Genomic DNA, 56205 nt, shown 5'->3' on the forward strand with positions numbered 1-56205 from the left:
GAGAGATCGAATTCGCCGCCGATCATGAGCAGGGCCACCGCCACCGCCATGATGCCCAGCGTCGACGCATCGTCGAGCCAGGTCGAAATGCCCAGCGGCTTCACGAATTTCGTGGTGATGGCGGTGAAGAACAGGAACACCACCACCGCACCCAACAGCGCACCCACCTCGGGGCGGGCCACCAGGCGATTGAGGATGGCGAGCCGGTCCGGCGGCGGGGTCACCGCGGGTTCGGTCGTTGTCGTAGCAGTCATTTCATTCACTCCCGGCCCGCTCACCGTGTGCCCTGGCCGACGAGTGCGGCGACGGCATCGACATTGGACTTGTCCACGAACGCGGGACCGGTCTGCACCGGATGCCCGCCGCCCACCGTGTTGAGGTTCGACTTGTAGAGCTTCAACATGACGACCGGCAGATAGCCCTGCTCGTACTGCTGCTGATCCACCGCGAACAACAGGGTTCCGGCCCGGATCGCGCTCACCACATCGGAATTCAGGTCGAAGGTGGCGACGGTGGCCTTCGCGGCGGACTCCTTCACCGCGTCCACCGCGCGGGCCGCGATCTGCGAGTTCAGGGTCAGCACGGCATCGATGGAACGATCGGCCTCCAACGCGCCCTTGATGCGGGACTGCACATCGGTGGGGTTGTTGATGTCGACCTGCAGCGTGGTCGCGGTACCGAAGCCCTGGGTCGCGCCGGCGCAGCGCTCGTTCGCGCCGACATTCCCGGCCTCGTGAATCACGCACAGCATCTTGTGTTTTCCGGCGTCGGCGAGGCGCTTACCGGCGGATTCACCGGCCATGCGCTCACTCTGGCCGACGTGGCCGATCGCGCCGAACTTCACGCTCTCGTCCTCGCCGGAATTGATCGTCACCACGGGAATGCCCGCGGCGACGGCCTTTTCGACCGACGGCTGCAGCGCGTCCGGGTTGGCCATGGAGACCACCAGCCCGTCCACGCCCTGGGCCACGGCATTGTCGATGAGCTTTGCCTGCTGGGTCGGATCGCCCGAGGAGTTGTACTCCACCCGGACACCGAGATCCTTACCGGCGGCCTCCGCACCGTTCTTGACCACATTCCAGAAAGCGTCACCGGGCGAACCGTGGGTCACCACGGCCACCGATTTCAGGGCACCCACGGCGGCCGGAGCCTGAGTGGGACTGGTGACATCGGCACCGGGCCCGCTACAGGCGGCCAGTACCGCTGCCGCGGCGAGCCAGGGCGACAGGCGTAGCCAGCGCCGACGCGAGAGAGGATTTACGGACATCGTCGTCTTCACCTCCCCACTAAATCCGAGCCGCGGCGAGACCAGCGCCGATCTCGGCCAGGTGTCGCAGACTTTCTCGAGCAGCACGCGTCGGACCTTCGGCGGTGTCGCCGGAATCCAGCGCGGTGTCCTGCTCGATCACGTACCAGCCGCGGTAGCCGGCGGCATGCACCGCGCGGACCAGACCGGCGATATCGACATCGCCGGTGCCCAGCGGGACGTAGAGCCCGCGCCGCACCGCCTCGCTGTATTCGATACTGCCGCCGCGTACTTCGGCGGCCAATGGCTCGCGGACGTCCTTGAGGTGGATATGGCCGATACGGTCCGCGTGGCGGTGGGCCAGCTCGACCGGGTCGGTGCCGCCGATGAGCAGATGCCCGGTGTCCAGGCACAGGTCCAAGGTGGAATCGGCCAGGAAGCGGGCGACCTCGTCGGCGGTTTCGACGTGGGTGCCGACATGCGGGTGCAGGGCGACCCGCAGCCCGTGTTCGGCCGCGATATCGGCGACCGTGGCGGCAGTGTCGATCAGGGTCCGCCATTCGTGATCGTCGAGCGGAGTACGGGTGTCGTACCCGTCGCTGCCGGTGGCGGCCGCCAGCACCAGGATCTCGGCACCGGCCGCTTTGAAGAGGGCAGCCGTCTCGCGGGCGGTGGCCAGGGCCCGGCCCGGTTCCCGGTGCAGCGCCAGGGCGAGGAAGCCGCCGACCGGCGCAATCCCGCGAGCTGCCAGGCATTTCGATAGTTCGGCCGGATCGTCGGGTAGGTAGCCCGGTGGCCCGAACTCGGTGGCGGCGAGGCCGAGGCCCGCCATCTCCTCCAGCACCGTTGCGGGCTCGAGGACATGGCCCCAGCCCGGAACTTCGCAGACTCCCCAGGAGATCGGCGCGGCGGCGATACGCAGTGGATGGATCGATTCGGTCATCGGCACTTCCCAGACCCGTCGTATGTACTCAGCATTGGAGCGCTCCAACAATGTAACGTGGCTCACTCCCGTGTCAAGAGCCTGTCATGCGTCGAAAACCCATGTGTATCCATGGAAAACACTGTCTTGCAGGGCAAACGAAGGCCGGAAATCGTGTCCCGAATATCCGATTAGAGCGCTCTATTGCCAGTGCCCGCGGCAACGCTGTAGCGTGCGACACACACCGATCCGACCCCCGGAGGCGAGCATGACCAGACCGACCATGGAGGACGTCGCCGCACGGGCGGGCGTCTCCCGGGCCCTGGTCTCGCTGGTCATGCGCAATTCGCCGAAGGTGAGCGACCATCGCCGGCGCGCGGTGCTGGCCGCGGCCACCGAACTCGGTTATCAACCGCACGCGATGGCTCGGTCGCTGGCCAGCCGGACCTCCAACATCGTCGGCGTCATGGTGTCGGACCTGCGTAATCCGTTCTTCGCCGATGTGGTCGAGGGGATGGACGAGGCAGCCCAGGAGTCCGGGCTCGAACTCATCCTCAATACCGGCCGCCGCAGCGCCACCCGGGAACGCACGGCGCTCGAAAGCCTGCTGGCGTTCCGGCCCGGCGGGATCATCCTGCTCTCGCCGGTACTGCCCGCGTCCGCGATTCGCGATGCGGCCGGGCGCTGCCCGATCGTGCTGGTATCGCGCACCTCCACCAGCCCGGCGGTCGACACCGTCAACGACGACGGCGAACTCGGCGCGGCGCTGGCCGTGGATCATCTTGTCGCCCTGGGACATCGGCGCATCGTGCACCTCGACGGCGGCGCGGCCTTCGCGGCCCCGCCCCGACGCAAGGGGTACACGGCGGCCATGACCCGATACGGCCTCGAACCCATGGTGATTCCCAGCGAGCACACCGACGAGGCCGGGGCCGCGGCGGTCCGCAAGCTGTTGAACCTCTTCTCCCCCAGTACTTTTCCCACCGCGCTGGTGTGCGGCAACGATTTCAACGCCGTGGGCGCGATGGCCGCGCTCGACCAGGCCGGATTGCGTGTGCCCGAGGACGTCTCGGTCGTCGGCTACGACAACACCTCGCTGGCGACGCTGCGGCACGTCGCGCTCACCACCATCGATCAACCTCGAAAGAGCATCGGCCAGTTGGCTGTTCGCGCCCTCACCGAACGGCTGCGTGACGAGCGCAGCGAGCCGGTGCGCAAACGCCTGGAACCGTCCCTGGTCGTCCGCTCGACCACCGCCCCACCCCGCGACTGACAGGAGCCATCATGTCCGCCCCGATCACTGTGGGCCTCGCCGGTACCGGCCGCATCGGCACTTCCCATGCCGAAACTCTGAAGGCCCTGCCCGGTGTGGGCACGGTCATCGTCACCGACGCCGACACCCAGCGCGCCCGCGCCACCGCCGACAAGCTCGAGGTGGATTTCGCGCCCGATATCGAGGCGCTGCTGGCCGCCGATATCGACGGACTGGTCATCACCACCGCCACCGACTCGCATCCGGCGCTCATCACCGCGGCCGTAGATCGTGGGATTCCGGTGTTCTGCGAAAAGCCCATCGCCGCGGATATTTCGGGGACCTTGCGGGTGGTCGAGCGGGTCGAACGGTCGCAGGTGCCGGTGCAGATCGGTTTCCAGCGGCGCTTCGACGCCGGGTATCGGGCCGCGCGCACTGCCATCGCGGCCGGAGATCTGGGCTGGATTCACACGTTGCGCGCCACCACGCTCGACCCGGCACCGCCGCCGGCGGAGTACATTCCGCGTTCCGGCGGGCTGTTCCGTGATTGCGGCGTCCACGACTTCGACATCATCCGCTGGGTCACCGGGCGGGAAGTGGTCGAGGTGTATGCCACCGGGGCCAATCGGGGCGAGCGGTTCTTCGCCGACGCGGGGGATGTGGATACCGCGGCGGTCATTCTGCGGCTGGATGACGGCTGCCTGGCCACGGTGTCGCTGACCCGCTACAACGGTGCGGGTTACGACGTACGGCTGGAAGTGCTGGGCGCGCTCGGCAATGCGGTCGTCGGGCTCGACGAGAGGGCCCCGCTGCATTCGGTGGAACCCGGCTACCCGCCCTCGGCGCTGCCCGCCTACCCGGGCTTCATGGATCGTTTCCACGGCGCGTACACCGAGGAACTCGCCACCTTCCTGGGCGTGATCACCGGAGCGCAGGCCAGTCCGTGCCCGCCCGCCGAGGCCCTGGAAGCCTTCTATATCGCCGAGGCGTGCGAACTCTCGCGGCACCAGGGCAAGCCGGTCCGGCTCGCTGACATCCGCCGCTCCTGACATTTTCGGCTACCGCGCGGCGGTTTGCCCGTTTATCCTCCGTTTGCCCGGTGATCACAGCGGGACTACCGAACGAGAGCTATTGGGATGAACGGGAATCCGATACCGCCGGGCTATCAACCGAACGATGAGCTGTGGACGCAGAACACCGAGGTGTTCGCCGCGATACAGGACGACTACGAGCCCGAATCCGGCCGTCCCAAGATGTCGCAGGCCAGCAAGTACGCCATCATCGGGCTGACCGCGACGATCGTGGTGTCGGTGCTCGCCATCGGCGGGCTGCTGCTCTCGCGCGGCAGCGGGTGGAACGCGGCACCGAACGCGGCGACCGGACCCAATACGCCGCATGTCGTGCTGACGCCGCCGCCGTCGACCTCGACGACGGTGACCACCACGCCGTCCTCGATCTATTCGGGCACCGACGCCATCCCCTCCAGCTCGTCGGCGCCGACCACCACTACCGCCCCGACCACGACGACGGCCGCCGCGGCGGTCAACGGCGCCTGCACGCAGCCGGGTGTGTCCACCGTCGCCAATGACGGCACAGTCCTCACCTGCGATGTGGCGACCTACTCCTGGCTCCCGGTCAGCCGCCCCGCGGTCGGCTACCCCTGCAACGCTTCCGAAGCCGGAACCTTCGGCTACGCCAGCAACGGCAGCCAGCTGGTGTGCGCCCGCCGCTCGGGCACCACCAACCAGTCCTATGTGTGGGACAGCCCCGGCACCCTCACCAGCGGCAAGCACGACCCGGGCCAGCCCTGCAACCTCAAGAAGGACGTCATCGCCCAATCCTCCAGCGGCCGGGCCGTCTACTGCCAGCCCCAAGCCGGCAGCGCCAACCCCTACCTCGGAGCCTGGAAACTCCCGTCCTGACGCGCGTTCGCTACACGTCGACGATCCCCAGCTGCCGGAACTGGGTGAGCGTATCCGCGACCCCCCACACCTCCGCGATCTGCCCATCCACGAACCGCATGATGAAAATCTCGTTGTAGCGCACGGCCTTCCCGGTCGCGGGCCGCCCCATGAACGGCCCGGTATTCGTCCCGGTGACCACGGTCCGCCCCACCACCTTGTCCCCCTCCCCGATCATGTCCTGCACATCCAGCCGAATATCGGGATACCCCTCGACAAACGCCAGCATGATCTTCACCAACGCCTCCGCCCCCGACTCCTCCATCGGAAACGGCACGTGCAACACCGCATCCGGCCGAGCAATCTCCCGAATAGTCTTCCCCACCAACTCCACATCACCACTACCGGTCACATCATGAAGAAGCTTGAACGTCGCCTTGTTCTGTTCGATCCGCATCCCTCCAGGACACCACCCAACCCCCAACCGTGACACCCGAACAACTCAGGAACCCAACGAATTCGGGAGTGCGGTCAACTAAGGTCCCAGCCGCCTCGGGCGGCCAAGGAGGCGGGCAAACGTCGAGAAGATACCTGCACCAGTGCATTCCGGCGAGGCACGGGGCGTGCGGGTTCGGGTCAGTGGCTTGCTCGGAAGAGGGCTTGGACGTAGGGGTCCGAGTCCAGCAGTGATGAGGTCGGGCCGGCGGATAGGACGTGACCGTCGTGCATCATTACCATTCGGTCGGCGAAGCCGTACGTGATCATCATTTTGATGTCGTTGCTGATCACGAGTACCGCTGCGCCGGAGTCGGCGTAGTCGCGCAACGATTTCCATACCTGGTATGCCGTACCCGTATCAAGGGAATCGGTCGGCCCGTCCGCGACGAGAACGTCCGGTTCCGCCAGTAATGCCGAGGCGAGGGCGGCACGTTGGATCTGCCCTCCGGAGTTTTGACGAGGAAGTAGGCCAAGGGCTTCGGCAGGGTACTGCGCTGCGGCACAGGCACGTTCAACACTCCAAGCGCCGTGCTGTATTTGCTGTGCCCGTAACTGCGCTCCTACGGTTCCCTCGGGTTCGAACGCCGTGACACCGTCCTGCGGGACATACCCGACACTCTCGCGCGAGCGAGGGCACTGCTGATCCCCGAGAACCACACCCCCGACAAGGACCTGGCCGCTGCATCGTGCTGTATTCGGCAGTTGCCCGGCAAGAGCGCGAGCAATCATCGACTTCCCCGCCCCGGGCCCACCGAGCACCGCAGTGACCCGCCCTGCGGGCACGGTCAGATCAACCGCATCCAACACCGTCCCACTCCACCGTCCCGTATCGACATGAACAGTGAGACAACGCAATTCAGCGTTCACGAGCCAGCCTTCCACGTATGCCCCTGGTGCGGAACATGTCGTAGACGTAGGAGCGGTTGCCTTTGAAGGTTACCCAGACGCCCTCGGGTGGTAGGTCGCCGTGGCCGGGGTTCTCGAAGGGGCGGCTCGAGACGACTTCCGCGGCGTCGCACACCACCCAGCCGTAGTCGGGTAGTCGGCGACACCAGATGTCGAGATCTACTCGCTTGTAGGAGGGAACACCGAATGCTTCGCCGTCGTGGGCGAAGTCGTAGGTGAGGCCGTCCACGCGTCGCACGAACCGTATGCCGGACATCTGGTCATGTTTGACGAACGGAGCCATCAGCTCAACCGAAATATGGCTAGAGGCAGGCGCTTCCACTAGGTCAGCTGATTGCCGGCTAGGTGAGGAGCAAAGTTGCGGCTAGGGCTGTCATGACCACGGCGATGGTGGAGTCGAGGATTTTCCAGGCTTTGGGGTTGGCGAAGACGGGGGCCAGGAGGCGGGCGCCGAAGCCTAGGGAGAGGAACCAGATGAGGCTGGCGGTTACGGCGCCTGCGGTGAGAAACCAGCGGTCGGGGGTGGCGTAGGTGTTGGCGAAGGAGCCGAGGAGGACGACGGTGTCGAGGTAGGCGTGGGGGTTGAGCCAGGTGACGGCCAGGCAGGTGGCGATGGCCGCGCCCAGCGCGATGGGGGCGCCGCCACCTGCGGAGAGGCCCGAGGCGGAGAGGGCGCGTTTGGCCGCCAGGAAGGCGTAGCCGAGGAGGAAGGCGGCGCCTGCGTATTTGGCGAGGGTGATCAGCATGGGGGCGGAGTCGACGAGGGTGCCGAAGCCGGCGACGCCCAGGGTCATGAGGATGACGTCGGAGGTGATGCAGACGGCTACCACCGGCAGGACGTGTTCGCGTCGGATGCCCTGGCGCAGCACGAAGGCGTTCTGGGCGCCGATCGCCACGATGAGGGAGAGTCCGAAGCCGAGTCCTGAGATGGCCGCCAGGGCCGCCGATGATGCGTTCACCCGTCCGAAGTTAGGACAACCGTCCAGGACCAGGCCAGCTAAAGATTTTGACGCACCATTACGATTTCTTAATATGGACCTGCAGCTGGATCAACTGCGCGCCCTCGATGCCGTCATCAGCGAGGGCACCTTCGACGCCGCCGCCCGCAAACTCAGCGTGACCCCGTCAGCGATCAGCCAGCGCATCAAGGCGCTGGAGGACGCGGCCGGGCGGATCCTGGTGCAGCGTACGAAACCCGTGCAGCCCACCGAATCCGGGCTCACCGTGCTGCGCCTGGCCCGCCAGATCCAACTGCTCACCGGTGACACCGCCCGCGAACTCGGCGACGCCCATCAACCCACCGACCGCCCGGTCGTGATTCCCATTGCCGTCAATGCGGATTCACTACAAACCTGGGTCATCGACGCCCTCGGCCGCGCGACCCCCGGTATCTGCTTCGAAATCCACCGCGAGGACGAGGAACACACCACCCGCCTGCTGCGCGACGGCACCGTCATGGCCGCCATCACCTCCACCGCCGCCCCGGTCCAGGGCTGCACGGTGCGACGACTCGGCGCGATGCGCTATCGCCCCATGGCCCAACCACAATTCGCCCGCACCTGGTTCCCCGACGGCGCGAATGCGAAATCCTTCGCGCACGCGCCGGTGGTGCTCTTCGACCGCAAGGACGATCTGCAGTTCCGCCTCATGCGCCACTACACCCGCAAACCGGTCGACCCGCCGCGCCATTACATCCCGTCCTCGGCCGGATTCAACGACGCGGTCCGGGTCGGCCTGGGCTGGGGCATGATCCCCGACATCATGATTCGCCCCGAGGACGACCTGGTTCCGCTGGATGACAAGGTATTCGTGGACGTCCCGCTCTACTGGCAGCAGTGGAAGCTGGATTCGCCCGCCCTGAGCCTGGTCGCCACGACCATTGCCGAGGGCGCGGCGCAAGCCCTCTTGTGATAAGCCACAACCGGATTCGTTCTGTGTGACCCGGGGTACTAGATGACGTGGGCGAATTCGCCTGCCATAGTCGAGGGCATTGCGGTCGGCCAGGAAGGAATTTCGTTGTCACAAATCGTGCGCGGCGTCATCGCACGCTCCAAGAACGCTCCCGTGGAAGTCACCGATATCGTGATCCCGGACCCGGGTCCGGGCGAAGCGGTGGTGAAGGTGCAGGCCTGCGGGGTCTGCCACACCGATCTGCATTACCGCGAAGGCGGCATCAACGACGAATTCCCCTTCCTCCTCGGGCACGAGGCGGCGGGCATCGTGGAATCGGTGGGCGAGGGCGTCACCGATGTGGAGCCCGGGGATTTCGTCATCCTCAATTGGCGGGCGGTCTGCGGATCGTGTCGCGCTTGTCGTAAGGGCAAGCCCTGGTACTGCTTCTCGACCTTCAATGCCGCGCAGCCGATGACGCTGACCGACGGCACCCCGCTCACCCCGGCGCTGGGTATCGGCGCGTTCGCCGAGAAGACCCTGGTGCATGCCGGGCAGTGCACCAAGGTGGATCCGAGCGTCTCTCCGGCCGCCGCGGGCCTGCTGGGCTGCGGTGTGATGGCGGGTCTGGGTGCGGCCATCAACACCGGCGCGGTCAGCCGTGGCGATTCGGTCGCGGTGATCGGCTGCGGCGGTGTCGGCAATGCCGCGATCGCCGGTGCCAAGCTGGCGGGCGCGACCACCATCATCGCCGTCGACCTCGACGAGCGGAAGCTGAAGTGGGCCACCGGTTTCGGTGCCACCCACACCGTGAACGCCTCGAAAGAGGATGCGGTGGAACAGGTTCAGGAATTCACCGACGGTTTCGGCGCGGATGTCGTGATCGATGCGGTCGGCCGCCCGGAGACCTGGAAGCAGGCCTTCTACGCGCGGGATCTGGCCGGCACCGTGGTCCTGGTGGGTGTGCCCACCCCGGACATGACCCTCGATATGCCGCTCATCGATTTCTTCTCGCGCGGTGGGTCTTTGAAGTCCTCGTGGTACGGCGACTGCCTGCCGTCGCGGGATTTCCCGTACCTGATCGAGCTCTACAAGCAGGGCCGTCTGGACCTGGACGGCTTCGTGTCGGAGACCATCGCCCTCGGCGAGGTCGAGGAAGCCTTCACCAAGATGCATCACGGTGACGTGCTGCGCTCGGTGGTGGTGTTCTGATGGCGCATATCGACCACACCGTCACCGTCGGCACCTTCAGCCTCGACAACGAGACCTTCGATGTCGACAACAATGTCTGGGTGGTGGGCGACGATCTGGAGTGCGTCGTCATCGACGCCCCGCACAATGTCGCGGCCATCCTGGACGTGATCGGCACCCGCACGGTGAAGGCCATCCTGGTCACCCACGCGCACGACGATCACATTCGGGTGGCACCCGAATTGTCCAAGGCCACGGGCGCTCCGGTGCTCATGCATCCCGAGGACATGGTGTTGTGGCAGCAGACGCATCCGGATGTGAAGCCGGACGGCGAGCTGTCGGACCAGCAGGTGATCGCGGTCGGCGGGACCGAACTGCATGTGCTGCACACGCCGGGTCACGCACCGGGCGCGGTCTGCTTCCACTCGCCGGATCTGGGTGCGGTCTTCACCGGTGACACCCTGTTCCACGGCGGCCCGGGTGCGACCGGTCGGTCGTTCTCGGATTACGGCACCATCGTCGATTCGATTGCCGACCGCCTGCTGACCCTGCCGCCGGAGACCCTGGTGCACACCGGCCACGGCGAATCCACCACCATCGGTGCGGAATCCCCGCAGCTGGAGGAGTGGCGCCAGCAGTAACTGCGCTGATCATCGGTGGTCCGGTCCGCGACCTACGGCGGACCGGACCACTGTCAAGCTCCCTAACCAGCCCCCTACTTCGGCGTGCCACCGGCGGACACGCCGGATTCGCCGGTTTTGCAATCTCATTCACAAGAATTTCCCAGCGAATCCGCGCCTAGAGTTGTCCATGAGAAAAGCTACAGCCGCGCTGGCTCTGACGTTTGTGCCGCTCCTCGCCGTGGGTTGTTCCTCCACCTCCGGTTCCGGCTCGGTCACCAAGAGTGATGTACAGACCAAGGTCAGCAGCTTCTACAAGGACAAGTCACACGAGGACGCGAAGACCGTGTCCTGCGACGGCGATCTCGCCGCCAAGGTGGATGCCACCCAAACCTGTACCGCGACCGCCGCCGACGGACAGAACTGGGTCATCACCACGAAGGTCACCAAGGTCGACGGCAAGGACGTCTACTACGACCTGAACTTCAACGACGCCTACGTCTCCCCCGAGGACGTCGCCTCCAGTGTCTCGAACTTCTACGTTCAGCAGGTAGGCACCGCCCCGCAAGCCTCCACCTGCAACGGCCTGCTGCGCGGCGCCACCGGCGCCAGCATCCGCTGCGTGGTGACCGAAACCGACGGCACCCGTTGGGGTGTCACCGCCAAGACCACCAATGTCGAAGGCACGAAGGTCAACTACGACATGATCCGGGACGACCAACCGATGCCCTGATCCCCGATGGGTGCCAAGGCTGGAATCTGCGATTGCCACGATGATGTGTTTCAATACGGCGGTTTCCAGCTCCACCCAGGGGGGTATCCAGCTTGTACACGCCCAAATCATCTTTCAGCGCAACACAATCCGAGTATGCGCAACTTGTTGCGAAATCACCGGAAGCCAACGGTGTTTACTGCAACCACTGTGGTGCCACTCCCGCCATCGATCTGGACTTCCACGCGCACCGCGCCATGTTCGTGATCAGCCGGTACCGAAAGCTGATGGGCCCCTTCTGTCGAGACTGCGGGCTGGCGTCCTTCCGGAAGATGACCGGCGACAGCCTGATTCAGGGCTGGTGGGGGCCGTTCTCGGCGTTCGTCTCCAATCCCAACACGCTGCTGGCGAATACGATCAACCGTGTGCGGTTGCGGCGCCTGCCGCCACCTATCCCGGGCGCACCGACGCTACCGATGGATCCGGGCCGCCCACTGTGGCAGCGACCCGCTATCGCGGGGCTGCTGGTGCCTATCATCGCTCCCTGTCTGGTCCTCGCCGGGATGATAAACGCGCCGACGCCTGCCGACCCGCAGCCGGACCATAGGGACCTCGACCGCTTCCTACAGATCTATCAGCCGGTCAACCCGCAGTTTCCCGTGCCAACCACGGTGCCTGCCCGTGCCGCCAATTAGGCCGATGCCGGGGACACGTTGCACGGCTTCCAACCGAAGGCGCCTCTCAATGGAAGTAGCGGTCTAGCGGCAGCACTCCATGGTGGCGGCCGCGAGCTCCTCGACCACGTCGGTGACCTCGCCTCGGGCTCGGAAGGCAATGAGCTGACGGCGTGCGCCGTTACCGCGCAGCAGCAGGGCAGCCACGGCCTCGGTGACGAAGTCGAGGTCGCCCAGCTGCTGCAGCGCGGGCCGGATGCGGTCGATGAGCTGGTCGAGCAGTTCGCGCACCGGTACCGTGCGGCCGTCGACAGGATCGATGGCCGCGCCGTCCATGCCCTCGTGGGCCGCCTTCCAATAGGCCGCGCGCAGAATATCTTCCGCGATCACGGGCACGAAATCGGTGGTGCGAGCGGTCATCGCGCAGGCGCGCACCAGGCTGGCCAGCAGTGCCGACTCCTCCGCGGTGGCCGGGACGTCACTGACCCTGACCTCCACGGTCGGAAAGGTGGTGGAGGGCCGCACATCCCAATACACCATCTTGCGGTCGAGGATGACGCCCAGCGAGAGCATGGATTCCACGGCCGTGTCGAAGGCGGCGACCGAGTCGAAGTGGGGCGGTGGGCCGGCGCTGGGCCAGCGCCGCCACAGGATGTTTCGCCAACTGGCGTAACCGGTTTCGCCACCGCGGTAGATGGCCGAGTTGGCGGTGAGCGCCAGCAGCAGCGGCAGCCAGGGTCGTAGGAAGTTGCTCACCTGTAGTGCGGCAGCGCGGTCGGGGACCGCGACGTGCACGTGGCAGCCGCACAGGCCCTGTTCGTGCGCCAATCTGCCGAAGTTCTCGGCGATTCGGTGATAGCGCGGGGTCGAGGTGATGGACAGTTCGTCGGGAATAGTCGGCGGTACGGCGGCGGCCAGCAGCAGCGCGTCGTTCTTCTCGGCGGAGGCCGCGGCACCGCGCCGCAGTTCCCGCAATTCCGCAAGTAGCTCACCGGTATTCGTGTGCACGCGCGTGCTGGTTTCCACCTGGCACCGCATGATTTCCAATTGCAGGTCCATGCCGAAATCCGCTGCGGTGCGGGCGACGTCGGCGTTGCGGCCGACCGGCGCACCGGTGAGCGGATCCACGAGGAGGAACTCCTCTTCGACACCGACGGTCGGCGGGGCATCCACCAACAACGTGTACCTCACGAACGACCGGCCCACACCTGCCGGAATGGTCTCTCCGGACCCCGCCGTGCCCCAGCCAGCCGACGGCTATCGGTCCCGCCGCCGAGCGGACCTGTCGGTGGCATGGGTCACAATGCGGGTATGGCATACGACGAGAAGCTGGCCGACCGGATCCGGGACGCACTCGGGCCGGAGCTGCCACACATGATCGAGAAGAAGATGTTCGGCGGCCTGGCCTTCCTGGTGGGCGGCAATATGGCGGTCGCCGCCAGCGGTAAGGGCGGGCTGATGGTCCGCACCGATCCGGAGACGTCGGGCGCCCTGCTGAGGGCGGGTTCGGTCGAGCCGATGGTGATGGGCGGCAGGCAGATGAACGGCTGGCTGCGCGTCGCCACCGAGGCCGTCGCCGACGACGACGTGCTCGACGAGTGGGTCCGCCGCGGGGTCGATTACGCCAGGTCACTACCACCCAAGTAGCGATTCCGGCCGAAGCTGCCGCACGCGAGCGAGCTCAGCGCGCCCGCTGTCCTTCCGTGGTCCAACGCCCTTGCGCGCCATGACGAATTCGATGCGCTCTCGAGTTCGCGACCGGGATTGGGACCCTCGCGATGGGTACCGCGGTTCCCCCGGGGAATCAGCCTCCGCGTCGTGCAAATACTGTGCTCCGGGGCACAGCTCTCGAGCGAGTGTGGCTCGGTTCACGCAATCCTGTGCTGCCGCAAGCTAATTGTCGGATTCCGTCACCGGGTCTTTACACCACACCACAGCCTGGAAATCTCGCTCCCGCACTGTGGTGAATATGAGGCAAACCGAGATTCACGCACTGGCGTGCGAAGTATGCGGTCGACTGCCCCACCCTCCGCGTACCCGGATGGCGCTGGCCAAGCTGGCCGCGGCGCTGCCGGTCGAACTGGCCCTGCACGCGCTGGTCATCCACCTCGAATTACCTTTTCTGGCAACGGTCTCCATCCTCGCCGTGGCCGCCACGATTCTCGTCATGTGGGTCGTCGAGCCGGGTGCGATGCGCTACCTGGGTCGTTGGCTGCACGGACCCGAGCTGCAGCACCGCCATCGTCTCGACAGCGCCGAGCAGCTCTGGCGCATCCGGGTGCGCCTGGACAACAAGCCCGGCCGCCTGGAACTGCTGGCCAAGCAGCTGGCCGACCGGCGGGCCAATATCCTCGCCGTGCACGTGCATCATCTGGAGAACGGCGTGCTCGACGAGCTGGTGGTGTCGGCACCCTCCGATGTCGGCTCCTCGCGGCTGACCCATGCCGTCTCCCGGGCGGGCGGCATCGCGGTCGGCATCTGGCCCGCTTCGGCGCTGACCCTGGTGGACGGCCAGACCCGCGCCCTAGGTTTGGCGGCCCGGGTGGCCGCGGACCCGACCGAGCTGCCCCTGGTGATCGCGGAACTGCTCGGCGCGCAATACGTCCCGGATCCGGACCCCGACCGCGTTCCGGGCGGCACCCTGCTCGAGATCGATCCCGACCGGCTGACCCCGATGACCTTCCTGCGCACCGGCGAGCCGTTCACCCCCGCCGAGGTCGCCCGCGCCCATCGCCTCACCGATCTGGCCCTGGTCGCCACCCGGCAATCCTGATCCGGCGGCGAATTCACCTCCCTCTTCCCAGTATTCGAGACACCGGTCCCGCTCCGTCCAACACTCCGTACCGCCGGGTTTCACTTCGTGGCACACTTCCTTGATGCGCACGTGATCGGCGGGCGCACAAGGGGTTGGTATATCGATGAGTTTTCGGCGCAGCGGTGCTCGACGAGGAGATGCCGACATCGGCGGGAATCCGCCCGCCCGCAAGGCGGTTCGCACCGCCAAACTGGCCGGCGTGCCGATCGCCTTCGCCGGGCGACGGGTGGCCGGGGCGAGCAAGCGGGCGCTGGGGCGACCGGCCGACGAGGTGGATCGTGAGATCCAGCTGCGCACCGCCCAGCACTTGGCCGACGTGCTGGGCGAATTGAAGGGCTGCGCCGCCAAACTGGGACAGATCCTGGGCATCTACGAGCTGGCGCTGCCGCCGGAACTGGCCGGACCGTATCGTGCGGCCCTGAGCGATCTGCAGGATTCGGCCCCGCCGATGCTGCCGCGCACGGTCCACACCGTGCTGGCGGAGTCGATGGGCCCGGACTGGCGGGACAGTTTCCGCGAGTTCGACGACCGTCGTGCCGCCTCGGCCACCATCGGGCAGGTGCACCGCGCGATCTGGCACGACGGCCGTCCGGTGGCGGTCAAGGTGATGTACCCGGGTGCGCGCGCCGCGATCGACAGCGATCTGCGACAGCTGCGCGGATTATCTTGGCTGGCACCGGTTTTCGTGCCGCACACCGATGGCCCCGCGGTAATGGACGAGCTCGCCGAATGCCTGCGCGCGGAATTGGATTTCGTGGCCGAGGCGGAGAATCAGCGTCGTTTCGCCGAGGCGTACGCCGATGATCCCGATTTCCGGGTGCCACGGGTGGTGGACCAGCGCGGGGATGTGATCATCAGCGAATGGCTGGACGGCATTCCGCTCTCCCGCGTGATCGCCTCGGGCGCACCGGCGGAGCGGGACCGGGTGGGCATGCTCGCGATCCGGTTCTTCTGGTCCTCGGCGCCCCGGACCGGTCTGCTGTACGGCGATCCGCATCCCGGTAATTTCCGGGTGCTGCCCGACGGTCGCCTGGGCGTGGTGGATTTCGGGGCGTGCCCGGCGTGGCCCCCGGCCCAATTCCCGGCGCTGGTCCACGATCTCGCGGATGCGCTGATCAACGGCGGCCCGGCCGAACTCGATACGGTGGCGCGCAGGCACGGATTCATCGACGGTCCCCGCGGTCTGGACAGCGCCGCGCTGGCCGCGAAGCTGTTGCCGTTCACCGCGATCCTGCGCGACGACACGTTCCGGGTGGATATCGAGTGGCTGCGCGGCCGCACGCTCGACGCTGTGAGCCCGAAATTGAGCAATGCCTATCGGCAACTCGGGGTGCCCGCGTATCTGATGCCGTTCCAGCGGGCGCTGGTCACTCTGTTCGGGCTGGTGGCCCAGTTGGATACGACGGGACCGATGCGCGATGAGATCCTGCGCTGGTCGCCGGAGTTTCGCGCGGTGATGGACCGGTATCAACTGCGCGCGCAGGCCCGCGCGGATCGGCCGACGGATCTCTCCGCGGTGCGGCGACGCCGCGCGGGCATCCTGACCTCGGATGTCGCCGCGGGCTGAGCCCGCCTCGCACGACCCGAGATCATCGCTGCCACACCGGGTCTTGATCACTGTCCCAGACAGACCTACTCTGGTGGGACAGGCGCAGCGCAGCGCCGGAGTCTGTCCGGAAGGTCCACACGTCGTGACCACTGCATCCAAAGACACGGCAGCCACCGACACAACCAAGCTCCCGGCCCCGGACCACGAGGTGGCCGTCATCGGCGCGGGGCCCGGCGGCATCGCGGCCGGCGTCAAGCTGAAGCGGGCCGGGGTGAGCGACTTCGTCATCCTGGAACGGGCCGACGAGGTAGGCGGCAGCTGGCACGAGAATCACTATCCGGGACTGGAAGTCGACATCCCGTCGCTGGCCTACCAGTACTCCTTCGCCCGGAATCCCAACTGGAGCAGGCTGTTCGCCTCCGGTGCGGAGGTGAAGCGCTATCACATCGAGGTGGCGCGGCGCTTCGGGTTGTATCCGCACCTCCGCTTCGGCACCGCGGTCGCCGGGGAGGAGTGGGACGAGGACCGCCACTGCTGGAACCTGCGACTCGAGGGCGGCGGGGTGACGACCGCGCGGTTCGTCATCAGCGCGGTGGGCGCGTTCATCAGTCCCAAACTGGATCCGGGTATCGCGGGACTTTCCGAGTACCGCGGCAAGATTCAGCGGCCATCGGACTGGGACGACGACTACGACCTGCTCGGCAAGCGGGTCGCGATTATCGGCACCGGGGCCAGTTCCGTGCAGATCACCCCCGCGATCGCGGGCACGGTGGGCAGTCTCGCGGTCTACCAGCGCACCCCGGTGTGGTGTGTGCCCAAACCGAATCCGCGCATCCCGCGTGCCGTGCAGGCCGCGCTGCGCGTCCCCGGTGTGCAGGCGGGTGTGCACGGCGCGGCCCTGGTGGTGGTCGACGCCGCGCTGCGGACCATGTCGAACGCGCCCATGCCGCTGGTCCGGCCCACTATGCGGGCCATCGATGCGGCCGCGATTCGCGGGTATCGCGGGCTGCTGCGACTCATGGTGCGCGACCCGGAGATTCGCGCGGGCCTGACCCCCGACTACGGGCCGATCGCCAAGCGGCCGACGGCCAATACGGGGTACCTGCTGGCCTTCAACCGGCCCAATGTCGATCTGGTGACCACACCCATCGAGCGGTTCACCCCGAACGGCATCCGCACCACCGACGGCACCGAACGCGACTTCGACATGATCGTGCTGGCCACCGGCTATCACGTGTTCTCCGATCCGGAGACCTATACGCCCGGCATGGTGGTCGGACGGGATGGCCTGGATCTCGGCAAGTACTACACCGAGCAGGGTCTGCAGGCGTACGAGAGCGTCTCACTGCCCGGCCTGCCCAACCGGTGGACACTGGTGGGCCCGTATTCCTGGTCGGGCAGCGGCTGGCACGCCTTCGTCGAGATGACGGCCGACCATGCGGTGCGGGCGATTTCGGAGGCGCGACGGCGCGGAGCCACCTTCGTTGCGGTCCGCGCGGAGGTCGCCGACGCCTATCACCGCCGGATCTACCGGCACGGCGCGGCCATGCGCTACTACCTGTCCGAACTGAACGCGCACGTGCCGACGTACTACCGCAATTCACAGGGCGACAGCACCTATATCCGTCCGACAGGATTCTTCTCCGCGCGGCGCGCACATCATCGATTCTCGTTCTCGGACTACGAGTTCGACCGTCTGTCCGCCTGAACGCCGCTCGCTCGACAAGGAAGTCGCGCCCATGATCGAACTGCCCAAGTCCGTCCGGATCGCGCTGGGCGCCACCGGATACGGCATCAGCGACCGCCGCCTGACCCCTGCCGTGACCGGCAAGGTGATCGTCGTGACCGGCGCGTCCTCGGGCGTCGGGCGGGCCACCGCGCTGCGGCTGGCCGCCAATGGCGCGACGGTCGTCGCCGTCGCCCGCCGCACCGCCCAGCTGGAGGAATTGCGTGCGGAGACAGCCGATCTCCCGGGTTCCGTGCACCCGTATCCGGCGGACCTGTCCGATCCCGACACCTGCGCCGAGTTGATCGAGCAGGTGCTGGCCGATCACGGTCACGTGGATGTGCTGGTCAACAACGCGGGCAAATCCATTCGCCGCTGGCTCTCGGATTCCCTGGACCGCTGGGACAATTTCGACGACACCGCGCACATCAACTATCTGGGTCCGGTGCGCCTGGTGCTGAGCCTGCTGCCGTCCATGCGGGCGCGGCGGCAAGGCCACATCGTCAATATCAGCACCGCCGGGGTGCACGGCCCGGCCGTCGGCTGGACCGCCTACATCGCCTCGAAGTCGGCGTTCAACTCCTGGATTCGCGGTGCCGCACCGGAATTGCGGGCCGACGGCATCCGCGTCACGAGCGTGCACTTGCAATTGGTGCGCTCGGACATGCTGGGGCCCTACCGGATCTACCGCTACACGCCGAGCATGTCGACCGAGGAGGCGGCGGGCCTGGTGTGCCGGGCGATCGTGGATCGCCCGCTGGCGATCCGGCCGTGGTGGGAGCGGGCGAGCGCGCCGCTGTCCTACGCACTCGACAATTCCCGTGCGGCGCAACGTGCGCTGACGCTCTACGCCAAGGCGGGCAACTGGAACAATCGCCCCGTCGACTGGGCCGGGCCGATCGGGCGGGTGGAACAGGCGGTCAATCTGCTCGACGACGCCGTGACGGTCGCGGGCTGGATTCCGGCCAGTGGCGCGCTGGGCCTGCTGCCGCCGACCCGGATTCCCCACCTGGCCTTGTCCTTACGCGCCGGTATCGGCTTGGCGACCACGCTCTCGGCGTTCGCGGCGAGGTTTCCGGACCGTCCGGCCATGATCGACGACGACGGCCCGATCACCGCCGCCGAATTGGATCGGCAGGTCCAGCGTCTCGCGGCGGCACTGCGGGCGCGCTGGGGTGTGGGGCGCGGGCAGCGGGTCGGGGTGCTGTGCCGCAATCACCGCGGATTCGTGCTGGCGACGTATGCGGCCGCGCGGCTCTCGGCGGATCTGGTGCCGTTGAACTACGGCTTCGCCGGGCCGCAGATCGGCGAGGTACTCACGCGTGAACGCGTCGAGGTGCTGCTCTACGACGGCGAATTCCACCGCGAGATCGAGAAATCCGGGTACAGCGGACATCGCGCGGTGGTGCGCGGCGCGGCGGGCGGATTGCCGACGGTCGCGGAACTGGTCGCGGCGGGCGGCCCGCCGGTGCGTGGGCCCGCGACCGGGGGCTCGCTCATCCTGCTGACCGGCGGCACCACCGGGGTCCCCAAGGGCGCGCCCCGGCAACTGGGTGTGGGCGCGGCCGGCGTGCCCGGGCTGCACCCGCGCATGGTGCTGGCCTTGGCGGATCTGGCTCGGGTCGAACCGATTCCCCGGCTCGGGCAGCCCATGGTGATCGCGCCGCCGCTGCATCACACCTACGGGTTCCTCGCACTCACCGCCGCGTTCCTGCTCGGCTCGACGGCCTTGGTGCACGAGCGTTTCGACGCCGAGACCGTGCTCGCCGATATCGAACGCCACAGTGTGCAGATCGCCTGCCTGGTGCCGACCATGCTCAAACGCATCATGGATCTGCCGCCGCCCGACCGCCACGGCTATCACGTGGAGAGCCTGCGCATGGTGGTGTGCGGAGCCGCGCCGCTACCGCCGTGGCTGGCCACCGCGTTCCAGGACGAATTCGGCGACATCCTGTTCAACGGCTACGCCTCCACCGAGACCGGGGCCGGAACCCTGGCCACCCCTGCGGATCTGCGAGCCGCGCCCGGGACCGTCGGCCGCCCGATGACCGGGATCGTGGACATCCGCATCGTCGACCGCGACGGTCGCGAACTGCCGCCGGGGGTGACCGGCCGCATCATCAACAAGAACCCGAGCATGTTCCACGGCTACAGCGACGGCCGCACCAAGGAGATGGTCGGAAAGTACATGGACTCCGGCGATCTCGGTCATTTCGATGCCGAGGGGCGGCTCTATATCGACGGCAGGTCCGACGACATGATCGTCTCCGGCGGTGAGAACGTCTTCCCGCAGGAGGTCGAGGAGGCGCTGCTGGCGCATCCGGCCGTCGCCGATGCGGGGGCGGTGGGGGTGCCCGACGACGATTTCGGGCAGCGACTGGCGGCGGCCGTGGTGCTCAAGAACGGTTCACGCACGAGTGTGACCGCGCTGCAACGGCATATCAAGACCACCCTGGCCAATTACAAGGTGCCGCGCGAGATCGTCTTCGTGCCCGAACTGCCACGCACGACGGCGGGAAAGCTGCGGCGGCAACAACTTCCGGAGGTCATCGCCCAGGCGACGACCCCGGTGCTCTGATCCGATCGATTCTGGATATGAGGTCTGCATCATGAGTTCCACCAACGGTTCTCGCAATGGTTCCGCACCGTTACCGACCTACGAGGTCGTGATCGTCGGTGCCGGTCTGGGCGGCATCGGCGCGGGCGTCGCACTGCGCCGGGCCGGGGTCGAGAATTTCGTGCTCATCGACAAGTGGGACCGGGTCGGCGGGACCTGGCTGGCCAATACCTATCCGGGGGTGGCCGTGGATGTGCCGTCGCCGGTGTACAACTTCTCCTTCCAGCCGCGGTCGCAGTGGTCGCGATTCTTCGCCCCCGGGGTCGAATTGCAGCGCTACGCCGAGGAAGTCGTCGACCGGCAGGGGCTGCGGGACAAACTGCGGCTGGGTGCGGGGGCGGTGCGGGGCGTGTTCGACGAGCAGCACGATCTGTGGCGGATCGGGCTCGAGGACGGGTCGGAGATCACGGCGCGGCATGTCATCGGCGCGGTCGGCGGGCTCGAACAGCCGCACAAGCCGGACATCTCGGGGATCGACGACTACACCGGCAAGATCATGCACAGTTCCCGCTGGGATCACGACTACGACTATCGCGGCAAGCGGGTGGCGGTGATCGGCACCGGGGCCACCGCGCTGCAGGCGATTCCGCAACTGGCCAAGGATGTTTCGCAGCTGACGGTCTATCAGCGCCGAGCCATCTGGATCGGCCCGAAACCGGACTTCCCCATGGGCGCCACGGCGAACGCGGTGCTGAATTTCGTGCCGCTGCAATACCTCATCCGCACGGTCGGCAATGTCGGCGTGAACGCCGGACTGGGCGCGGGACTGGCCATCTCGAACTATCCGCGGATCACCTCCGCCGGTCTGACGGTCGCCGAAACCGCCATGAAGGCTTATCTTTTCAGCCAGGTACGCGACCGCGAACTGCGCCGCAAGCTCACCCCGGACTATCGATTCGGCTGCAAGCGGCCCTCGATCTCCAACGACTACTTCAAGACTTTCACCCGGTCACACGTGGATCTGGTCACCGACGCTATCGAGCAATTCACGCCGACCGGCATCGTCAGCGCCGACGGCCGCGAACGGGAATTCGATATGGTATTGTGCGCCACCGGATTCAAGGTCATGGAGAAGGGCTACACCCCGCCGTATCCGATCTACGGGCGCGACGGACTCGAACTCGGCGAGTTCTGGGATACCCATCGTTTCCAGGCGTACCAAGGTGTTTCGGTGCCGAAGTTCCCGAACGCCTTCCTCATCGTCGGGCCGTACGCCTACGCGCCCGGCTCCTATATCCCGCTGATCGAGTCGACTTCGGCGCATGCCGCGCGCGTCATCAAGGAGACGCTGCGGCGGGGCGCGACCCGGGTGGAGGTCCGTCAGGAGCCGCACGATCGGTACTTCGCACGTATGGACGAGCGGGCCAAGAAGACACATCTGTTCACGCAGGGCTGCGTCAGCTCGAACACCTACTACATCAACTATCAGGGTGACGGCGCGGCGTTCCGGCCGTCGACGCAGCTCGAAATGTACTGGGAGAACCGGCATTTCCCGTTGAGCGACTACCGGTTCACCACCACCTCGGTGCGCGAGCTTCAGGAAGCGACGTCCTGAGTGTCACCGAATTCGGGGACCCATTTCTCGACCAGTTCGAGGAATGGGCCCTGCGCGTCGAGCTGGGCGCAGATGCCGATGATGCCGCCCAGAACACGGGAGAGCATGGCGTATTCGGGCCGGTCGGCGGGGGCCTTCAGGGCGCGGGCATTGGTCAGGGAGATGTTCTCCGGTTCCAGTGAGCGTGCCACCTCTTCTTGCAGGAACGCCCGGCTGAAATGAAAGTCGTGGCCGTCGATGCGGTCTCGGATCGGCTCGATGCGGCGCGCGATGACGGCCATGTCGATGGGTGCGCCTGGTTTCACGAATCCCTCGGCGCGCAATACCGCTTCGAGCGCCTCGTAATCGCCCGCCAGCGCGCTACGGGCCAGCCGCCCTACCGCGTGCGGGATACCGTCCGGGGTCTCGGTGCATGCACCGAAGTCGATGACACCCAGACGATTATCGGGTCGCAGCTGGAAATTCCCGGGATGCGGATCGCTGTGCAGCGCGCCGATCCGGGTCGGTGAGCACAGCGCGAACTCGGCCAGCAGCAGTCCGGCCCGGTCGCGGTCGGCCCGCGACCCGTCGGAGATGATGCGCGAGAGCGGGGTGCCGTCCATCCATTCGGTGACCATCACCTTCGGGGCCGCGGCCACCACGCGCGGCACGAAAAACCGTGGGTCACCGGCGAATCCCTTGGCGAAGCGGCGCTGATACGCGGCTTCGAGGCGATAGTCGAGCTCGTCTTCCGTGCGGGCCAGGAACTCTTCGATGAGCTGCCGCGCGTTGGTGCCGGCCAGCAGTGTGTTGAATGCGCCCGAAACCATCTGCAGCATCTTGAGATCCGCGCGCAGCGACTCCTCGGCCTCGGGATACTGCACCTTGACCGCGACCTCGCGGCCGTCGTGCCAGATCGCCCGGTGCACCTGCCCGATGCTGGCGGCGGCCACCGGCGCGTCGTCGAATCTGGTGAAGCGCTTACGCCATCCGGTGCCCAGTTGCAGATCCAGCATGCGGTGGGTGTCGGCCACCGGCATGGGCGGGGCCTCCTGCTGCAGCCGGGTCAGGGCCTCCCGGAAATGGTCGGCGAAGCGCGGCGGCACCCCGGCCTCGGCGACGCTGAGCGCCTGGCCGAGTTTCATCGCACCGCCCTTGAGCTCCCCGAGCACGGCGAAGACCTGGTCGGCGGCATTGTCGAGCATCTCGTCGGTGATGGATCCACGTTCGGCACCCGACAGCAGGCTCTTGCCGGTGGCGGCCACCCGCTGCGCCATGAGCGTCGCGGGAATGCTCGCCACCTTCGCCATGCGGGCGATGCCTTTTCTCCTGAGTCCGGCCACGTCGCCGTTCCTTCCTACCGAGAACCCCACCCCGTCTCAGACAGTGTAGGAGTTTTGGTAGGCCAGGTCGATCACGTGCAGGTCCCGATCAGTGCCCGGGACCTGCGACTCACTGCTTCTCGGCCAGCGCCGCAAGCCGATCCAGCGACGCGAACAGCTTCTCCGCGGTGGTGGCCCGCGCCCGCACCAGCCGTTTCTCGTCGCGCAGGTTCGTCCAGTCGTAGGTGTGGCGTATCCGAGTTCGGTTCTCCCCCAGCGACTCCAGCTCCCACCGCCACAGATGCCCCGGCGGCTGTGCCCCCGGTTCCGAAGGCAGCCAGGCGATCCGTCGCCCCTCCTCGAACTCCACCACGTGATTCTCCCGGACCGCCCCTTGCGTCAGCGTCATCTCGAACACGTCGCCCACCGCCCGAACCCGCTGTCCCGCTGCGGCGCTTTCGAGATTGTCATTCCCATCCCAGCGGGGCTGCTCGGCCGGATCCGCGATCAATTCGAAGATCGCCTCCGGCCCCGCCGCGATCTCTCGCTCCGCCGACACCACCATCTCTTGCCCGCTCTCGGTCATGCCTCCGATCGAACCACGGGCCGGCGGGCGAGGGCCAGCAAGGCGAGCGCGAGTAGTGCGCCGCCCAGCCACAGGACGCTGGTCGGGCCTGCGTGGTCGACGGCCAGGCCGCCGGCGAGTGCGCCGAGCGCGATGGACAGATTGAAGATCGAGACGAACAGGGACGAGGCGGCTTCGGTGGCGTCGGGGGCAGCGCGCATGATCCGGGTTTGGAACGTGACGGGGACGGCGCCGTAGCCGAGACCCCAGAGCGTCAGGATCGCCGCGGCCGCAAGGGTATTCGTGTCGAGCAGGGCGAGCACCGTCAGGGAGACGCCGAGCGCCACGACGATGGCGATGGTGCTGCCGCGCAGGCTTCTGGCGACCAGCGCGCCCGCGAGGAAGTTGCCCGAGATCCCGGCGACACCGAAGACCAGCAGCAGCATCCCGGTAGCGCCGATGCCGTGGTCGTGCAGGATCGGGCGGATGAAGGTGTAGGCCAGGAAGTGGCCGGTGATGACCAGGAAGGTCAGCAGCAGCGCCAGGCGCAGGGCCGCGTTCGAGCGGAAAACCGTTGGCAGATCGCGCAGCTGGATGGACTGCTGGGCGGGCAGGCTCGGCAGCAGCAACACCATGCTCACCACCGATACCAGGCCGAGCGCGCCGACCACCGCGAAGGCGGTGCGCCAGCCGCTCAGGTCGCCGAGGAAGGTGCCGGTGGGAACGCCCAGGACCGAGGCGGTTTCGACGCCGCCGAAGATCACCGCGGTGGCGCGGGCGACATGGTGTTCGGGCACCAGACGCAGGGCAATGCTCCCGGCCAGGGACCAGAAGCCGCCCACCGCGATGCCGATCAGGAACCGCGCCAGCAGCACCACGGCGAAACTCGTGGCGAGGCTGGAGGCCAGGTTGGCCGCGCCCATCAGGCCGATGAGCACCGCGAGCACGATCCTGCGGTCCACCCGTCCGGTGACGACGGTGACCAGGGGCGCGGAGAGGGCGGCCACCAGGCCGGGCACGGTGATCATCAGCCCCGCAACGCCTTCGGAGACATGCAGTGCCTGCCCGACGGGAGTGAGCAGACCCACCGGCAGCAGTTCGGAGGTCATGAGGGAGAAGATGCCCAGGGCCACCGCGCCGACGGCCAGCCAGCCTTTGACGGGTGAGCGGGCCGGGGCGGTCGCGACTGCGGTCGACATGGGAGGGGCCTTTCGTCCGGTGACGTTCATTCACGAAACTACGGATCGAAAGGCCCACTGATAAGGTGCATTTCTGTGGCAGATGATTGGGCCAATTCCGGGTCCGGCGAGGTGGCCGGGGTCGATCTGCACGTGGAGCTCACGGGTGCGGGCGGCCTTCGCGCGCAGCTCATGTCGGCGTTGCGGGACGCCATCCGGTCCGGGCGGCTCGCTCCCGGGACCCGGCTGCCGCCCTATCGCGGCCTCGCCGCCGACCTCGGCATCGCGCGCAATACCGTGGCCGCCGCGTATGCCGAGCTGGTGGAGGAGGGCTGGCTCACCGCCCGGCAGGGTTCCGGTACCCGGGTCGCCCAGCGCGCCGCGCCCGCACCGATCCGGCACCGGGTAGATCCCGTGCGACCCGGCCCGCAGCGGGTGCTGCACGATCTGCAGCCCAGTTCCCCCAATGCCGCGGCCTTTCCGCGCAGCGACTGGGCCACCTCCACCCGCCGGGCGCTGGCGTCCGCACCCCATGACGCGTTCGGCGTAGGTGATCCGCGGGGACGCCCGGAGTTGCGGGACGCGGTCGCGGAGTATCTGAGCCGGGCGCGTGGCGTCCGTGCCGAACCGGACCGGATCCTCATCTGCGCGGGCTTCGCGCACGGGCTGCAACTGCTCACCCAGGTGCTGGACGGACCGATCGCCATGGAAGCTTACGGCCTCGACTTCCATCGGAATACCGTGCACGCCAATGGGATCGACACGATACCCATCAGCGTGGACGGCCACGGCGCGGTCGTGGACGAGCTGCGTGCCACCGCCGCCCGCGCCGTCGTCCTCACTCCCGCACACCAGTACCCCACCGGCGGCCCTCTGAATCCGGAACGCCGTGCGACCGTGGTGGATTGGGTCCGCTCGACCGGGGGGCTGCTGATCGAGGACGACTACGACGGCGAATTCCGTTACGACCGTGAGCCGATCGGGGCGCTCCAGGGCCTGGATCCCGATCGGATCGCCTATCTCGGCTCGGTGAGCAAAAGCCTGTCCCCCGCGCTGCGACTGGGCTGGATGGTGCTCCCCGACGCCTTGATCGATACCGTCCTGGCCGCCAAGGGATCTCGCGAGCTGTGGGTCAGCGTCGTCACCCAGCTGGCGCTCGCCGACTTCCTCCGCACCGGGGCCTACGACCGCCACCTGCGCCGCAGCCGCGCCACTCATCGTCGCCGCCGTGCCCTGCTGGTCCACACCCTGGCCGAACGCGCCCCACACGTCCGGGTCAGCGGCATCGCGGCCGGATTGCACGCCGTGCTCGAATTGCCGCCCGGTACGGAGAAATCCACGGTCCGGGCCGCCCGCCGCCTCGGCCTGGCCCTCGACGGCCTGCACCGCTACCGCCACCCCGCCACCACCATGCCCGACCGCGACGGCCTGGTCATCGGCTACGGCACCCCCGCCGACCACGCGTTCGCCCCCGCCCTGGACGCCCTGTGCCAGGCCCTGCCGTCCCCCTGACCCGCGGCACTGTCCGCCGGCCCGGAATCCATTTGCCGCGCCGGGCAGAATGGGCCGGGTGACGAATCGACAGATTGTTTCTTCGGGTGCGGCGTGGGAGCCGATCGTGGGCTACTCGCGGGCCGTCCGTGTGGGCCAGTGGGTTTCGGTGGCCGGGACCACTGCGGCGACTCCCGAGGGCGGCGCGGTGGGTGGCGACGATATCGGCGAGCAGACCCGAGAGGCATTGCGCCGCATCACCGCCGCCCTCGCCGAGGTGGGAGCCGGGGTCGAACACGTGGTCCGCACCCGCATGTTCGTCACCGACATCAGCCGCTGGGAGGAGGTCGGCAAGGCCCACGGCGAGGTGTTCGCCGACATCCGCCCGGCCGCGAGCATGCTCGAGGTCAGCGCCTTGATCGACCCGGCCCTGCTGGTCGAAATCGAGGTCGACGCGATCGTGGAGTAACCCGCTCAGTCGATCGCGGCGGACCTGGTCCAGGGACCGCCCGGAGTGGCGCGGGTACCCTCGAACCCCGGCTCGAGATCGAGGATGTCCATCAGTGTGGGATCCTCGTCGATCGCGTGCGAGAGGTGTCCGATCCGGCCTTCGGTACCGGCATCGGTGGTGCCGATCAACTGCCAGTACTCATCGTCATCGTCATTGCTGACGAACAGGACCGGTTCGTTCAGCTCGAAGACCTCGGGTGTCTGGATGCACTGTGTCCCCAACAACCAGTGGCGCATCCACCACGCGCGGGGGTCGCGCTGCATGACGTTGTCGACGACCCACCAGATGAACGGCAGATCCTGGTGGGCGCGGGCCTGTTCGGCGGTGAAGTCGGGGCCGCCCTGCGGCACCTGCTCGAACGGTTCGTCCACCAGAGCGAATGCGTGGGTGCCCTCGTGCTCGAACACGACCGCGTGAAAGGTTGCGCCGCCCGGATTCCCGGCGCCGATGCCGATGCTGAACCGACCGGCGTGCGGGTCGGCGCCGGTGGTCCAGCCGAAGGCGTAGGACGCGAGTTCGCCACCGGGACCGATGAATTCGCCGAAGGCGCGGCGATCCATCCCGGTCACGTCCGCGGTGGGGACTTCGAGCAATCGGCCGGGGATGACTTGCACCTTCACCCGGCCGACCCTAGCCGCACACCGGACACCGAGGTCAGCGGGATTGGGCCCGTAGGTCTTCGATGCGCTGACGCAGGTGATCCAGCAGCTTGTCCGGGTCGTCGAAGTCGGCGGGGTTGATGGGCTCGCCGAAATGAATGGTGACCGGGTGGCGGCGGTTGAAGGCGGGGCCGTCGCCGCGGGCGCGGCGGGTGGGCAGGACGCCGTCGGTGCCGACGGTGGCGACCGGGATGATCGGAACTCCGGTGGCCAGCGCCAGTTTCGCGACGCCCGGCTTGTAGGGCTCGTGGTCACCGGGTGAAACCAGGCGGCCCTCCGGATAGATGATGAGAACTCCGCCGTGGCGCAGGATTTGCTCGGCTTGTGCGGTGGCGGCCCGGCCGGACTCGGAATCGCGGCGAACCACCGGAATCTGGCCCAGCCGGCGGACCAGCCAGCCGACCACGGGCCACGACCACAACTCGGCCATGGCGATCGCGACGGCGCGGCGGCGCAGCGCTCCCCAGAGGAAGACGGCATCGAGCATCGAGAGGTGATTGCTTGCCACGATGGCCGCGCCGGACGCCGGGACGTGCTCACGGCCGATCCCGGTGACGTGCACGAAATTCGACCAGGCCAGGGTGCGCAGGATGCGGCGCACCAGATGGGTGGCGACCCAGGCTCGCTTGCCGAGTCCCTTCGGGCGTCGCGGATTGTCGTTCATCATGCTCCATATCGGCCGTCCGGCAACAGGTTCGATCCTTGTCGCACAACGGGCGGGCCGCCACCGCAGAACTACTCAGGTGAACAGTCGGCGACGATTACATAGCCGTTAGCTATCGCGACATTTCGGGCGTAGCCTGGGAGTTGCCGTGATCACGGCAACTCGGAGAATCACTCGGGTAACAAAATCACTCGGAAACAAAGGCTCGCGTGCTGCCATGGCCGGAAACTGGTGGCGGAACACTGTTCTGTATCAATTGTCTCGATCGCCGACCAGTGCGGCGGTCATCTTCCTCGCTCTCGACGACGGCAGCGAGATCGTCACCTTCCCCCGGCTGAACTGGGGAATCGTGGCCACCGCCGCCGCGGCGGTGCTGGGAATCGCCATCGGACTCATGGTCCTGGTGAGTTCCGCGCATTTCGACGAACCTCCGAGTCCGGTCCCGACCCCACCGGCGTCCTGTGCGCCGTTCTGTCCGACACCGACCTGACAGCTCGTTACTCGGGAAAGGTGAGCGTGAAACATGTACCGCCGGAGCTGGATTCGACGCCGACCTCGGCGTCGTGGAGTCCGGCGACCTGCGCGACGATGGCCAGCCCGAGGCCGTGGCCCGGGGTCGCCCGCGCCGCGGGTGAGCGATAGAAACGGTCGAAGATGTGTGCCCGGTCCTCGGCCGGAATCCCGGGCCCCGCATCGCGCACCGACAGCGCGTGACCGGCGACGGTGAGATGCACGGTGCCGCCCGGCGGGCTGAACTTGGCGGCATTGTCGAGCAGATTGGTGATCGCCCGCGACAGCCGCGCGGGCACGCCCCGGACCGTCACCGCGTTCAGGTCGGCATCGAAATCGAGTGCGGGCCAATGCCTTCGGGCCGTGATGAGGCAGTCGTCGGCGAGCCGATCCAGCCGCAGATCCTCGAGGGTGTCGGGGACCGCGTCCGGGTCGTCGGCGCGGGCCAGGTCGATGAGATCGGTGACCAGGCCCGAGAGTTCCTCGGACTGCACACGCAACGCGGCCACGGTCGCGTCGAGGTCGGCGGGCGGCATGCGGTCGGCGCGTCGCAATAGGTCGATATTGGTACGCAGGGCCGTGAGTGGGGTGCGCAGCTCGTGCGAGGCGTCCGCGACGAGGCGCTGCTGGGCAGCACGTGCGTCGCGTTCGGCGGTCAGTGCCTCGTCGAGTTCGTCGAGCATGGTGTTGACACTGGTCGCCAGGCGCGCCAGTTCATCGGATCCGGCCACCTCGATGTGATGTTTGGGATCTCGTGTGCGAGCGACCCTTTCGGCCGCCTCGGTCAGGGTGACCACGGGCTCGAGGGCTCGGCGCGCCAGCACGATGCCGAGCACGGCGGCCAGTGCGAGCCCGGCCCCCGCGGCGGCGAGCAGTGCGAGCCCGACCCGCCGCTGCCCGGTGTCCACCGAGTCCGCGCGCTGCGCCACCTGCACCGCGCTGCCCGGCTCCAACTGGATGGTGTACATCCGCATGGAGTAGCCGTCGAGGGTGAAGTCGGTGAAGAACGGATCGGCGGATCCCACTGCGACGGCGCGTGTTTGCGCATCGACCGGCAGTGACTGATCCGGAATATGCTCGGAGCGGATGCTGCCGTCGGCCGCCACCACCTGAACACAGCTCGGCGCGGCCAGATACCGACACGACCCGGAGATGGCCGCCACCGAAGGCTCGGCCGGGAACTGCCGTGCGATGCGCGTCGCCTGCCGCCGCAGGCTCAGATCGAGGGTGCTGTTCAACTCGTGCCCGACCACGAAGTAGGCGGCCGCCGCCATCCCGGCCAAGGCCAAACCCATTGCCAGCACGAAGAATACGGCGATCCGGCCGCGCAGTCCGAGCCGGGCTCGGGCGGACCGGGTCACGAGGGCCCCACCCGGTAGCCGACCCCGCGCACGGTATGGATCAGCGCGGGCTCCCCGTCGACCTCGAGCTTGCGCCGCAGATACCGGATGTACACCTCCAGGGAGTTCGACGAATTGTGCCCCCATACCCGGTCGATCAGGGTTTCCCGCGGCAGTGCCTGTCCGGCATTGCGGATGAGCACTTCGAGCAGCGCGAATTCGGTTCTGCTGAGCTCGATTTCGCGGTCCCCGCGCCGCACGGTGTGCGCGGTGGTGTCGAGCACCAGGTCCCCGGTCGAGAGCACCGCGCCGTCCTCGGGATAGGTGCGCCGCACCAATGCCCGCACCCGCGCCAGCAGCTCGTCGAGATCGAACGGCTTCACCAGGTAGTCGTCCGCGCCGGCGTCGAGTCCCTCGATCCGGTCGGCGACCGCGTCGCGCGCGGTGAGCATGAGGATCGGGGTTCGGTCGCCGCGCCCGCGCAGCGTGCGGCAGGTGGTCAGGCCGTCCATGAACGGCATGGCCACATCCAGCACCACCACCTCCGGCTGCCAGCGGGCTATCTCGGTGAGCGCGGTCGCGCCGTCCCCGACGCCGAGGGTCCGATAACCCTCGGTGGCGAGGGCACGCACCAGCGCGTCCCGCACCGCGGCTTCGTCGTCGACCACCAGTACCCGCATGCCACGGATCATACGGACGACCACCACCTGGTCTTTCTCATCCAGCTCTCATCTCGGTCCGTGAGCGTGGGCGGCATGAGACTTCGGATACCGCATCGCACCCCGGCCGTCCTGGCCGTTCTCGGTGTCGCCGCAGCCGCGCTCACCTTCTGTGGAAACGACCCGGGCCCCACCTTGCCGCGACTGGATGGCAATCATGTGGTTATCCCGATCGAGGGTGGTACCGCCCGCGTGGACGCCGCGACACTGGGGGTCACCGCCGACGCCGCGGGCACGAGTTACGAGCTGTCCGCGCCCGCCGGCGAAGCGCTGGGCGCTCCCGGACCGGTCCAGCTCACGGATGCGACCGCGACCTGGACCTACCCCGATCGGGCACTGACCGTCTCGGCGACGGCCGAGGACGGCCGCCTGCGCGTCACCGTGCACAGCGACCGGGACGGCACCCTGCGCTGGCCGGTCACCGGCCGTGACACGGCGGCGGCCGCCCTGCAGATCCCGCGCGGCGAGGGCCTCTCGCTCCCGGTCCGCGACAGCTTCTGGAACGGCCCCGACACCGGTCTGATCGGCGAATCCCTTGCTCTCAGCTCAGGATTGACCATGCCGTTCTGGGGTTACCGGCTCGGTGATCGAGGGGTCGGCTACATCGTGCCCACCGATATCGGCAGCAACCTGACCGTGACCTCCGAGGCCGGACGGCTGATCGCTTCCGGCACGCACGATTTCGCGGACAGCGCGGGAACCGCCGACTACACGGTGGATTTCGCGCTCACCGACGATTCGCCCGTCGCCGCCGCGAAGGACTACCGTGCCTGGCTGATCCGGCACGGCGAATTCCGCTCCCTGCGCGACAAGATTCGCGATAACCCCGAGATCGGCAAGCTGCTCGGCGCTTTCCACGCCTACGTGTGGGGTGACGGCCGCAAACCCGAAACCGCCCGGCGGCTACACGATCTGGGCGTGACGAAGATGTGGCTCGGCTACGACTCCAGCGACGACCCGATGTCCGCCGCCGCCATCACGGCCGCGAAGGACGCGGGCTACCTTGCGGGTCCCTACGATTCGTGGGCCAATGCCCAGGACCCCGCCACTGCCGACAATCCCTCCTCGCGCTGGCCGGGCACCGTCTGGCCCGACGGCTGCGTCCATACCGCGAACGGCGCGACCGAGTCGGGGTTCGGCAACCGCGGCTGCTACCTCAGTTCCCAAGCGCTGAAGCAGGATCCGGCGTTGTACCGGGATCGCTACGCCGCCATGACCGCCAATGGCGCGAACACCTACTTCCTCGATGTGGATGCCGCCGGTGAACTCTTCGATGACCACTCCCCCGCGCACCCGATGACGCAGGCGCAGGACCGCGACAATCGGCTGGCCCGGATGCACTGGCTGGCCGAGGATCGCAAGACGGTGCTCGGTTCCGAGGCGGCTGGTGCCTGGTCCGCCCCGGTGCTGGCGTTCGATCACGGTGCCCAGAACCCGATTTCGGATGGTCTGTGGCCGTTGCAGCGCGACCGGAAGACCTGGGGCGCCTGGTATCCGGACACCGCGCCGGGGGTGTTCTTCAAGCCGGTCGATCTGCCCGCTGATCTGGTCACCTCCATGTTCGATCCGACCTATCGGGTGCCGCTCTACGAGACGGTGCTGCACGATTCGCTGATCAACCTGGATCGCTGGGAGCTGTCGTATTACAAGCTGCCGCAACAGGAAACGATGCGAGCGTTGACGGCGGTCCTGAACAACACGCCCCTGAACTTCGTGCTGGACGGTGCGACGCTGAACCAGCACGGTCCCGAGATAGCCCGGCTGCAACAGTTCTTCGCGCCCTTGCACGAGCGGGCGGGCACCCTGCCCATGACCGACTTCCGCTGGCTGACCGAGGATCACCTGGTGCAGCGCACCGTCTTCGGCGACGGCGAGCTCACCGTCACCGCCAACTTCGGTACCACGGACCACGACGGGTTGCCCGGCGGCTGTGTCGACGCCCGGCTGAAGGGTGACTCCGCGGCCCGGCGACTGTGCCCCGGCCGATGAGACGCACCGGTACGCTCGTATTCGTCGCCGCCGCAGCACTTCTCACGCTGCTGATGACAGCCCACGATCGGATACCCGATATCTTCGGCCTCGGCGTCGCGCTCGACACGGCCGCGCCCTGGCTGATCGTGCCGGTTCCGCTGCTGGCCGTGCTGGCCGTCGTGTGCCGTCGACCGGCCGGCGCGGCCGCCTGTATCGCGCCGCTGCTGGTGTGGGCCTACACCTTCGGATCCTGGTGGGCACCGACGGCGACAGCGGCCGCCCGGGAGGCCGGGACGGTCACGGTGGTGTCGCAGAATCTCTTCGCCGACAACTCGACTCCGGCTGCCACCGCGCGGGCACTCGCAGCGACCGGCGCGGATCTCCTCGCCGTGCAGGAACTGGGCGGCACCGACCGCGCCCCGGTGCAGCGAATCCTGGACGCGTCCTACCCCTATCGCGAGGAGCGCGGCACGGTGGCACTGTGGAGCCGCTTCCCGACCTCGGACACCACGGTGGCCGATGTCGGTATCGGCTGGCAGCGCGGCCTGCGCACGCATGTGGCGACACCGTCGGGCGATCTGGTCGTGTACGTGGTGCACCTGCCGTCGGTCCGGCCCACCGATACCGCGACCCGCAATCGGGGACTGCGGATCCTCTCGGACCAACTGGATTCCGACCCGGCGCCCCGCGTCCTGGTTGCCGGTGATTTCAATACGGCAAGCACCGACCGCGAGTGGCGGTCGTTCGCGGCGGGCTTCACCGATGCCGGGCCGCAGGTGGGTCCGGGCTTCACCTGGCCCGCCGCGTTTCCGGTGGCGCGGCTCGATCACCTGCTGCTGCGGGGCCTCACCCGTACCGGTTCCGCCGTGCTGCGGTTGCCCGGCCCGGATCACCGGGCCCCGACCGCGACATTCGCATTTCCCGCCCGCTGACAGGATTCGGCGACCCATCGTCTATCGCGGGGAAGGCGCGCATACTCCCGTTGTAGCGTGTGAAACGACCGCTGACGGCGAGCTGAGAAACAGGGTGGTGCGACATGGCTCGGTGCGACTTGGTAATTCGCGGGGGCACGGTGTTCGACGGGAGCGGCACGCCGGGCGTGCGCGCCGATGTCGGTGTCACCGACGGCAAGGTCGTCGCCGTCGGCGGCGAGCTGCCGGAGGGCGCGCGCACCGTGGACGCCACCGGGAAATGGGTCATGCCGGGCATGCTCGATGTGCACACCCACTACGACGCCGAGGTGCTCGGCAATCCCGGTCTGGGCGAGTCGGTCCGGCACGGAGTGACGTCGGTGGTGCTCGGCAACTGCTCGCTCTCGACGATCTATGCCGAGGCCGAGGACTGCGCCGATCTGTTCGCGCGGGTGGAGGCGCTGCCGTGGGACGCGGTGCACTCGGCTGTCAAGGAGCACAAGGACTGGGACGGCCCGCACGCCTACGCGAAGGCGCTCGCCGATCGTCCGCTCGGCGCGAATGTCGCGGCGTTCCTGGGGCATTCGGATATCCGGGTGACGGTGATGGGTCTCGAGCGTGCCGTCGACGCGGCGGCGCGGCCCACCGACGCGGAGCTGGCGCGCATGGGCGCGATGCTGGAGGACGCGCTCGACGCCGGATTCCTGGGCCTGTCCACCATCCGCAGTTCGTTCTCCAAACTCGAGGGCGTGCGGTTCCCGACCCGGCAGCTACCGTCGACCTACGCCACCTGGCGCGAATACCGGGCGCTCAACGCGATTCTGCGCCGCCGCGGACGGGTGCATCAGAGCACTCCCAACCTGACCACACGGGCCGAGATCGCCCGCTACTTCGCCGAGAGCGCCGGGCGAATCCGCAAGCCGCTCAAGACGACTCTGATCGCGGGCATGGATGTGAAGGCGGATCGCACGGTCGCGCGTGCCGCCACCGCGGCGGCGTGGATCGTGAATACCGTTGGCGGGGCGCAATTCCGGTGGCAGCATCTGCCGGTGCCGTTCGAGGTGTATGCCGACGGCGTCGATCTGGTGGTGTTCGAGGAGTTCGGGTCCGGGGTGGCCGCGCTCAATATCCGCGATGTGATAAAGCGTGGCGAACTGCTGGCCGACGAGGATTATCGCCGGCGGTTCCGCACGGATCTGGCCAAGAAATTCGGTCCGCGCGTGTGGAATCGGGACCTCTACGATGCGATCATCGTCGACTGCCCCGAGGCGGACGTGGTGGGCAAGTCCTTCGGAGCGGTGGCCGACGAGCGCGGCATCCATCCCGCCGACGCACTGCTGGATCTGACCGTGACCCACGGGACGGCACTGCGCTGGCGCACCGTCATCGCCAACGACCGCGAGGACGTGCTCGACCGCCTGCAACGCTCACCCATGATGCAGGTCGGGTTCGCGGATTCCGGTGCGCACCTGCGCAATATGGCCTTCTACAACTTCGGGCTGCGGCTGCTCGAACGGGCGCACAAGCGCGGATTCCTGCCCCTCGAACAGGCGATCCACCGGGTCACCGGCGAGCTGGCCGACTGGTACGGCCTCGACGCCGGACGGCTCACGACCGGGGCGCGCGCCGATATCGCCGTCATCGACCCCGCCGGTTTCGACGGATCCAGCAGCGAGTACGCCGAAGCCCCTTACCCCGGGGTGGCGGGGCTACAGCGCATGGTCAACCGCAATGACGGCGCGGTGGCCGCCACCGTGGTCGGCGGCCAGGTGGTGCACGAATACGGTGAATTCGCACTGGGATTCGGCACCACCCTGCACGCCGGCACCTTCCTGACCGCCCGGTGAGCGCTACACCAGTTCCGGTACCCGGGCGCGCTGCCCGCGCGCCCGATACTCCTGCGGCGGGCACCCCTTCCAGCGCCGGAAGGCGCGGATGAAGGAGGCGGCCTCCGCGTAACCGAGGCGGGCGGCGACCTGCTCGGTGGTCATCGGGGTGTGGTCGAGCAGTTCCTCCGAAAGTGCCTGGCGCACCTCGTCCAGCAGCGCCCGGAACGAGGTGCCCTCCTCGTTGAGCCGCCTCGACAGGGTGCGGGGGCTGACGAACAATTCGGCCGCCACCGCCGCCTGATCGGGGATCTCACCCGGGTTGCGCACCAGCAGATCTCGCACCGCGCCCGCGACACCGGTGCGAGCGTGGCGGCGAGCCAGCAGATCCCGGCACATTTGTTCGCAGGTGCTGCGCGCCCACTCATTGGCTTGCGGCAGTGCCACATCCAGGTAGGCGGCGTCGAAGACGAGCTCGTTGACGCTCGCGTCGAAGATCGGTTCGATCTCGAACACGGCCCGGTAGCGGGCGGTGTCGCCCGGACCGCTGTGCCGGAAGCTCAAGCGCCGCATCGGAACACCGACCGAGAACAACTCGCGTCCGATCATCTGGATGCCGGTCATGACGCGCTCGGTGAGGAACGCCCGCACATCCTCGGGCACCTCACTGTCGTCGAAGCGCAGGAAGCCCTCACCCGCCCGCTCCTCGAAACTCAGTTGCCCGAACACGAAGGCCAGCTCCACATAGCGCAGCGCGATCTCCACCGCGTCCCGCAGGGTGCGGCTGGCCAGCAGCGCCAACCCCCACGGCCCGTACAGCGAGATGTGATAGCGACTGCCCGCCTCCACCCCCAGTCCGGGCTCATCGCCGAAGCGCGCCAAGAGATTTCGTACGACGGTTACTTCTTGGCGGGCGGTGACCTCGGCATTCGAGTCGATCACCGCCTCCGAGGGCAAGCCTGCCCCCGCGAGTGCGTCCCGCACCCGCATTCCTCGTTCCTGTGCGAGCTGCGTCATGACGTGGACGCTGGCGGTATTTCTGACTAAATCCCAGTCGAACATGTGCGCGGTCCTCTTCGACTACTCCCGACCGATGTCTGTTCCCCATCGGGTTGGCGCAACATATCAACGCGAGACCGTCCGGTGTGGCGCATCCGACAGATTTGGATGTTCCGCGTGGTCACGGACATTTCGCGACTTCGATCACGCCACTGCACTTTTCGGCCCTGGCCGCGATTCGTCACGTAACAGCCGCGCCGCCCGTGCGATTCATTCACATCCGGTCTGGACGACGACCAGCAATCGAGGTCACCCCACCATGAGTTCCACCGCCATCCTGCTCATTCCCGCGTTGGCGGCCCCCGCGTTCGGTATCGGCATCTGGCTGGGCGTCCGATCGGTTACCGGCGAGTCCGCCGTGCGACGCCGCCACACCCGCTGCACTCCGGTCCTGCGTTCCTGGCCCGAAATTCCCCACCGGCCGGGCTCCTGGCCTCCCACCCGCCGGACCCGATAGCGTGCTGGCATGAGCAGCAATACGACTCGTACCGTCGTGGTCACCGGCGCGTCCTCGGGCATCGGCAAGGCCACCGCCGCGGCCTTCGCGGCTCGGGGCCACAAGGTGATCGGCACCAGCCGCAATCCGGACAGCCTGGCCGAGGCCGACCGGGTCCCCGGCGTCGAATACCGCGCCCTCGACCTCACCGACGCGACCTCGATCGACCGCTTCGCCACCGAACTCGGTGCGATCGACGTGCTGATCAACAATGCGGGCGAGAGCCAGGCCGGACCGCTGGCCGAGCTGCCCGGCGATGCCATCGAAAGACTGTTCCGGCTCAATGTTTTCGGCGCGGTCGCGCTCACCCAGGCGGTTTTGCCCGGCATGCGTGAACGCGGCTACGGACGCATCGTCATGGTCGGCTCCATGCTCGGCAGCTTCCCTATGCCCTACCGATCCTCCTATGTCGCCACCAAGGCCGCCCTGCGGGGCTTCGCCACGGCCGCCCGTTTCGAAGAGTCCCCGTTCGGGGTGTGGATCACCACCATGGAACCCGGCCAGATCGACACCGGCCTGGCCGAACGCCGCACCAAATACATCGCCGACAACTCGCCCCACACCGCGGATTTCACCAACTTCATGGCCGGGCTCGACGCCGCCATGAGCAAGGGCATCCCGCCCGCCAAGGTCGCCGAAACCATTGTCGCCGCAGTCGATTCCGCCCGCCCGCAACCGCTCTACGCGGTCGGCAGCAACGCGCCCCTGATGTTCTTGATCCGCCGTCTGCTGCCCCGCACCGTTATGGAACGGCTCATTGCCTCCAGTCACGGCCTGAAGCGCTGATATTCGCCGTAGGGTCGGGGTCATGGCGATTCAACGGATGGACAATGTGCTCATCGTGGTTGAGGATCTCGATCGCGTGATCGAGTTCTTCGTCGAACTCGGCATGGAGTTGGAGGGTCGGGGTCCCGCCGAGGGGCGGTGGGTGGAGCGCATCATCGCCGTCGAGAACGTCCGCCAGGAGGTCGCGATGCTGCGCACCCCGGACGGGCACGGCAAGGTCGAACTGGCCATGTTCCACAACCCGGCCCCGGTCACCCCCGAGCCGAAGGTCGCCCCGTCGAACACGCTCGGCATTCGGCGAATCATGTTCGCTGTGGACGACATCGACGACACTGTCAGTCGCCTGGTAGCGCGCGGTTCTGAACTGGTCGGCACGATCGAGCAGTACGAACAGATGTTCCGCCTCTGCTACCTGCGCGGACCCGAGGGCATCATCGTCGGCTTGGCCGAGCAGCTCGGCTGACGAGAAATAAGAACGAAAAGACAAAAGCGGCCAGGAGGAGGGGTGGGTAGGTGGCTGGGTTCGGCTCGCCTGCCGCCGGTTCCAGCCCCGGTTGCGATCCGGCCGTTCATCATCCCGTTGTTCATCGCCGAGTGGCACATTCTGGAGGGGTTTTGGGTGATTTGTCCCTTAAAATGTGCCACTCGACGACTGGAACGGGTGGGTGGTGGGTCTTTTGTGTTGTTTTGGAAGGCGATGCGTGCAGTCCGTGGGCTGGGATCGGTGGGTGGCGGTAGGCGGCCCGGCGTCAGCCCAAGTCCGGTAGGGCAGGCGACGCAACCACACTTCTTCTTTTCATTTCTGCGTACGCCGGTGTCGGACGAGCAAATCGGTGTGCAAGCAACCCGAGGGGCCCCACCTTTGGTGAGGCTGCCACTCGAATTAGGGACGTAACGACCGTATAGCCGCCGCGACCAACTCCCCCGCATGATGACGATCATTTACTCGCGGGGTCTGAGTCGGGTCGACAAGCCGGGACGCGATCCAGCCGATACGGCCCGCGTTCTCTGAATCCTGAGGTATGACAACGGTTTTCCAGTTGTCGGGACCGTCACCCACCAAGGAATGACAGGAATCGCAAGCGAGCGTGAGGTTTTCGATGTCGGTCGCTCCGCCCTTGGCCCAATCGGTGACGTGATGCACTTGGGTGAGGGTGGCGGGGGCGTTGCAGCCGGGGCGGGTGCAGCCACGCTCGGCGGCGATCAACGCCAGCCGCTGCGCCGGGTTGGCGAGACGGTTCTTCTTGCCGTGGCCCAGGTGCAGCGGACGGCCGGCGTGGTCGAAGATCACCAGGAACGGCTTGGACTGCTCCGCCAGAGCGAGAGCTTCCTCCAGCGGGACCGTGCCGCCCGAGGCGGTTGTCGCCACACCGGCGGCGGCTTCGACCTCGGCCAGGCTCATGGTGATGATGGTGGACACGGGCAGGCCACGGTGCTGCCCCAGGTTGGTCGGGCCCATTTCCGGGCGCAGGAACGCCACCAAAGCGTCGTGCTGACGCTGCGCGGCGGAACGGTTGTCACGCTTGGCAGCGGCCTCGAGCTCGGCCGGGTCGATTCCTTCGGCACGCCAAGGGCTTTCGGGGTCCTCGGGGTTGCACATGCCGGGACGGGCCAGGTCGGCGAAGATCGGATCGAACAAGGCGCGCAGGGCCGGGGTCAGCTCGCCGTAGCAGGTGGACATCCCGTCGACACCTTGCGGGCCGTAGCCGAAGCCACGGCGGCGCAGACGATCGGCCTCGGTGGTGACCTTCCCGTCGGGATCGAGGAGGGACAGGATGCGCGCTCCAACCTTCGGCAGGTCATCGGGAGTGGACTGGGTGGCGAACTGCGCCAACTGAATTTCAGCCTTGTCACGCTGGTCGGGTTCAATCTTGCCCGGGATGCGGTCCATAATCTTGCCGATCGCACGCGCATGATCCACCGAAATCAGGCCCTGCTCCTGCACCGCGGCCGTCCAGGCGAGTACCGGCTCCAGCACCTGCCCCGCCACCTGACGAGTGCCCAGCAGTGCAGCCGCCTTCACCCGCGCATACGCGTCGGCATGCCCGATCCGCAGCGTGGCCTCGAGGTACTTGTCGGTGTGATGCTTCCAGCCCGCCTTCTGCGGCAAGCACCGAGTTTCGACCGCACCGATAACGCGGTGCTCGAAGGACGCGAGGCGACGCTTGGCCCCATTCGAAGCGAATTATCATGTGGTATAACGCTTTTCGGATTGCAAATACGGGCAGGCGCTTGAATTCCGAATCTGACATCACAATGGATGACGCTGTTGCCACCGAGTTGATGGGCACCGACCTTTTCGCCGAAACCCGGCACCTCGCGGCTTATCATCACTACTGTTTTCTGAACGGACGCATCGGGGGAGCTCTGCGGCCAACGGCGCTTCACGATTTTCTGCCGACACTCGAGGAGGCTGAAATGGCGCGACATTGGTACACCCGCCAGGCGGTGCTGCTCACGGCGCTCGTCGCACTGCTGGTCGCGGGGTGCTCGAGTGGCGGAAGCGGATCACCGAGTCCCGGCGAGTCCGAGCCGAGCGACGTGACCGTGCCCGATAGCTACAGCCCGGTTGTCGTCGCACCGGTCGGCAATTCGACGATTCCATGGCTGGGCAGCGACAAGAAATATCACGTCTCCTATGACCTGCAGCTGACCAACGCTTCACGGTTACCGGCCACGCTCACGACGGTGCAGGTGGTCGACGCGAAACATCCGGACACCGTCCTCAACTCCATTTCCGGCCCCCAGCTGGTCGATCCGAGCTGTTCGTTCGGCGACTGCAATCGGCTGCGCATACTGCCCTCTTCGGACGCGAAGGATGCCGTCATGGCACCGGGCGAGTCCCGAGCCCTGCTGATCGACCTGACCTTCGACACAGTGCAGCAGGCTCCAGCCGTGGTCGTGCACCGGCTGTCGCTCACCGGTGCCGCGAATCCACCCGCAACCGAGCCGACCCCGATCAACTACCTCGCGGCACCGTTCGGCATCTCCGGCAAGCCGCTGGTCATCGCGTCTCCGATCCGGGGAACCAACTGGGTCGCAGCCAACGGTTGCTGCGGAATCGGCTTGCCGCACCGCACTTCACTCAGCCCGTACAACGGCAAGCTGACCAACTCGCAGCGTTTCGCCATCGACTGGATGCGGCTCAACGATGCCGGCGAGTTCGTCAGCGGCGACAAAACGAAAAACGAAAGCTACACCGACTACGACTCCCCGGTCTACGCGGTAGCCGACGGCACCGTCAGCTCAATCCTCGACACAGTCGACGCCGGCACCCCCGGCATCCTCCCCGCCACCGATCCGGTACTAGGCCCGAAGCTGACCGTCCAAAACGTGGACGGCAACCACATCATCCAGGACCTCGGCGGCGGCGTCTGGGCAATGTACGCCCACCTGTTCAAGGGCAGCCTCCTGGTCAAACCCGGAGACAAGGTCCACAAGGGCCAACTGATCGCAAAGCTGGGCAACACCGGCAACTCCAGCGCCCCCCACCTCCACTTCCAACTGATGAACAACCCCTCCCTCATGCAGGCCGACGGCCTCCCCTACGTCCTCGACACCTTCACCTACACCGGCGAAATCCCCTACGCAGCATGGAACAACGCCGACGCAAACCTGACCGGAACCTACTTCCAAGCCAAACCACCGAACAGCGACCCACGCACCAACGAGCTCCCACTAGCACTATCCATCGTCAACTTCCCGAATTCGTAAGCCCACCAGCCCCTCGGGCACGAAAGATTCACTCGCGCTGGTAACCGCTATACCCTGTCGCGCACGGCCTAACAAGGCATGTGTAACACCCGAAGACCAACCGGCCCAAACGATCTCAGCATCGCCACTGCACTGAAATGCCGAGGAGCGTTCGTGTCCTGTTGGAATTGGTGTGCTGGACGCGATCGGAAACGACACCGGCTCCGATCGCGTTCGCAGGTGAACCTGTGTCTACGACTGAGTTTCCAGGTCGCCTTCCTCGTCCCCTTCCCCGGGTTGGAGCAGATCGATGAGCTCCTGCAGCGTGAATTGGATGAGGAAGCCGTTTGCGGATTCTTTCAGCTTGCCCAGAACCTCTGCGCCCGCCGCCTTCTCATCAGGACTCAGCTCTTGTACCGCCTCGCTGATCTGCGCTTTGGCCTCCTCGGCCGCGGGCACTGCCGCTACATCCTGATCGTCGATCGCCATGATTCGAACTCCTTCCTATCGTCGTACACGCTGCCGCTCGGATGCCGCTCGCCAACGCCACCAGATCGATCGCCGGGATTGGCTCGCGAATGAGACGGTCGAAAACGACTCTCGCACAACGCCACACTGCACGCAGCCCTTACAGGCGAACGTACGGCATGTACGGTCAAGGCATCCGCGCCGCGCACCCCGCTGGCCCCTGTTTGAGGGCGGGAGCGCCGAATAGTGCAGTGCCGCAACTCGGCAGCGGTCACTGCGGAACACCCAAGCCGCCTCCAATGGCCTGTTTGGTCGCGCTGCGGAATACCGGCTCAATCGGGCCAATGTCCGCCATTGCCGCGCACCGCGCTGACCGACCCGGCCAGCGCGGCACTCCGAAAAACCAACGAGCCGAGATTGTCTCGGACGCCGACAGTGTCCGCTCATGCCGATGAGCGGTCGAATTCGTTGGGCTGAAATGTCCTGCTGTGGTCGAATCTCCCGGTGATGAAGGTTCGCCAGTACTGCTACTTCGCTGTGGAGACCACCATGACGTCAGCGTCCATGATGACCGCACTTCTGGGGATCGAGCCAGATGTTGCACACACCAAAGGCGATCTCACGGCGAGTGGCCGAGCCCGAGGCTTGAACGTTTGGAAGATCGTCGAGGAGACGAATGATCCGATCGATGACCAGATTGGGCGGTTGATCGACAGGTTGGCACCGTGCCGCCCGCAACTCGTCAAATGGGCTGAGGACCAAGATATCTCGTCGAGGCTGCAGATCGTTCGCTACTACCACGATCCCGATCGCAGCCACGGTGCGCCGGGTGGAACGCCGATCGAGGAGGCCCGGAAGTGGCCACGTCCTCTTGGGTGGCATCTCTCCGTCGAGGTCCTGCAATTCTTGTCCTCCACCTCAACGGACCTCGATGTAGACGAATACGACCTCAGTCTCGATGAAGTCGATTCGAACGAGATCTAGCGAGTCGCTTCGGCCGGCCGAGCCCACTCGACCGAACGCACTGAACTGCCGCTTTATTGCTCGTGTGTACAGTGACGCCTACGTCTGAGTTGACCTGTCGGCCGAGTGAAGACGGCAGATTCGGGCGGAAGCCTGGTGATATTTGTCCGCTTCAGGGGAGTAGAGCCGCATCTCATGTGCGGCGCGGTCCAGGTGCTGCCAGTAGGAGCGAGCAAGTTCGAGATCATCGCCGAGATGAACCAAGCAGTCGAAGGCCAGCCCGAGCTCGTTGTGTTCGAGGTATTCGCGCGCGTGCGATTGTTTGGCGCCGGGTATATCGGACAGCTCGGCTAGCGCTGCGTTGAGGTGCCTGGTTGTCCGCGTCCAACTCGCCATCAGCTCCGCACGATCATCGGTCATAGTTCCAGTGTCTCGGGTCAATAGCAGCGCCAACGCACTGACATGCCGCATAGCGTGCTGCGTAGTTCGGATAGCGGCGCACGGCGAAAGATCTACCGGCCGTTCGGTTCTGAGCGCATATGCCGGCCATCCGGTCGGCCGGGCGACGTGTTGCGTCGAGTGCGCGCCGACGCGGTCCTGTGGGTGCTCAGGGGACATGAACTGCCATCCCACCGACATCCTGTGCCTAACCGGCACCCACCTCATCTAACCGGCTAACAACGCTCTGACGTCAGCAGATGGCACGACTGCATGATGCTCCACTGATCACCTGACGAATGGACACCCGTGAACACACCCACCCCCGTCGAGCCGTTCCCCACCGCAGATCCCAGTTGCCTGGCGGCCGCTGACGCGCCGCGGAAGCAGAAATGGGTGTGGCTGGTCGGTGCCCCGGTAGTGGCTCTCGCCCTGGCGGCACCTGTATGGGGCTGCGCTTCTGCAGCGGCCGACGTCGCTCGGCTCGATATCGCGGCGCCCGTATCGACCCGCGCGGTCGAATTCTCCCCGGCCAAGCGGGACATCACCGCCAGCCAGCGCAACGCCATCCAGTCTGCCCAGCAGTACCTCGACTTCTCTGCCTTCTCCCGCAGCGGTTTGATCCACCAGCTCGAGTACGACGAATTCTCCACCGCAGACGCTACGTTCGCAGTGGACAGCCTGAATGCGGACTGGAACGAGCAGGCGGCAAAGAGCGCCAAGCAGTACCTCGAGTTCAGCTCATTCTCTAGGTCCGGACTGATCGATCAGCTGGTGTACGACGGCTTTACGCGGGCCCAGGCCGAGTACGGAGCCAATGCCTCCTACTGACAATCTTTTTCGGCAGTCGACCCTGTTGGTGATAAGCGAGCACTGCGGCGCGCGGCCGGTCGCAGTGCTCGCGTAGGCGCGGCGTGTTGAGTTTTCATCGCCACCAAAGCGTTCACGTCGGGTGCCCGGGCTAAACCGGTCTGGCTTCAGTCAGTGGGAATGAGCGATGATGCCGCATGCCGCGTTGACCGAAGTGGTTGTGCCGACGCCTAATCCGGTCCGCCAAGCACGATCGGCCGGTAGGCAAGCGCCTTGTCCACGATCTGCGCCGGGGTCAGCGGAGGATCAGAGGAGTCCCAGAAGATGTGGTCGGAGATGCGGGGGTCCGCCAGCGAGTCCTGGAGCCGAGCGAGCCATTCATCCAGCTGTTCGTCGCTGGCCTCGACGTTCTGGATGTGTTCGACCAATTCGATGAGCTGCTCGCGATCGAGCCTGGCCATGGGTGTCCCGCCGACAATCCGCTCGCTCACTGCTCTTTCCCGTCTCCACTGGAAGTCGGTGGGGTTAGGGTTCGGGAGATTATTTCTCGCATTATTTCGGAGGTGCCGCCGTAGACGCGGGTGATGCGGGCGTCGGCGGCGGCTCGGGCTATGGGGTATTCGCGGATGTAGCCGTAGCCGCCGAAGAGTTGTTGGCAGCGGTCTATGCAGCGGAATTCCATTTCGGAGGACCAGAGTTTGGCTTTGGCGGCGTCGGCGGGGGTTAGGCGGTGGGCGTTCAGTTCTAGGACGCATTTGTCGACGAAGGCTTCGGTTACCGAGATCTCGGTGGCGACGTCGGCTAGGGTGAATTTGGTGTTCTGGAAGGCTGCTATGGGTTGGCCGAAAGCCTTTCGGGTGGTGACGTATTCGATGGTGGTGTCGAGGGCGACGCGGGCTCGGGCCAGGCAGGCTACCGCGATCTGCATGCGTTCCTGGGGGAGGTTGCCCATCAGGTATTCGAAGCCGCGGCCGACCTCGCCGAGCACGTTGGATTTCGGGACGCGGACGTCGGTGAAGGTGAGTTCGGCGGTGTCCTGGGATTTCAGGCCGAGTTTTTCGAGGTTGCGGCCGCGTTCGAAGCCGGGCATGCCGCGTTCGAGAACCAGCAGGGTGAGGCCGCGGTGGCGTTCGGGGGAGGTGCGGACGGCGGTGATCACCAGGTCGGCGTTGATTCCGTTGGTGATGAACGTCTTTGCGCCGTTGACCAGGAAGTGGTCGCCCATATCCACTGCGGCGGTGCGGATTCCGGCCACATCGGAGCCCGCGCCCGGTTCGGTCATGGCGATGGCGGCGATCAGGGTGCCCGCCACGAAGCCCGGAAGCCACCGCTGACGCTGTTCCTCGGTTGTCAGGTTCACCAGGTACGGCGTGCAAATGTCGTTGTGGAGCGCGAAATTCAGGCCGACCCCGGCGCAATCGCCGGCCATGAACTCCTCGATGAGGGTCTGGTTGAATCGGAAATCCGAGACCCCGAGCCCGCCGTAACTCTGCGGCACCGCGAATCCGAGCAGCCCCAGCTCGCCGGCCCGCGCGAACACCCAGCGCGGCACGATCCCGGCCGCCTCCCACTCCAGATAGTGCGGCGCGACCTCCTTGCGCACGAAGCCGCGCGCCAATTCGGCGAATGCTCGATGGTCGTCACCGTAGTGCCCACGTTCCATGGAGCTCATGGTCCGGGACGAAACACGTCCCGGACCAGACAATCCCGGCCAGAATCAGTGACAGTTCATCGCCGCACTCAGTGGGCCGGAGGGTTCTTGATCAACTGCTCGGCGACGAGCTTGCCGAGGGTGTACTGGTTTTGGAGCGCGATCTTGAACCCGCCGCTCGTCTGATCGAGGTGCTGCACCACCGACTGGCCCGGGTACGGCTGATCGAAATTGCTCATCGTGCGCAGCGACAGGTAGCGGTCGAGATAACCGTGGGCCTTCAGTGCCGTGGCGGTGGCGTTGTCCTCCATCTGCGTCGTGCAGTAGACGCCCGCCCCCTTGGTGCGCTGCGACATGATGTAGCCGGCGGTATCGGAGAGCAACTTGCCGGAGTAGAAGTCGTCACCGGTCATGGTGTCGCACTTCATGACCGCGGGCGTGCGGCCCTCCTGGCCCGGGTACTGCGCGCGCTCGGCGGCCGCGTCCGGACTGTCGGCGAGCTTCGCGTCCTTGGTCCATTCCACGGCCTTTTCCACGAGGGACTCGTCGAGTTGATAGGCGGCGGTGTTGTAGTCCTCCACCGGGCGATAGCCGAACGGCACATCGGGCGCGGCCGCCGGGTCCAGGTGATTGCCGAGGTCGAAATCGACCACCCAGCGCGCCCACGCCGCACCGCCGAGAGTGCCTTGTTCAGGCGGTGTTCCGGCGATTCCGGCGGTGAGGAAGTAGGTGTTGCGGAAGTCGAACTTGTCGCTGCCGAGGATCGCCATCATCGTGGTGGCGGCATTCGACTTGCCCTGCCCGGTCTCGGCCACGCACAGCTTGTCGGCGTTGCAGCGCACCGGCTTGAACGCACCGGGCACCTCGACGGTGGTGGGCAGCTGCTCGCGCTGCAGCCACACCTCGTTCTCCGGATCGAACATGGTGATCACGAGAACCCCGACATCGATCTTGTCGGAGCTCTTGGAGTTCGAGGAGCAGCCGGTGAGGGCCAGCGCGGCCACGCCCAATGCAACAGCAATTTTCTGGCAACGGGTGGTCATGGCGAAACAATAACGACATTCCGGCCAAATACGGGAATCCCGGCCCGAGCACGAGGCTCGGACCGGGATCGCATACCCGCTAGCCGGACAGTCGGCGCGACCTAGTCGACGGTCAGCACCGTCCCCGCGGCGACCGTCAGGTTGCCCTCACGCACCGCGAAGCCCAGTCCCGGCTCCAGCGGCACCGCGCGGTCCAGCGTCACCGCAAGCTCGACGGTGTCGCCGGGAAACGCCCGCTCGGCCGGCAGCACCACATGACCGGACACGTCCCCGGTGCGCAGGAAGAACTGCGGCCGGTACCCGCTGGCGATGGGCGTGCGCCGCCCGCCCTCGGCCGCCGACAGCAGCCGCACGCGAGCGGTGAACCCGGTGTGCACCGCGATGCTGCCGACCGCCGCGACCACCTGCCCACGCGCCACCTGACCGCGCTGCACCCCGCGCAGCAACAGCGCCACATTGTCCCCGGCCTCCGCCGATTCCATTGTCCGCCCGAATGTTTCGAGGCTGGTGACCACGGCCTCGAACTGACCGCCGAACCCGAGCACCGACACCCGGTCCCCGGCCGTGATCCGCCCGCGCTCCACCGCACCGGTCACGACCGTGCCGCGCCCGGTAATGGTGAGCACGTTCTCCACCGGCATGAGGAACGGCGCGTCGGTGTAGCGCACCGGCATCGGCACGTACTCGTCGACTGCGTCGAGCAGCCGCAGCAGCTGCCCGGCCCAGTGCTCGTCGCCCTGCAGCGCGCGCAGCCCGGAGACCGGAATGACGGGAGCGCCGTCGCCGTCGTATCCGTTGGCGGACAGCAGCTCTCGCACCTCGAGCTCGATCAGCTCCAGCAGTTCACCGTCGGCGACGTCGGACTTGTTGAGCGCGACCACGATGTGCTCGACGCCCACCTGCTTGGCCAGCAGCACATGCTCGCTGGTCTGCGGCATGACGCCGTCGTCGGCGGAAACCACCAGGATGGCCCCGTCGAGCTGGGCCGCACCGGTGATCATGTTCTTCACGAAGTCGGCGTGGCCCGGCATGTCGACGTGCGCGTAATGCCGTGTGGCCGTTTCGTATTCGACGTGCGCGATATTGATGGTGATGCCGCGCTCGATCTCCTCCGGCGCCCGGTCGATGCGGTCGAACGGAACGAAGGCCAGCCCGCCGCGCTCGGCCAGCACCTTGGTGATGGCGGCGGTGAGGGTGGTCTTGCCGTGGTCGACGTGACCCATGGTGCCGATGTTGACGTGCGGCTTGGTGCGGACGTAGGCCTGCTTGGCCATGATGAATCTCCAACCGGGAGTGCAAGTGTCGAGGGACCTCAGCAGGAAGCCGACCTTCCCCGTCTGAGGTCCGGGACGTCCCGGAGAAGGTCAGCTTCGTGCGCCGTCGAATGCGGCAGCCAGAGCTGCGGCCGCGCCGGTCAGGGCAGCAACCATCGCACCCGCGACTGCGGGGTGAGAGGCGATGGGCTGCGCGAACATGCCAGTCATGCTGCCGGGCCGAACCCGGTTCGCGCCACTTATTTTTCGGCCGGCTTCCCGGCAGGTGCCACCGCATCGGGGGCACGCCCACCACGCGCCCAGGCGTGCAGCAGTTCCGCCGAGATGAGCAGCCACACCATGCCCGCCACCGCGAGCAGCACCCGGCCCAGCACCCGCGCCCACCCCAGATCCAATGCGGCACCACTCGACAGCACCGCGACCGCCGTCATGCCGAGCGGGAACACGGTGGCCCAGCGTCGCACGTTGTAACCCGGCCGGAACGCGACCGCCTCGGCCACCACGAGAACCAGATAGAAGGCGAGGTTGATGCCGACCAGTGCCAGGGTCAGAGTCCGCAGTATCCCGTCCAGCGAACCCGTCCACCCGTGCCAGCCGACGAGTTTCGATCCGGCCAGCGCGGAGATGGCCAACGCCCCGGTCATGACCCACTGGTCGCCGGCCCCACGCCAGATCTGGCTGACATCGAAATGCGTGAATGCCAAGGCGTACAACAGCAGTCCGAGCACGAAGCACACCAGCGCCGCGGTCATCAGCCACTCCCCCACACCGGCCCGCGCCAGCGTGGCTCCCAGCACCGCGAGCCCCTCGGTGGCCACACAAACCAGGAACACCGCCCCCGGCATCCGCCGTTTCCAGTGCCCGATCACCAGGACGATCAGCACGGGCCACAGGATGGCCGCGATCACCAGCAGCGCGGTGGCCACGAAATGCCAACCGAGCAAGGCGATCCGGGTCCCGAGCACGGTGGTGGCGGCGACCGCCGTCAAGGCCGGGGGTGTGTCCGCTTCGCCCTCCCACCGGGTGTGCGTCCACAGCAGCCGGGACACGAAGTCGGCGGCGAGTGCCAGCCACACCACCGCCGCGAGCGTGAGCGCCGCCCGCGACAATGGTTCGAATCCGGTGAGATGCAGTCCCACGGAAAGGATTCCGGTGGCCATCACGAAAGCGCCCATGGCGGGCGGTAGTTCCCGCCACCACTGCCCGGAGTCGCCCGGATCGCTGAGCGTCAGCGCCGACAGCACCGCGGCGGCCAGGATCATGAACGCCGAAACCTGCAGTGCCACATCGAGTCCGTGATGGAAGGCCACCGTCCCGGTCGCGAGCGCCTCGGGCACCTTGGACGCGTACTTGAGCATGGTCCCCAGGTCGATGCCCGACGGTATCCGGCCGCGCTCGACCGCGTCGATGGCGGTCGGCTGCAGTTCAGGTGGCAGCCCCAGGTCGGTGAGCTTCGTCTTCAGATCAGCGGTGAGGAATCCGTTCACCAGCGAACCGAGCACCGCGACCCCGACCGCCGCGCCGACCTGCCGCATGGTGTTGGTGGCCGCGGCCGCCATCCCGGAATGCGCGGCGGGCACCCCGGTCAGCACGGCGGAGGTCAACGGCACCACGGCGATACCGAATCCGAGCCCGGCGACCGCCAGCGTGGCCGACAGTTCCGCGAATCCGATACTGCCGTCGAGGGAATGGCGGGTGAGCAGAATGCCCACGGCACTCACCACACAGCCGACGATCATCGGCGTTCGCGCGTCGGTGCGGGCCACCCAGTACCCGGCGACCAGCGACCCCACCACGATCGCGGCCGCCATCGGCGCGAAGACCCCGGCCGTGCGCAGCGCCGAATAATGGATCATCACCTGCAGATACAGCGCGGTGAAGAAAAAGATCGAGAACACCCCGAAGTAGACGGCGAACGCCACCCCCAGCGCGGCCCGCACCGGTGGCAGCCGCAGATACCGGAAGTCGAAGACGGGATTGCGAACCCGCGTCTCGACCGCCACGAATCCGAGGCAGGCCAGTCCCCCGACGATGAACAGCGCCACCACCGACGGCGCGCCGTAGCCGCGGTTCTCGCCGCTGATCGCCGCATAGATCACCGTCCCGAGCGCGAGCGCGCCCAGTAGTGATCCCGCCCAATCCAGCGGCCCCGGCTGCGGATCCGAGCTTTCGGGAACGAAACGCAGCGCGGCCGCGAACACCACGACCCCGATCACCACGTTCAGCCAGAAGATCGACCGCCACCCGTACGCGTCGACCAGCACCCCACCCAACACCGGCCCCGCCGCCAGCGCGAGCCCCGACACCGCCGACCACACGCCCAGCGCCTTGGCGCGCTGCTTCGCGTCCGGAAACACCTGCCGCAGCACCGAAAGCGTGCCCGGTTCGGACGCGGCCGCGCCCACACCCATGATCGCGCGCCCGGCGATGAGGGCGGGCACGCCGGACGCCAGCGCCGAAATCACCGATCCCGCACAGAAGATCGCGAGCCCGGCGACCATCACCCGTTTGCGTCCCCAGCGGTCGCCGAGCGATCCGGCCGCCAGCATGAGGCTGGCGAAGACCAGCGTGTAGGAATTGACCACCCACTGCAGCAGGCTCACATCGGTGCTGAAGTCGGAGCGGATGTCGGCCAGCGCGACGCTGACGACGGTGGTGTCGAGGAAGGTGACGAACAGGACCGCGGTCACCGTGGCCAGGGCGATCGCGGGTCGTGCCGCACCCGCCGTACCGATGCCCCCTGGGCGCGACGTGTCACCGATGGTCGCCACGGCCTCAGAGTACGGCCCGGATACGGCCTTCCGCCTTACCAACTCGACACGCCTCGGGATCAACTCGACAGCACCTCGAGCAGGCCGGGCTTCAGCTGTGCCCGCAGCGCCGACCACGGCACCGTGATGTCGATGGCGCCCGCCGCTTCGGTGCCGACCTGCCCCTGGTCGAAGTACACGCGCAGGCCGTCGGGCGTCGCGGTCCAGGACTTGAAGTTCGCGGCGACCGCGGTGATCCCGTTCTTGTTGAAACCATCGCCGGCGCGCGTGGCGGGCAGCAGCGCGGCCGCCTGCGCCGAGAGCAGTTGCAGGCCCTTGGCCTGGTCGATGAACATGTCCGCGAAACCGATCGCCTCGGAGGTGTCGGCATTGATCACGCACGTCGACTCGACGATGGAGGGGTGCGCCCCGCCGCCGTCGACGCTCACCCGCAGCAGTCCGCTGAGCACATGCTTGCCGATGTGATCCACCTTCGAGTTCTTGTTCGGATCGGTGATCGACTTCGCCTGCTTGTACTGGGTCAGGAAGTCGTTGGCGCGCTGGTTCATGCAGCCGTTGAAGGCCCGGGCCGCTTCGAAGTTCACGCCCTTGCCCTCGACACCGAGGCCCGGCACGACGATGTCGTAGCTCAGCGCCCCTTTGCTGTCCTTCAGCTCGCCTTGGGTGATGACGATGAACCGGCTGGAGGCCTGCGCATCGGTCGGCTGCGCGGTCGCGGTGACGGAGGCCGGACCGGTCGGGGTGATCGTGACCGGCGCGGTGGGGGTGACGGTGGCCGGTGTCGATTGCGGGTCGCAGGCCGCCAGTCCGAAGGACACGGCGCAGAGTGCCAGGACGACGGCGGATTTCGCCCGCATGGGATGCCTCCAGGGTGGTCGAGGGCATCGACTCGGGGCGATGCCTGCGACCAGCTTCGGACCGGCCGCTTGGCGGCGACCAATGACCGACCAACGAAACGGGATTGACGGTCCAGGACATTCGGGGCGATGTTCCACGATGGTGGAGGCGAATCGGTGCAGGATAGTCGGCGAATCGTCGCGAACTCCATCCCTCTACACTCCCGAACGGGGAGGTTGGTTTTTTTGAGTGTTGCGGTGTTGAGGTTTGCCGTGCTGGGCGAGGTCCGTGCCTGGCGCGGGGACGCGCCCTTGGATCTGGGTCCGCCACAGCGGCGCGCCGTGCTCGCGGCCCTGTTGCTACGCGAGGGCAAGGCGGTCACCGCCGCGGAACTCGTGGAGGGCATCTGGGGTGAGGACCCGGTCCTGCGCGCGGTGCCGGCCCTGCGCACCCACGTGGCCAAGCTGCGCCGCGAACTCGAACCCGACCGCGTCAATCGCGGACCGTCGACCCTGCTGATCTCCATCGGCGACGGCTACGCGCTGCGACTACCGCAGGGCCGCACCGATATCGACGAGGTCGCCGACCAGGTCGCCACCGCCGAACGACTGCGCCCGGACTCCCCCGCCCGCGCCCGCGACACCCTGGAGTCCGCGCTGGCCCGCTGGCGCGGCGCGGCCCTGAGCGGACTGCCCGGCCCCTACGCCGAGCGACAGCGAGCCCGGCTCGAGGAATGGCGACTGTCCATCCTGGAGGACCGGCTGGCCCTCGATATCGACACCGGCCGCAGCGGTGAGGCGGTCGCCGAACTCGGACCCCTGATCGACGAGCATCCGCTGCGGGAACGCTTCCGCGCGCTGCTCATGACCGCGCTGTATCACGGCGGCCGCCAGGCCGAGGCGCTCGAGGAATACGCTCGCGCCCGCCGCGCGCTCGTGGACGGCGTCGGCGTGGAGCCCGGACCGGAACTGAGCGAGGTGCACGCACGCATCCTGCGCGCCGAACTCCCGCCGGTGCTGCGCCCCGCCCGCACCGTGGCCACCCCGGCCCAATTGCCGCCCGACATCGCCGATTTCACCGGCCGCTCCCGGGTGGTCGAGGAGCTCGCGGCCCAGCTCACCGGCGGCGGACCGGCGGTCGCCATCTCCGCGGTCGGCGGCATGGGCGGGGTCGGCAAGACCACCCTGGCCCTGCACGTCGCCCACCGGCTGCGCGACCGCTTCCCCGACGGGCAGCTGTATGTGAACCTGCGCGGCGTGGACCCCGAACCGGTGCCGCCGGGCGACGCGCTGGGCGGGTTCCTGCGCGGACTCGGGGTCGCCGAGGGCGATATCCCGCCCGCCGTGGATGATCGGGCCGCGCAGCTGCGAACCATGTTGAGCGACAAGCGAATTCTGGTGGTGCTCGACAATGCCCGGGACAGCGCCCAGGTGTCGCAGCTGCTGCCCGGTACGTCCGGCACCGCCGTGCTGATCACCAGCCGCTCGGCGCTCACCGAGCTGCCCGCGGTGCGCCGCACCCGCCTCGACGTGCTCGAGCGCGAGGAGGCCATGACGCTGCTGACCCGCATCCTCGGTACGGAACGTGTTGCGGGGGAACAGGATGCGGCTTACGCCCTGATCGAACAGTGCGCCCACCTGCCGCTGGCGGTCCGTATCGTGGGCGCGCGGCTGGCGGTCCGGCCGCAGTGGACGATCGCCTCGCTGGTCGAGCGGCTGGCCGACGAGAGCCGGCGCCTCGAGGTACTGCAGACCGGCGACCTCACCCTGGAAACGGCCTTCCGCCTCGGCTACGGGCAGCTGAATCCCGAGCAGGCCAGGGCGTTTCGCACGCTGGCCCGTGCCGACGTGCCGGACTTCCCGGTCGACGGCGCGGCCGCGCTGCTGGGTGTACCGGTGCCACAGGCGGAATTGCTGTGCGAATCGCTGGTGGATCTGAGCCTGCTCGAGACGCCCGCGCCGGGCCGCTACCGCTTCCACGACCTGCTGCGGCTGTTCGCGGCGCGACTGGCCGGGAGCACCGAGGGCCGCGACGCCAGCGAGAAGGAATCCGAGATCGTGGTCCGGCTGCTGGACTACTACCTGGCCAGCACCAAGAACCTGCTCGGCGCACTGGATTACAGCAACACCACGCTGCTGCTGGTCCCCACCAAGGCGGTCGGGCACACCTTCGCCGACGGCGCGGAGGGCCAATCCTGGAACGACGTCGAGCGGCCGGTGATCATCGCCCTGCACCGGCAGGCGGCCCGCATCGGCGGCCGAGCGGTGGCGCTGGCCGCCGATCTGGCCTGGGTGATGTCGGAGCTGATGGACACCGGCAGCCGCGCCCGCGAACTCGCCGACGGCCTGGAAGCGTTGCTGGACACCGCGATTCGCAGTGCGGATCACGCCAGTGCCCGGCGCATCCGGGTGGCGTTGGGGGCGATGATGCAGATCGGGCTCGGTGAGGTGGAGGCGAGTCTGCAGTTCCTGCAGCCGATTTCGCAGCCCGCCGACGACGCCGAACGCCGGTTGCAGGTGCTGGCCGAGATTCTGCTGGGGGTGGCGGATCGGCGCATCGGCAATACCAAGGACTCGCATCGGCACTACGCCAATGCGATCGCCTGGACCCGGTCGCTGGACGATCGGTCGCTGGAGGCGTGGATTCTGGCGCTGGCCACCCGCACGCTGTGCGAATCCGGTCAGTACGCCGAGGCGGTCGCGGTGGCCGAGCGGGCCATCGCGCTGGCCCGGGAGTCCTCGAACGCGGTGGCGCTGGGGTGGGCCACCCACGAATTGGCGGCCACCCGTTCGATGCTCGGGGAGCACGAGGCGGCGCTGGCCTTGGCCGAGGACGCGGTCGCGATGACCCATCGCAACGGGGTGCGGCTGTGGGAGGGCTGGGCGCGTACCCGGCTGGCCCAGATCCATCTGCGGGCCGCCGACCACGCCGCGGCCGAGGACGAGGCGACCCAGGCGTTGCGCCTGCTCAGCAAGGCCGCCGACCCGCTCGACCGGGCCCGTGCGCTGTCGCTGCGCGCGACCGCCCGGGCCGCCCGCGGTGACGTCGAGGCCGCGGCCCGCGAACACGCCGACGCCGCGGAGATCTTCCGCCGCGCCGGGCTGCCCGCGCCCACGCTCGCGACCCTGTTCGCGCCCGGACCGGCCAACCCGTAGCGCGTTTATTCAATATTTATCGCCCCGTGGGAATGTCCCTCCACGTGGGTGCCCCGGGGCTGCAACTCCCGGGGCATTCACGTGATGAGGTCATGATCACGTTTGCGTACGAGGGGTGTGCACACGGCTCATGCGGGTCCGGAAGCCGTCGCCAGGGTGGGCGGCGGTGTCTCCGGCACCGATCGTTGTCCGGCCGTATCCAGCCAACCACCCAGGCGACGCAGTTGAGTGGTTGCCGTTCCCGATTCGAACTCGCCGCGTTTGGCGGCGGTGAAGTAACGCTGCATCGGATAGTCGAGGTAGATGCCGGTGCTGGCGTGGATGTGGACGGCGGTGTGGGCGACGCGATGCCCGGCCTGCGCGGCCCAGAACTTCGCGACCGCGATCTCCGAATCGGCCGGTAGACAGTGGGATTCGCGCCAGGCCGCCTGCCAGAGCGTGAGACGGACGGCTTCGACGTCGATGTAGGCGTCGGCCAGGCGCTGCCGCACCGCCTGGAACGAGCCGATCGGCTTGTCGAATTGCTTTCTGGTGCTGGCGTATTCACAGGTCATGTCCAGGGCTCGGGTGAGGACGCCGAGTTGGTGGGCGCAGATGGCGAGGATGGCGCGCCGGGCCGCGAACGTCGCCGCCCCGGGTGCGGTGAGCGCGTTCTCGTCGGGAACCGATACCTCATGCAGTGCGAGCAGGGCGGCATCGGTGCCGTCGACGGTGTGCTGTGCGGTGACGGTGAGGCCCTCGGTGTTCCGATCCAGCAGGAGCAGTATCGAATTCGTGCCCGCCCGTGCTTCGAGGAGGAAGCCGTCGGTGAACGATGCTGCGGCAACGGCTGATTGCCTGCCACTGACCCGCCAGCCTCGGCCCGTGCGCTCCGCCTCGAAGGCCGCGAAGTCGCGGGACAGAACCGGGGCGAGCGTCTGCTCGCCGCGCAACAGCGGACCGGCCCAGCGCGTGAGTTGGCCGTCATCACCGAATTCGGCGAGGGTGGCCGCGCCGACCGCGATGCTGGTGGAATACGGTGCGGGAGCTAGGGTCTCGCCG

The 56205-nt window shown here is 67.3% G+C and carries 53 protein-coding genes and 1 pseudogene (2 of these 54 only partly in view); 27 read left to right on the forward strand and 27 right to left on the reverse strand.

The window, feature by feature from the left end:
- The 3 genes in view from ACFXHA_RS38205 to ACFXHA_RS38215 are tightly spaced (at most 20 nt apart) and all read right to left on the reverse strand, a layout consistent with a single transcriptional unit that may run on beyond the window.
- Positions 1-254 carry the 5' end (the start) of an ABC transporter permease gene (locus ACFXHA_RS38205; RefSeq protein WP_379365046.1) on the reverse strand. It extends 796 nt beyond the left edge of the window, so 254 of the gene's 1050 nt are visible here — the first part of the coding sequence; the start codon lies at positions 252-254; the stop codon falls past the left edge of the window.
- Positions 255-274: 20 nt separating this feature from the next.
- A complete protein-coding gene (locus tag ACFXHA_RS38210) occupies positions 275-1267 on the reverse strand; it encodes a sugar ABC transporter substrate-binding protein (RefSeq protein ID WP_379365048.1) in 993 nt (330 codons plus the stop codon).
- Between the two features lie 19 nt (positions 1268-1286).
- On the reverse strand, positions 1287-2189 hold the full coding sequence (locus ACFXHA_RS38215; RefSeq protein ID WP_379365050.1) for a TIM barrel protein: 903 nt from the start codon (positions 2187-2189) through the stop codon (positions 1287-1289).
- A gap of 247 nt (positions 2190-2436) precedes the next feature.
- On the opposite strand from ACFXHA_RS38215, the gene ACFXHA_RS38220 reads away from it, so the two are divergent.
- The 3 genes from ACFXHA_RS38220 (at position 2437) to ACFXHA_RS38230 (ending at position 5342) form a co-directional block, all read left to right on the forward strand.
- The gene (locus ACFXHA_RS38220) at positions 2437-3441 is read left to right on the forward strand and encodes a LacI family DNA-binding transcriptional regulator (protein ID WP_379365052.1); all 1005 of its coding nucleotides are present in this window, start codon (positions 2437-2439) and stop codon (positions 3439-3441) included.
- 11 nt (positions 3442-3452) lie between these two features.
- Complete coding sequence (locus ACFXHA_RS38225) at positions 3453-4469, forward strand: Gfo/Idh/MocA family oxidoreductase (RefSeq protein WP_379365054.1); 1017 nt, start codon at positions 3453-3455, stop codon at positions 4467-4469.
- A gap of 87 nt (positions 4470-4556) precedes the next feature.
- Positions 4557-5342, forward strand: coding sequence for a hypothetical protein (locus tag ACFXHA_RS38230; RefSeq protein ID WP_379365056.1), 786 nt, complete (start codon positions 4557-4559; stop codon positions 5340-5342).
- Positions 5343-5352: 10 nt separating this feature from the next.
- On the opposite strand, the gene ACFXHA_RS38235 is transcribed toward ACFXHA_RS38230, so the two are convergent.
- The 4 genes from ACFXHA_RS38235 to ACFXHA_RS38250 all read right to left on the reverse strand — a co-directional run bounded on the left by ACFXHA_RS38235 (position 5353) and on the right by ACFXHA_RS38250 (position 7684).
- Entirely contained in the window at positions 5353-5778 is a 426-nt protein-coding gene (locus ACFXHA_RS38235) for an ester cyclase (RefSeq protein WP_379365058.1), read from the reverse strand.
- A gap of 179 nt (positions 5779-5957) precedes the next feature.
- Complete coding sequence (locus ACFXHA_RS38240) at positions 5958-6686, reverse strand: ATP-binding cassette domain-containing protein (RefSeq protein ID WP_379365060.1); 729 nt, start codon at positions 6684-6686, stop codon at positions 5958-5960.
- Entirely contained in the window at positions 6676-6981 is a 306-nt protein-coding gene (locus tag ACFXHA_RS38245) for a hypothetical protein (protein ID WP_379365062.1), read from the reverse strand. The genes ACFXHA_RS38240 and ACFXHA_RS38245 overlap by 11 nt, the downstream gene beginning before the upstream one ends.
- 85 nt (positions 6982-7066) lie before the next feature.
- Complete coding sequence (locus ACFXHA_RS38250) at positions 7067-7684, reverse strand: LysE/ArgO family amino acid transporter (protein ID WP_379365064.1); 618 nt, start codon at positions 7682-7684, stop codon at positions 7067-7069.
- A 73-nt stretch (positions 7685-7757) separates the two neighbouring features.
- On the opposite strand from ACFXHA_RS38250, the gene ACFXHA_RS38255 reads away from it, so the two are divergent.
- The 5 genes from ACFXHA_RS38255 to ACFXHA_RS38275 all read left to right on the forward strand — a co-directional run bounded on the left by ACFXHA_RS38255 (position 7758) and on the right by ACFXHA_RS38275 (position 11833).
- A complete protein-coding gene (locus ACFXHA_RS38255; protein WP_379365066.1) occupies positions 7758-8636 on the forward strand; it encodes a LysR family transcriptional regulator ArgP in 879 nt (292 codons plus the stop codon).
- Between the two features lie 105 nt (positions 8637-8741).
- Positions 8742-9827, forward strand: coding sequence for an S-(hydroxymethyl)mycothiol dehydrogenase (locus ACFXHA_RS38260; protein ID WP_379365068.1), 1086 nt, complete (start codon positions 8742-8744; stop codon positions 9825-9827).
- A complete protein-coding gene (locus tag ACFXHA_RS38265; protein ID WP_379365070.1) occupies positions 9827-10447 on the forward strand; it encodes an MBL fold metallo-hydrolase in 621 nt (206 codons plus the stop codon). Before ACFXHA_RS38260 ends, ACFXHA_RS38265 begins: the two co-directional genes overlap by 1 nt.
- Positions 10448-10616: 169 nt before the next feature.
- Positions 10617-11159, forward strand: coding sequence for a DUF4333 domain-containing protein (locus ACFXHA_RS38270; RefSeq protein WP_379365072.1), 543 nt, complete (start codon positions 10617-10619; stop codon positions 11157-11159).
- Positions 11160-11251: 92 nt separating this feature from the next.
- On the forward strand, positions 11252-11833 hold the full coding sequence (locus ACFXHA_RS38275; RefSeq protein ID WP_379365074.1) for a hypothetical protein: 582 nt from the start codon (positions 11252-11254) through the stop codon (positions 11831-11833).
- A 63-nt stretch (positions 11834-11896) separates the two neighbouring features.
- On the opposite strand, the gene ACFXHA_RS38280 is transcribed toward ACFXHA_RS38275, so the two are convergent.
- The gene (locus tag ACFXHA_RS38280; RefSeq protein ID WP_379365315.1) at positions 11897-12985 is read right to left on the reverse strand and encodes a glutamate--cysteine ligase; all 1089 of its coding nucleotides are present in this window, start codon (positions 12983-12985) and stop codon (positions 11897-11899) included.
- A 138-nt stretch (positions 12986-13123) separates the two neighbouring features.
- Between ACFXHA_RS38280 and ACFXHA_RS38285 the strand changes: the two genes are divergently transcribed.
- The 6 genes from ACFXHA_RS38285 (at position 13124) to ACFXHA_RS38310 (ending at position 22074) form a co-directional block, all read left to right on the forward strand.
- The gene (locus ACFXHA_RS38285; protein WP_379365076.1) at positions 13124-13459 is read left to right on the forward strand and encodes a TfoX/Sxy family protein; all 336 of its coding nucleotides are present in this window, start codon (positions 13124-13126) and stop codon (positions 13457-13459) included.
- 394 nt (positions 13460-13853) lie between these two features.
- Entirely contained in the window at positions 13854-14585 is a 732-nt protein-coding gene (locus tag ACFXHA_RS38290; RefSeq protein WP_379365078.1) for an amino acid-binding protein, read from the forward strand.
- 145 nt (positions 14586-14730) lie between these two features.
- Complete coding sequence (locus ACFXHA_RS38295) at positions 14731-16194, forward strand: ABC1 kinase family protein (RefSeq protein ID WP_379365079.1); 1464 nt, start codon at positions 14731-14733, stop codon at positions 16192-16194.
- 124 nt (positions 16195-16318) lie between these two features.
- Positions 16319-17884: a flavin-containing monooxygenase gene (locus tag ACFXHA_RS38300; RefSeq protein ID WP_379365081.1), complete on the forward strand. Its 1566-nt coding sequence runs from the start codon at positions 16319-16321 to the stop codon at positions 17882-17884.
- A gap of 31 nt (positions 17885-17915) precedes the next feature.
- Positions 17916-20480, forward strand: a complete 2565-nt coding sequence (locus tag ACFXHA_RS38305; RefSeq protein WP_379365083.1) for an SDR family NAD(P)-dependent oxidoreductase — start codon at positions 17916-17918, stop codon at positions 20478-20480.
- A 31-nt stretch (positions 20481-20511) separates the two neighbouring features.
- On the forward strand, positions 20512-22074 hold the full coding sequence (locus tag ACFXHA_RS38310; protein ID WP_379365085.1) for a flavin-containing monooxygenase: 1563 nt from the start codon (positions 20512-20514) through the stop codon (positions 22072-22074).
- On the opposite strand, the gene ACFXHA_RS38315 is transcribed toward ACFXHA_RS38310, so the two are convergent.
- The 3 genes from ACFXHA_RS38315 to ACFXHA_RS38325 all read right to left on the reverse strand — a co-directional run bounded on the left by ACFXHA_RS38315 (position 22056) and on the right by ACFXHA_RS38325 (position 25139).
- On the reverse strand, positions 22056-23396 hold the full coding sequence (locus ACFXHA_RS38315) for an ABC1 kinase family protein (protein WP_379365087.1): 1341 nt from the start codon (positions 23394-23396) through the stop codon (positions 22056-22058). The genes ACFXHA_RS38310 and ACFXHA_RS38315 overlap by 19 nt on opposite strands.
- A 109-nt stretch (positions 23397-23505) precedes the next feature.
- On the reverse strand, positions 23506-23961 hold the full coding sequence (locus ACFXHA_RS38320; protein WP_379365089.1) for an SRPBCC family protein: 456 nt from the start codon (positions 23959-23961) through the stop codon (positions 23506-23508).
- Complete coding sequence (locus ACFXHA_RS38325; RefSeq protein ID WP_379365091.1) at positions 23958-25139, reverse strand: MFS transporter; 1182 nt, start codon at positions 25137-25139, stop codon at positions 23958-23960. The genes ACFXHA_RS38320 and ACFXHA_RS38325 overlap by 4 nt, the downstream gene beginning before the upstream one ends.
- A 75-nt stretch (positions 25140-25214) precedes the next feature.
- Here ACFXHA_RS38325 and ACFXHA_RS38330 point away from each other — a divergent pair, with 75 nt between their 5' ends.
- Together ACFXHA_RS38330 and ACFXHA_RS38335 are read left to right on the forward strand one after the other, a co-directional pair.
- Positions 25215-26630 (forward strand): PLP-dependent aminotransferase family protein, encoded by a 1416-nt coding sequence (locus ACFXHA_RS38330; protein ID WP_379365093.1) that lies wholly within the window; start codon positions 25215-25217, stop codon positions 26628-26630.
- Between the two features lie 49 nt (positions 26631-26679).
- Positions 26680-27078, forward strand: coding sequence for a RidA family protein (locus ACFXHA_RS38335; RefSeq protein ID WP_379365095.1), 399 nt, complete (start codon positions 26680-26682; stop codon positions 27076-27078).
- A gap of 5 nt (positions 27079-27083) precedes the next feature.
- On the opposite strand, the gene ACFXHA_RS38340 is transcribed toward ACFXHA_RS38335, so the two are convergent.
- Together ACFXHA_RS38340 and ACFXHA_RS38345 are read right to left on the reverse strand one after the other, a co-directional pair.
- A complete protein-coding gene (locus ACFXHA_RS38340; RefSeq protein ID WP_379365097.1) occupies positions 27084-27740 on the reverse strand; it encodes a hypothetical protein in 657 nt (218 codons plus the stop codon).
- Positions 27741-27774: 34 nt separating this feature from the next.
- Positions 27775-28443 carry a lysophospholipid acyltransferase family protein gene (locus ACFXHA_RS38345; RefSeq protein WP_379365099.1) on the reverse strand — a complete coding sequence of 223 codons (669 nt, stop codon included), beginning with the start codon at positions 28441-28443 and terminating at the stop codon, positions 27775-27777.
- A 256-nt stretch (positions 28444-28699) separates the two neighbouring features.
- Between ACFXHA_RS38345 and ACFXHA_RS38350 the strand changes: the two genes are divergently transcribed.
- Positions 28700-28933 carry a hypothetical protein gene (locus ACFXHA_RS38350; protein WP_379365101.1) on the forward strand — a complete coding sequence of 78 codons (234 nt, stop codon included), beginning with the start codon at positions 28700-28702 and terminating at the stop codon, positions 28931-28933.
- A 7-nt stretch (positions 28934-28940) separates the two neighbouring features.
- Here the strand turns inward: ACFXHA_RS38350 and ACFXHA_RS38355 are convergent, their stop codons facing one another.
- Positions 28941-30314: an ATP-binding protein gene (locus ACFXHA_RS38355; RefSeq protein WP_379365103.1), complete on the reverse strand. Its 1374-nt coding sequence runs from the start codon at positions 30312-30314 to the stop codon at positions 28941-28943.
- Positions 30311-30973 (reverse strand): response regulator transcription factor, encoded by a 663-nt coding sequence (locus ACFXHA_RS38360; RefSeq protein WP_379365105.1) that lies wholly within the window; start codon positions 30971-30973, stop codon positions 30311-30313. The genes ACFXHA_RS38355 and ACFXHA_RS38360 overlap by 4 nt, the downstream gene beginning before the upstream one ends.
- 75 nt (positions 30974-31048) lie before the next feature.
- Here ACFXHA_RS38360 and ACFXHA_RS38365 point away from each other — a divergent pair, with 75 nt between their 5' ends.
- The 3 genes from ACFXHA_RS38365 to ACFXHA_RS38375 all read left to right on the forward strand — a co-directional run bounded on the left by ACFXHA_RS38365 (position 31049) and on the right by ACFXHA_RS38375 (position 35741).
- Entirely contained in the window at positions 31049-33001 is a 1953-nt protein-coding gene (locus ACFXHA_RS38365) for a glycoside hydrolase (RefSeq protein ID WP_379365107.1), read from the forward strand.
- The gene (locus ACFXHA_RS38370) at positions 32998-33915 is read left to right on the forward strand and encodes an endonuclease/exonuclease/phosphatase family protein (RefSeq protein WP_379365108.1); all 918 of its coding nucleotides are present in this window, start codon (positions 32998-33000) and stop codon (positions 33913-33915) included. The genes ACFXHA_RS38365 and ACFXHA_RS38370 overlap by 4 nt, the downstream gene beginning before the upstream one ends.
- Before the next feature lie 104 nt (positions 33916-34019).
- Positions 34020-35741: an amidohydrolase family protein gene (locus ACFXHA_RS38375; protein WP_379365110.1), complete on the forward strand. Its 1722-nt coding sequence runs from the start codon at positions 34020-34022 to the stop codon at positions 35739-35741.
- 3 nt (positions 35742-35744) lie between these two features.
- Here ACFXHA_RS38375 and ACFXHA_RS38380 read toward each other — a convergent pair whose 3' ends face one another.
- Positions 35745-36737 (reverse strand): AraC family transcriptional regulator, encoded by a 993-nt coding sequence (locus ACFXHA_RS38380; protein ID WP_379365112.1) that lies wholly within the window; start codon positions 36735-36737, stop codon positions 35745-35747.
- A gap of 301 nt (positions 36738-37038) precedes the next feature.
- Between ACFXHA_RS38380 and ACFXHA_RS38385 the strand changes: the two genes are divergently transcribed.
- Genes ACFXHA_RS38385 through ACFXHA_RS38395 form a run of 3 tightly spaced genes read left to right on the forward strand, consistent with a single transcriptional unit; the run spans position 37039 to position 38524 of the window.
- Positions 37039-37236, forward strand: coding sequence for a hypothetical protein (locus ACFXHA_RS38385; RefSeq protein ID WP_379365114.1), 198 nt, complete (start codon positions 37039-37041; stop codon positions 37234-37236).
- 9 nt (positions 37237-37245) lie between these two features.
- On the forward strand, positions 37246-38061 hold the full coding sequence (locus tag ACFXHA_RS38390) for an SDR family oxidoreductase (protein WP_379365116.1): 816 nt from the start codon (positions 37246-37248) through the stop codon (positions 38059-38061).
- Positions 38062-38083: 22 nt separating this feature from the next.
- The gene (locus tag ACFXHA_RS38395) at positions 38084-38524 is read left to right on the forward strand and encodes a VOC family protein (protein ID WP_379365118.1); all 441 of its coding nucleotides are present in this window, start codon (positions 38084-38086) and stop codon (positions 38522-38524) included.
- A 420-nt stretch (positions 38525-38944) separates the two neighbouring features.
- Here ACFXHA_RS38395 and ACFXHA_RS38400 read toward each other — a convergent pair whose 3' ends face one another.
- Positions 38945-39268, reverse strand: coding sequence for an HNH endonuclease signature motif containing protein (locus tag ACFXHA_RS38400; RefSeq protein ID WP_379365317.1), 324 nt, complete (start codon positions 39266-39268; stop codon positions 38945-38947).
- Between the two features lie 6 nt (positions 39269-39274).
- Positions 39275-40222 (reverse strand): annotated as a pseudogene (locus tag ACFXHA_RS38405) (DUF222 domain-containing protein); the annotation flags it as partial.
- A 257-nt stretch (positions 40223-40479) separates the two neighbouring features.
- Here ACFXHA_RS38405 and ACFXHA_RS38410 point away from each other — a divergent pair.
- Positions 40480-41775 (forward strand): M23 family metallopeptidase, encoded by a 1296-nt coding sequence (locus tag ACFXHA_RS38410; RefSeq protein WP_379365120.1) that lies wholly within the window; start codon positions 40480-40482, stop codon positions 41773-41775.
- A gap of 231 nt (positions 41776-42006) precedes the next feature.
- Here the strand turns inward: ACFXHA_RS38410 and ACFXHA_RS38415 are convergent, their stop codons facing one another.
- Positions 42007-42243 carry a hypothetical protein gene (locus ACFXHA_RS38415; protein WP_379365122.1) on the reverse strand — a complete coding sequence of 79 codons (237 nt, stop codon included), beginning with the start codon at positions 42241-42243 and terminating at the stop codon, positions 42007-42009.
- Between the two features lie 486 nt (positions 42244-42729).
- Here ACFXHA_RS38415 and ACFXHA_RS38420 point away from each other — a divergent pair, with 486 nt between their 5' ends.
- Positions 42730-43206: a DUF4279 domain-containing protein gene (locus ACFXHA_RS38420; RefSeq protein WP_379365124.1), complete on the forward strand. Its 477-nt coding sequence runs from the start codon at positions 42730-42732 to the stop codon at positions 43204-43206.
- Positions 43207-43284: 78 nt separating this feature from the next.
- Here the strand turns inward: ACFXHA_RS38420 and ACFXHA_RS38425 are convergent, their stop codons facing one another.
- A complete protein-coding gene (locus tag ACFXHA_RS38425; protein WP_379365126.1) occupies positions 43285-43605 on the reverse strand; it encodes a MafI family immunity protein in 321 nt (106 codons plus the stop codon).
- A 327-nt stretch (positions 43606-43932) separates the two neighbouring features.
- Here ACFXHA_RS38425 and ACFXHA_RS38430 point away from each other — a divergent pair, with 327 nt between their 5' ends.
- On the forward strand, positions 43933-44454 hold the full coding sequence (locus tag ACFXHA_RS38430; protein ID WP_379365128.1) for an Ltp family lipoprotein: 522 nt from the start codon (positions 43933-43935) through the stop codon (positions 44452-44454).
- Positions 44455-44663: 209 nt separating this feature from the next.
- On the opposite strand, the gene ACFXHA_RS38435 is transcribed toward ACFXHA_RS38430, so the two are convergent.
- From ACFXHA_RS38435 to ACFXHA_RS38460, 6 genes are all read right to left on the reverse strand, one after another.
- The gene (locus tag ACFXHA_RS38435) at positions 44664-44924 is read right to left on the reverse strand and encodes a hypothetical protein (protein WP_379365130.1); all 261 of its coding nucleotides are present in this window, start codon (positions 44922-44924) and stop codon (positions 44664-44666) included.
- Positions 44921-46096: an acyl-CoA dehydrogenase family protein gene (locus ACFXHA_RS38440; protein WP_379365132.1), complete on the reverse strand. Its 1176-nt coding sequence runs from the start codon at positions 46094-46096 to the stop codon at positions 44921-44923. The genes ACFXHA_RS38435 and ACFXHA_RS38440 overlap by 4 nt, the downstream gene beginning before the upstream one ends.
- 77 nt (positions 46097-46173) lie before the next feature.
- The gene (locus tag ACFXHA_RS38445; protein WP_379365134.1) at positions 46174-47127 is read right to left on the reverse strand and encodes a purine-nucleoside phosphorylase; all 954 of its coding nucleotides are present in this window, start codon (positions 47125-47127) and stop codon (positions 46174-46176) included.
- A 101-nt stretch (positions 47128-47228) separates the two neighbouring features.
- The gene (gene tuf, locus ACFXHA_RS38450) at positions 47229-48401 is read right to left on the reverse strand and encodes an elongation factor Tu (protein WP_379365136.1); all 1173 of its coding nucleotides are present in this window, start codon (positions 48399-48401) and stop codon (positions 47229-47231) included.
- Positions 48402-48640: 239 nt separating this feature from the next.
- Complete coding sequence (locus tag ACFXHA_RS38455) at positions 48641-51172, reverse strand: MFS transporter (RefSeq protein ID WP_379365138.1); 2532 nt, start codon at positions 51170-51172, stop codon at positions 48641-48643.
- A 59-nt stretch (positions 51173-51231) separates the two neighbouring features.
- Positions 51232-52029, reverse strand: a complete 798-nt coding sequence (locus ACFXHA_RS38460) for a DUF3298 domain-containing protein (protein WP_379365139.1) — start codon at positions 52027-52029, stop codon at positions 51232-51234.
- 237 nt (positions 52030-52266) lie between these two features.
- On the opposite strand from ACFXHA_RS38460, the gene ACFXHA_RS38465 reads away from it, so the two are divergent.
- Positions 52267-55164, forward strand: a complete 2898-nt coding sequence (locus tag ACFXHA_RS38465) for a BTAD domain-containing putative transcriptional regulator (protein ID WP_379365141.1) — start codon at positions 52267-52269, stop codon at positions 55162-55164.
- Between the two features lie 128 nt (positions 55165-55292).
- On the opposite strand, the gene ACFXHA_RS38470 is transcribed toward ACFXHA_RS38465, so the two are convergent.
- Positions 55293-56205, reverse strand: the 3' portion of a protein-coding gene (locus tag ACFXHA_RS38470) for an acyl-CoA dehydrogenase family protein (protein ID WP_379365143.1). 221 nt of this gene lie beyond the right edge of the window; the window shows 913 of its 1134 coding nt (coding positions 222-1134); the start codon falls outside the window, past its right edge; it ends in the stop codon at positions 55293-55295.

Origin of the sequence: Nocardia sp. NPDC059240, from assembly GCF_042753865.1 — a bacterium.
Lineage (GTDB): Bacteria > Actinomycetota > Actinomycetes > Mycobacteriales > Mycobacteriaceae > Nocardia.

Excerpts from the sequence above, each read along its gene's own strand:
- ACFXHA_RS38380 (WP_379365112.1), bottom strand. The coding sequence starts at position 36,737 with ATGACGCAGCTCGCACAGGAACGAGGAATGCGGGTGCGGGACGCACTC.
- ACFXHA_RS38325 (WP_379365091.1), bottom strand. The coding sequence starts at position 25,139 with ATGTCGACCGCAGTCGCGACCGCCCCGGCCCGCTCACCCGTCAAAGGC.
- tuf (WP_379365136.1), bottom strand. The coding sequence starts at position 48,401 with ATGGCCAAGCAGGCCTACGTCCGCACCAAGCCGCACGTCAACATCGGC.
- ACFXHA_RS38395 (WP_379365118.1), top strand. The coding sequence starts at position 38,084 with ATGGCGATTCAACGGATGGACAATGTGCTCATCGTGGTTGAGGATCTC.
- ACFXHA_RS38225 (WP_379365054.1), top strand. The coding sequence starts at position 3,453 with ATGTCCGCCCCGATCACTGTGGGCCTCGCCGGTACCGGCCGCATCGGC.
- ACFXHA_RS38310 (WP_379365085.1), top strand. The coding sequence starts at position 20,512 with ATGAGTTCCACCAACGGTTCTCGCAATGGTTCCGCACCGTTACCGACC.
- ACFXHA_RS38375 (WP_379365110.1), top strand. The coding sequence starts at position 34,020 with ATGGCTCGGTGCGACTTGGTAATTCGCGGGGGCACGGTGTTCGACGGG.
- ACFXHA_RS38365 (WP_379365107.1), top strand. The coding sequence starts at position 31,049 with ATGAGACTTCGGATACCGCATCGCACCCCGGCCGTCCTGGCCGTTCTC.
- ACFXHA_RS38335 (WP_379365095.1), top strand. The coding sequence starts at position 26,680 with ATGGGCCGGGTGACGAATCGACAGATTGTTTCTTCGGGTGCGGCGTGG.
- ACFXHA_RS38255 (WP_379365066.1), top strand. The coding sequence starts at position 7,758 with ATGGACCTGCAGCTGGATCAACTGCGCGCCCTCGATGCCGTCATCAGC.
- ACFXHA_RS38295 (WP_379365079.1), top strand. The coding sequence starts at position 14,731 with ATGAGTTTTCGGCGCAGCGGTGCTCGACGAGGAGATGCCGACATCGGC.
- ACFXHA_RS38440 (WP_379365132.1), bottom strand. The coding sequence starts at position 46,096 with ATGGAACGTGGGCACTACGGTGACGACCATCGAGCATTCGCCGAATTG.
- ACFXHA_RS38305 (WP_379365083.1), top strand. The coding sequence starts at position 17,916 with ATGATCGAACTGCCCAAGTCCGTCCGGATCGCGCTGGGCGCCACCGGA.
- ACFXHA_RS38320 (WP_379365089.1), bottom strand. The coding sequence starts at position 23,961 with ATGACCGAGAGCGGGCAAGAGATGGTGGTGTCGGCGGAGCGAGAGATC.
- ACFXHA_RS38385 (WP_379365114.1), top strand. The coding sequence starts at position 37,039 with ATGAGTTCCACCGCCATCCTGCTCATTCCCGCGTTGGCGGCCCCCGCG.
- ACFXHA_RS38445 (WP_379365134.1), bottom strand. The coding sequence starts at position 47,127 with ATGACCACCCGTTGCCAGAAAATTGCTGTTGCATTGGGCGTGGCCGCG.
- ACFXHA_RS38215 (WP_379365050.1), bottom strand. The coding sequence starts at position 2,189 with ATGACCGAATCGATCCATCCACTGCGTATCGCCGCCGCGCCGATCTCC.
- ACFXHA_RS38290 (WP_379365078.1), top strand. The coding sequence starts at position 13,854 with ATGGCGCTGGCCAAGCTGGCCGCGGCGCTGCCGGTCGAACTGGCCCTG.
- ACFXHA_RS38425 (WP_379365126.1), bottom strand. The coding sequence starts at position 43,605 with ATGACCGATGATCGTGCGGAGCTGATGGCGAGTTGGACGCGGACAACC.
- ACFXHA_RS38270 (WP_379365072.1), top strand. The coding sequence starts at position 10,617 with ATGAGAAAAGCTACAGCCGCGCTGGCTCTGACGTTTGTGCCGCTCCTC.
- ACFXHA_RS38410 (WP_379365120.1), top strand. The coding sequence starts at position 40,480 with ATGGCGCGACATTGGTACACCCGCCAGGCGGTGCTGCTCACGGCGCTC.
- ACFXHA_RS38390 (WP_379365116.1), top strand. The coding sequence starts at position 37,246 with ATGAGCAGCAATACGACTCGTACCGTCGTGGTCACCGGCGCGTCCTCG.
- ACFXHA_RS38345 (WP_379365099.1), bottom strand. The coding sequence starts at position 28,443 with ATGAACGACAATCCGCGACGCCCGAAGGGACTCGGCAAGCGAGCCTGG.
- ACFXHA_RS38230 (WP_379365056.1), top strand. The coding sequence starts at position 4,557 with ATGAACGGGAATCCGATACCGCCGGGCTATCAACCGAACGATGAGCTG.
- ACFXHA_RS38245 (WP_379365062.1), bottom strand. The coding sequence starts at position 6,981 with ATGTCCGGCATACGGTTCGTGCGACGCGTGGACGGCCTCACCTACGAC.
- ACFXHA_RS38285 (WP_379365076.1), top strand. The coding sequence starts at position 13,124 with ATGGCATACGACGAGAAGCTGGCCGACCGGATCCGGGACGCACTCGGG.
- ACFXHA_RS38420 (WP_379365124.1), top strand. The coding sequence starts at position 42,730 with ATGAAGGTTCGCCAGTACTGCTACTTCGCTGTGGAGACCACCATGACG.
- ACFXHA_RS38360 (WP_379365105.1), bottom strand. The coding sequence starts at position 30,973 with ATGCGGGTACTGGTGGTCGACGACGAAGCCGCGGTGCGGGACGCGCTG.
- ACFXHA_RS38210 (WP_379365048.1), bottom strand. The coding sequence starts at position 1,267 with ATGTCCGTAAATCCTCTCTCGCGTCGGCGCTGGCTACGCCTGTCGCCC.
- ACFXHA_RS38370 (WP_379365108.1), top strand. The coding sequence starts at position 32,998 with ATGAGACGCACCGGTACGCTCGTATTCGTCGCCGCCGCAGCACTTCTC.
- ACFXHA_RS38265 (WP_379365070.1), top strand. The coding sequence starts at position 9,827 with ATGGCGCATATCGACCACACCGTCACCGTCGGCACCTTCAGCCTCGAC.
- ACFXHA_RS38220 (WP_379365052.1), top strand. The coding sequence starts at position 2,437 with ATGACCAGACCGACCATGGAGGACGTCGCCGCACGGGCGGGCGTCTCC.
- ACFXHA_RS38460 (WP_379365139.1), bottom strand. The coding sequence starts at position 52,029 with ATGCGGGCGAAATCCGCCGTCGTCCTGGCACTCTGCGCCGTGTCCTTC.
- ACFXHA_RS38415 (WP_379365122.1), bottom strand. The coding sequence starts at position 42,243 with ATGGCGATCGACGATCAGGATGTAGCGGCAGTGCCCGCGGCCGAGGAG.
- ACFXHA_RS38235 (WP_379365058.1), bottom strand. The coding sequence starts at position 5,778 with ATGCGGATCGAACAGAACAAGGCGACGTTCAAGCTTCTTCATGATGTG.